General features: G+C 37.0%; 52 protein-coding genes (2 of these 52 only partly in view). 22 read left to right on the forward strand and 30 right to left on the reverse strand.

All coding sequences use genetic code 11. The annotated features are described in order from the left end of the window. The 6 genes from ACNFU2_RS15170 to ACNFU2_RS15195 form a co-directional block, all read left to right on the forward strand. Nucleotides 1-620, forward strand: partial view of a glucosamine-6-phosphate isomerase gene (locus ACNFU2_RS15170; protein ID WP_172282147.1) — the final stretch only. 1,705 nt of this gene lie to the left of the window's left edge; 620 of the gene's 2,325 nt are visible here — the last part of the coding sequence; the start codon falls outside the window, past its left edge; its stop codon occupies nucleotides 618-620. Nucleotides 621-675: 55 nt separating this feature from the next. Next, nucleotides 676-3,063: an endo-beta-N-acetylglucosaminidase H gene (locus ACNFU2_RS15175; RefSeq protein WP_418122198.1), complete on the forward strand. Its 2,388-nt coding sequence runs from the start codon at nucleotides 676-678 to the stop codon at nucleotides 3,061-3,063. Between the two features lie 185 nt (nucleotides 3,064-3,248). Next, nucleotides 3,249-4,115 carry an ROK family protein gene (locus tag ACNFU2_RS15180; RefSeq protein ID WP_306613393.1) on the forward strand — a complete coding sequence of 289 codons (867 nt, stop codon included), beginning with the start codon at nucleotides 3,249-3,251 and terminating at the stop codon, nucleotides 4,113-4,115. A 12-nt stretch (nucleotides 4,116-4,127) separates the two neighbouring features. Next, on the forward strand, nucleotides 4,128-6,398 hold the full coding sequence (locus tag ACNFU2_RS15185) for a GH92 family glycosyl hydrolase (protein WP_418122200.1): 2,271 nt from the start codon (nucleotides 4,128-4,130) through the stop codon (nucleotides 6,396-6,398). Nucleotides 6,399-6,432: 34 nt separating this feature from the next. Further along, the gene (locus ACNFU2_RS15190; RefSeq protein WP_273650420.1) at nucleotides 6,433-6,930 is read left to right on the forward strand and encodes a phosphoheptose isomerase; all 498 of its coding nucleotides are present in this window, start codon (nucleotides 6,433-6,435) and stop codon (nucleotides 6,928-6,930) included. A 75-nt stretch (nucleotides 6,931-7,005) separates the two neighbouring features. Further along, the gene (locus ACNFU2_RS15195) at nucleotides 7,006-9,117 is read left to right on the forward strand and encodes a glycoside hydrolase family 97 protein (protein WP_373428013.1); all 2,112 of its coding nucleotides are present in this window, start codon (nucleotides 7,006-7,008) and stop codon (nucleotides 9,115-9,117) included. Nucleotides 9,118-9,168: 51 nt separating this feature from the next. On the opposite strand, the gene ACNFU2_RS15200 is transcribed toward ACNFU2_RS15195, so the two are convergent. The 10 genes from ACNFU2_RS15200 to ACNFU2_RS15245 form a co-directional block, all read right to left on the reverse strand. Then, nucleotides 9,169-10,512 carry a sugar porter family MFS transporter gene (locus ACNFU2_RS15200; RefSeq protein WP_273650422.1) on the reverse strand — a complete coding sequence of 448 codons (1,344 nt, stop codon included), beginning with the start codon at nucleotides 10,510-10,512 and terminating at the stop codon, nucleotides 9,169-9,171. A 6-nt stretch (nucleotides 10,513-10,518) separates the two neighbouring features. Then, nucleotides 10,519-12,273, reverse strand: coding sequence for a class I mannose-6-phosphate isomerase (locus ACNFU2_RS15205; RefSeq protein WP_273650423.1), 1,755 nt, complete (start codon nucleotides 12,271-12,273; stop codon nucleotides 10,519-10,521). A 29-nt stretch (nucleotides 12,274-12,302) separates the two neighbouring features. Then, a complete protein-coding gene (locus tag ACNFU2_RS15210; protein WP_273650424.1) occupies nucleotides 12,303-13,226 on the reverse strand; it encodes an ROK family protein in 924 nt (307 codons plus the stop codon). Between the two features lie 8 nt (nucleotides 13,227-13,234). Then, nucleotides 13,235-16,561: a glycoside hydrolase family 38 C-terminal domain-containing protein gene (locus ACNFU2_RS15215; protein WP_418122203.1), complete on the reverse strand. Its 3,327-nt coding sequence runs from the start codon at nucleotides 16,559-16,561 to the stop codon at nucleotides 13,235-13,237. Nucleotides 16,562-16,626: 65 nt separating this feature from the next. Beyond that, nucleotides 16,627-17,382: a GntR family transcriptional regulator gene (locus tag ACNFU2_RS15220; RefSeq protein WP_172282165.1), complete on the reverse strand. Its 756-nt coding sequence runs from the start codon at nucleotides 17,380-17,382 to the stop codon at nucleotides 16,627-16,629. A 256-nt stretch (nucleotides 17,383-17,638) separates the two neighbouring features. After that, a complete protein-coding gene (locus ACNFU2_RS15225) occupies nucleotides 17,639-20,326 on the reverse strand; it encodes a TonB-dependent receptor domain-containing protein (protein ID WP_273650426.1) in 2,688 nt (895 codons plus the stop codon). A 68-nt stretch (nucleotides 20,327-20,394) separates the two neighbouring features. Next, nucleotides 20,395-20,757, reverse strand: coding sequence for a hypothetical protein (locus ACNFU2_RS15230; RefSeq protein ID WP_172282169.1), 363 nt, complete (start codon nucleotides 20,755-20,757; stop codon nucleotides 20,395-20,397). Nucleotides 20,758-20,776: 19 nt separating this feature from the next. After that, nucleotides 20,777-21,421, reverse strand: a complete 645-nt coding sequence (locus tag ACNFU2_RS15235) for a hypothetical protein (protein WP_273650427.1) — start codon at nucleotides 21,419-21,421, stop codon at nucleotides 20,777-20,779. Nucleotides 21,422-21,499: 78 nt separating this feature from the next. Continuing rightward, complete coding sequence (locus tag ACNFU2_RS15240) at nucleotides 21,500-22,186, reverse strand: response regulator transcription factor (RefSeq protein ID WP_007842513.1); 687 nt, start codon at nucleotides 22,184-22,186, stop codon at nucleotides 21,500-21,502. Nucleotides 22,187-22,288: 102 nt separating this feature from the next. Continuing rightward, on the reverse strand, nucleotides 22,289-23,836 hold the full coding sequence (locus ACNFU2_RS15245) for a sensor histidine kinase (protein ID WP_172282173.1): 1,548 nt from the start codon (nucleotides 23,834-23,836) through the stop codon (nucleotides 22,289-22,291). Between the two features lie 201 nt (nucleotides 23,837-24,037). On the opposite strand from ACNFU2_RS15245, the gene ACNFU2_RS15250 reads away from it, so the two are divergent. Then, nucleotides 24,038-24,529 carry an SRPBCC family protein gene (locus tag ACNFU2_RS15250; RefSeq protein WP_172282175.1) on the forward strand — a complete coding sequence of 164 codons (492 nt, stop codon included), beginning with the start codon at nucleotides 24,038-24,040 and terminating at the stop codon, nucleotides 24,527-24,529. Between the two features lie 88 nt (nucleotides 24,530-24,617). Here the strand turns inward: ACNFU2_RS15250 and ACNFU2_RS15255 are convergent, their stop codons facing one another. The 4 genes from ACNFU2_RS15255 to ACNFU2_RS15270 all read right to left on the reverse strand — a co-directional run bounded on the left by ACNFU2_RS15255 (nucleotide 24,618) and on the right by ACNFU2_RS15270 (nucleotide 28,702). Continuing rightward, nucleotides 24,618-24,959 carry a hypothetical protein gene (locus ACNFU2_RS15255; RefSeq protein WP_172282177.1) on the reverse strand — a complete coding sequence of 114 codons (342 nt, stop codon included), beginning with the start codon at nucleotides 24,957-24,959 and terminating at the stop codon, nucleotides 24,618-24,620. A 10-nt stretch (nucleotides 24,960-24,969) separates the two neighbouring features. Beyond that, nucleotides 24,970-27,012, reverse strand: a complete 2,043-nt coding sequence (locus ACNFU2_RS15260) for a S9 family peptidase (protein ID WP_273650428.1) — start codon at nucleotides 27,010-27,012, stop codon at nucleotides 24,970-24,972. Between the two features lie 175 nt (nucleotides 27,013-27,187). After that, entirely contained in the window at nucleotides 27,188-27,928 is a 741-nt protein-coding gene (locus ACNFU2_RS15265) for a uroporphyrinogen-III synthase (protein WP_172282435.1), read from the reverse strand. 12 nt (nucleotides 27,929-27,940) lie between these two features. Then, nucleotides 27,941-28,702 (reverse strand): DUF4271 domain-containing protein, encoded by a 762-nt coding sequence (locus ACNFU2_RS15270; protein WP_273650429.1) that lies wholly within the window; start codon nucleotides 28,700-28,702, stop codon nucleotides 27,941-27,943. Between ACNFU2_RS15270 and ACNFU2_RS15275 the strand changes: the two genes are divergently transcribed. Genes ACNFU2_RS15275 through ACNFU2_RS15290 form a run of 4 tightly spaced genes read left to right on the forward strand, consistent with a single transcriptional unit; the run spans nucleotide 28,686 to nucleotide 32,076 of the window. Next, on the forward strand, nucleotides 28,686-29,402 hold the full coding sequence (locus ACNFU2_RS15275) for a polyprenol monophosphomannose synthase (RefSeq protein ID WP_172282183.1): 717 nt from the start codon (nucleotides 28,686-28,688) through the stop codon (nucleotides 29,400-29,402). The two genes, ACNFU2_RS15270 and ACNFU2_RS15275, sit on opposite strands and share 17 nt — an antisense overlap. Then, complete coding sequence (locus tag ACNFU2_RS15280) at nucleotides 29,399-29,767, forward strand: DUF4296 domain-containing protein (RefSeq protein WP_172282185.1); 369 nt, start codon at nucleotides 29,399-29,401, stop codon at nucleotides 29,765-29,767. Before ACNFU2_RS15275 ends, ACNFU2_RS15280 begins: the two co-directional genes overlap by 4 nt. A gap of 56 nt (nucleotides 29,768-29,823) precedes the next feature. Further along, nucleotides 29,824-30,954, forward strand: a complete 1,131-nt coding sequence (gene tgt, locus ACNFU2_RS15285) for a tRNA guanosine(34) transglycosylase Tgt (protein ID WP_273650430.1) — start codon at nucleotides 29,824-29,826, stop codon at nucleotides 30,952-30,954. A 9-nt stretch (nucleotides 30,955-30,963) separates the two neighbouring features. Then, nucleotides 30,964-32,076 carry an LptF/LptG family permease gene (locus ACNFU2_RS15290; RefSeq protein ID WP_172282189.1) on the forward strand — a complete coding sequence of 371 codons (1,113 nt, stop codon included), beginning with the start codon at nucleotides 30,964-30,966 and terminating at the stop codon, nucleotides 32,074-32,076. Here the strand turns inward: ACNFU2_RS15290 and ACNFU2_RS15295 are convergent. Further along, a complete protein-coding gene (locus ACNFU2_RS15295; protein WP_306613405.1) occupies nucleotides 32,070-32,783 on the reverse strand; it encodes a biotin--[acetyl-CoA-carboxylase] ligase in 714 nt (237 codons plus the stop codon). The two genes, ACNFU2_RS15290 and ACNFU2_RS15295, sit on opposite strands and share 7 nt — an antisense overlap. Nucleotides 32,784-32,870: 87 nt before the next feature. Between ACNFU2_RS15295 and rsfS the strand changes: the two genes are divergently transcribed. From rsfS to ACNFU2_RS15320, 5 genes are all read left to right on the forward strand, one after another. After that, nucleotides 32,871-33,239 carry a ribosome silencing factor gene (gene rsfS / locus ACNFU2_RS15300; RefSeq protein ID WP_172282203.1) on the forward strand — a complete coding sequence of 123 codons (369 nt, stop codon included), beginning with the start codon at nucleotides 32,871-32,873 and terminating at the stop codon, nucleotides 33,237-33,239. 15 nt (nucleotides 33,240-33,254) lie between these two features. After that, the gene (ftsH, locus tag ACNFU2_RS15305) at nucleotides 33,255-35,243 is read left to right on the forward strand and encodes an ATP-dependent zinc metalloprotease FtsH (RefSeq protein WP_172282205.1); all 1,989 of its coding nucleotides are present in this window, start codon (nucleotides 33,255-33,257) and stop codon (nucleotides 35,241-35,243) included. Between the two features lie 135 nt (nucleotides 35,244-35,378). Continuing rightward, nucleotides 35,379-35,960 carry an LUD domain-containing protein gene (locus ACNFU2_RS15310; protein WP_306613407.1) on the forward strand — a complete coding sequence of 194 codons (582 nt, stop codon included), beginning with the start codon at nucleotides 35,379-35,381 and terminating at the stop codon, nucleotides 35,958-35,960. Nucleotides 35,961-35,984: 24 nt separating this feature from the next. Beyond that, on the forward strand, nucleotides 35,985-36,857 hold the full coding sequence (locus ACNFU2_RS15315) for a phosphatidate cytidylyltransferase (RefSeq protein WP_273650433.1): 873 nt from the start codon (nucleotides 35,985-35,987) through the stop codon (nucleotides 36,855-36,857). A gap of 4 nt (nucleotides 36,858-36,861) precedes the next feature. After that, on the forward strand, nucleotides 36,862-37,515 hold the full coding sequence (locus ACNFU2_RS15320; RefSeq protein ID WP_172282211.1) for a phosphatidylserine decarboxylase family protein: 654 nt from the start codon (nucleotides 36,862-36,864) through the stop codon (nucleotides 37,513-37,515). A 57-nt stretch (nucleotides 37,516-37,572) separates the two neighbouring features. On the opposite strand, the gene ACNFU2_RS15325 is transcribed toward ACNFU2_RS15320, so the two are convergent. The 4 genes from ACNFU2_RS15325 to ACNFU2_RS15340 all read right to left on the reverse strand — a co-directional run bounded on the left by ACNFU2_RS15325 (nucleotide 37,573) and on the right by ACNFU2_RS15340 (nucleotide 41,321). Further along, a complete protein-coding gene (locus ACNFU2_RS15325; protein WP_172282213.1) occupies nucleotides 37,573-37,923 on the reverse strand; it encodes a DUF1801 domain-containing protein in 351 nt (116 codons plus the stop codon). 22 nt (nucleotides 37,924-37,945) lie between these two features. Beyond that, the gene (locus ACNFU2_RS15330; RefSeq protein ID WP_172282215.1) at nucleotides 37,946-39,784 is read right to left on the reverse strand and encodes an ABC transporter ATP-binding protein; all 1,839 of its coding nucleotides are present in this window, start codon (nucleotides 39,782-39,784) and stop codon (nucleotides 37,946-37,948) included. Between the two features lie 52 nt (nucleotides 39,785-39,836). After that, a complete protein-coding gene (locus ACNFU2_RS15335; protein WP_273650434.1) occupies nucleotides 39,837-40,760 on the reverse strand; it encodes a M28 family peptidase in 924 nt (307 codons plus the stop codon). Nucleotides 40,761-40,931: 171 nt separating this feature from the next. Continuing rightward, nucleotides 40,932-41,321: a DUF4293 family protein gene (locus ACNFU2_RS15340; protein ID WP_273650435.1), complete on the reverse strand. Its 390-nt coding sequence runs from the start codon at nucleotides 41,319-41,321 to the stop codon at nucleotides 40,932-40,934. A gap of 143 nt (nucleotides 41,322-41,464) precedes the next feature. Between ACNFU2_RS15340 and rho the strand changes: the two genes are divergently transcribed. Together rho and ACNFU2_RS15350 are read left to right on the forward strand one after the other, a co-directional pair. Continuing rightward, nucleotides 41,465-43,276 carry a transcription termination factor Rho gene (gene rho, locus ACNFU2_RS15345; protein ID WP_273650436.1) on the forward strand — a complete coding sequence of 604 codons (1,812 nt, stop codon included), beginning with the start codon at nucleotides 41,465-41,467 and terminating at the stop codon, nucleotides 43,274-43,276. Between the two features lie 176 nt (nucleotides 43,277-43,452). After that, on the forward strand, nucleotides 43,453-44,049 hold the full coding sequence (locus ACNFU2_RS15350) for a superoxide dismutase (protein WP_418122214.1): 597 nt from the start codon (nucleotides 43,453-43,455) through the stop codon (nucleotides 44,047-44,049). Nucleotides 44,050-44,106: 57 nt separating this feature from the next. On the opposite strand, the gene ACNFU2_RS15355 is transcribed toward ACNFU2_RS15350, so the two are convergent. Both ACNFU2_RS15355 and ACNFU2_RS15360 read right to left on the reverse strand, forming a co-directional pair. Continuing rightward, nucleotides 44,107-44,529 (reverse strand): DUF6146 family protein, encoded by a 423-nt coding sequence (locus ACNFU2_RS15355; RefSeq protein WP_273650437.1) that lies wholly within the window; start codon nucleotides 44,527-44,529, stop codon nucleotides 44,107-44,109. A gap of 30 nt (nucleotides 44,530-44,559) precedes the next feature. Next, entirely contained in the window at nucleotides 44,560-45,747 is a 1,188-nt protein-coding gene (locus ACNFU2_RS15360) for an endonuclease (RefSeq protein ID WP_418122217.1), read from the reverse strand. Between the two features lie 233 nt (nucleotides 45,748-45,980). Between ACNFU2_RS15360 and ACNFU2_RS15365 the strand changes: the two genes are divergently transcribed. Together ACNFU2_RS15365 and ACNFU2_RS15370 are read left to right on the forward strand one after the other, a co-directional pair. Next, entirely contained in the window at nucleotides 45,981-48,851 is a 2,871-nt protein-coding gene (locus tag ACNFU2_RS15365) for a carboxypeptidase-like regulatory domain-containing protein (protein ID WP_273650439.1), read from the forward strand. Between the two features lie 31 nt (nucleotides 48,852-48,882). Further along, the gene (locus tag ACNFU2_RS15370) at nucleotides 48,883-50,190 is read left to right on the forward strand and encodes a DUF5689 domain-containing protein (protein ID WP_273650440.1); all 1,308 of its coding nucleotides are present in this window, start codon (nucleotides 48,883-48,885) and stop codon (nucleotides 50,188-50,190) included. Between the two features lie 65 nt (nucleotides 50,191-50,255). Here the strand turns inward: ACNFU2_RS15370 and ACNFU2_RS15375 are convergent, their stop codons facing one another. The 5 genes from ACNFU2_RS15375 to ACNFU2_RS15395 all read right to left on the reverse strand — a co-directional run bounded on the left by ACNFU2_RS15375 (nucleotide 50,256) and on the right by ACNFU2_RS15395 (nucleotide 53,814). Continuing rightward, the gene (locus ACNFU2_RS15375; protein WP_228457017.1) at nucleotides 50,256-50,726 is read right to left on the reverse strand and encodes a DUF6702 family protein; all 471 of its coding nucleotides are present in this window, start codon (nucleotides 50,724-50,726) and stop codon (nucleotides 50,256-50,258) included. A 58-nt stretch (nucleotides 50,727-50,784) separates the two neighbouring features. Then, nucleotides 50,785-51,537 (reverse strand): TIGR00730 family Rossman fold protein, encoded by a 753-nt coding sequence (locus ACNFU2_RS15380; protein WP_373428014.1) that lies wholly within the window; start codon nucleotides 51,535-51,537, stop codon nucleotides 50,785-50,787. A gap of 7 nt (nucleotides 51,538-51,544) precedes the next feature. After that, nucleotides 51,545-52,258 (reverse strand): nucleotidyltransferase family protein, encoded by a 714-nt coding sequence (locus ACNFU2_RS15385; RefSeq protein WP_172282233.1) that lies wholly within the window; start codon nucleotides 52,256-52,258, stop codon nucleotides 51,545-51,547. A 75-nt stretch (nucleotides 52,259-52,333) separates the two neighbouring features. Further along, a complete protein-coding gene (locus ACNFU2_RS15390; protein WP_172282234.1) occupies nucleotides 52,334-52,741 on the reverse strand; it encodes an RNase adapter RapZ in 408 nt (135 codons plus the stop codon). 53 nt (nucleotides 52,742-52,794) lie between these two features. Beyond that, entirely contained in the window at nucleotides 52,795-53,814 is a 1,020-nt protein-coding gene (locus ACNFU2_RS15395; protein WP_172282236.1) for an aminoglycoside phosphotransferase family protein, read from the reverse strand. Between the two features lie 50 nt (nucleotides 53,815-53,864). Here ACNFU2_RS15395 and xrtF point away from each other — a divergent pair, with 50 nt between their 5' ends. Continuing rightward, a complete protein-coding gene (gene xrtF, locus ACNFU2_RS15400) occupies nucleotides 53,865-54,395 on the forward strand; it encodes an exosortase family protein XrtF (protein ID WP_273650441.1) in 531 nt (176 codons plus the stop codon). Beyond that, a complete protein-coding gene (locus ACNFU2_RS15405; protein ID WP_273650442.1) occupies nucleotides 54,382-54,816 on the forward strand; it encodes an exosortase F system-associated membrane protein in 435 nt (144 codons plus the stop codon). The genes xrtF and ACNFU2_RS15405 overlap by 14 nt, the downstream gene beginning before the upstream one ends. A 10-nt stretch (nucleotides 54,817-54,826) precedes the next feature. On the opposite strand, the gene ACNFU2_RS15410 is transcribed toward ACNFU2_RS15405, so the two are convergent. From ACNFU2_RS15410 to ACNFU2_RS15425, 4 genes are all read right to left on the reverse strand, one after another. After that, entirely contained in the window at nucleotides 54,827-55,807 is a 981-nt protein-coding gene (locus ACNFU2_RS15410) for a cation diffusion facilitator family transporter (protein WP_273650443.1), read from the reverse strand. A 69-nt stretch (nucleotides 55,808-55,876) separates the two neighbouring features. Then, nucleotides 55,877-56,869, reverse strand: a complete 993-nt coding sequence (locus ACNFU2_RS15415) for an aspartate-semialdehyde dehydrogenase (protein WP_273650444.1) — start codon at nucleotides 56,867-56,869, stop codon at nucleotides 55,877-55,879. A gap of 30 nt (nucleotides 56,870-56,899) precedes the next feature. Then, complete coding sequence (locus ACNFU2_RS15420; protein ID WP_172282253.1) at nucleotides 56,900-57,331, reverse strand: hypothetical protein; 432 nt, start codon at nucleotides 57,329-57,331, stop codon at nucleotides 56,900-56,902. Nucleotides 57,332-57,424: 93 nt separating this feature from the next. Further along, nucleotides 57,425-57,671, reverse strand: the 3' end of a protein-coding gene (locus tag ACNFU2_RS15425) for a TonB-dependent receptor (RefSeq protein ID WP_273650445.1). It continues 2,369 nt past the right edge of the window; the window shows 247 of its 2,616 coding nt (coding positions 2,370-2,616); its start codon lies off the right edge, out of view; the stop codon is at nucleotides 57,425-57,427.

The raw sequence follows: 57,671 nt of genomic DNA on the forward strand, positions 1-57,671 counted from the left end.
GGGCACATTTTGGGGTGAGAACAAAAAACGTAAGCCATCTGAGGCTCGGCTTTTATACGGGAGCCATTTTTACGGAAAAACCAAAAAGAGAACGGGATGTTCTTCCTATTTTACAACAGTTAAAGGAAATTAACCCTACAGTTATAAGTTTAGCTTTTGACCCTGAAGGAAGCGGCCCTGATACTCATTACAAAGTTTTGCAGGCTATCGCTGAAGCGGTAAGAGAATGGGGCAAAGAAAAAGATCTTTCCGGTCTTAAAATCTGGGGTTACAGAAATGTATGGTATCAGTTTAATGCTGCAGACGTCAGCCATATATTCCCCGTATCACTTAATGCCATGAGCACAATGGATGAGAGCTTTACCAACAGCTATCTGAGCCAGGTAGATGCATCCTTTCCAAGTTACCGTTACAATGGGAAGTTCAGCCATCTGTCAATACAAACCTGGGTAGAACAGCTCAAAGCGGTTCAGCTGGTATTAGGGAAACCATATTTTTATGATAACGAGAGTCCGAGGCTGAGGGCAACCCACGGATTATTATTCTTTAAAGAAATGAATGTAGAAGAATTCCTTCAATCTGCGAGGGAGCTGGAGAAGTCAACGGAAGGAGCCTTCTGACCCATTGTTATACCTCCGGATTTATAAACCAGGTCAAAAACGAAATAATTATACTATGAAAGGAAAATCTATTCTTATTGCATTGGTCTTATTAATAGGGCAGGCAACATCTTTATTACGGGCACAGCTTAATCCTTTGGGGATATGCTATGTGGAGGTTAATAACAGCAATATTCTGAACGCAGGGTCATATACTTTGCAAAACAGTAACAAACAACTTTTTGACGTTGCTATTATCTTCGCGGCCAACATCAATTATGATGTTTCCAAAAGCCGGGCTTATATTTCCAACAATAATAATGTGACAAAAGTATTAAACGATGTCGACACTTATGTAAGGCCTCTACAGCAAAAAGGAATCAAAGTATTATTAGATATCCTGGGGAATCATCAGGGGGCGGGTATCTGTAACTTTCCGACCCGGGAAGCGGCACGTGATTTTGCTTTGCAGATAGCCCACACCGTATATACCTATGGCCTGGATGGAGTTGATCTTGACGACGAATATGCAGATTATGGAAATAACGCTACCGGACAGCCGAATAACAGTTCTTTTGTTATGTTATTACAGGAGTTGAAAGCTGCCATGCCGGATAAATTAATTACATGGTATTACATTGGCCCGGCAACAACAAGGCAAGCTTATAATGGAGATAATGCCGGAAACTATATCAATTACGGATGGAACGCTTATTATGGCACTTATAATGCTCCTTCAATACCTCCTCTTGCCAATTCTAAAATTTCTGCGGCAGCAACCTGGATCCAGAATACTTCTGCTTCTACACTTTCTACTTTAGCAACGAGCACAAAGAATGACGGCTATGGCGTTTTTATGTGGTATGATCTTAAAGGAACCAATGCTGCCAGCTATCTGAGTACGGGATCTAACATTCTCTATAACGAGAACACACAACTTAGTGGCCAGCTGTATACCTGGACACAGGGAGCATCATGTGATCCACCATTAGGACTTGAGGTGACCAATGTTGCAGGAACTTCAGCTAAATTAAACTGGACTTCAAACGGTTCTCAAACCTACAATATAGATTATAAGGCAGCCAATTCAACAACGTGGATTAATTTGGCAACCAATTACTCCGGAAATAATATCAATGTAAACAACCTGGCTTTAAGTACAGATTATGATTGGAGAATTCAGTCCAATTGTTCTTCTACGCTGAAGAGTACATATCTTTTTGCTCCGAGATTTAATTCCGGAAGCGGATGTGAAATTCCGGCAGGCCTTAAGTCGGAAAACTTCCTGGGAACGACAACAAAGCTGTCATGGAATGCCGGAAGTGCAACTTCTTATACCTTACAGTATAAAACAGCTGCCGCTACAACATGGACAACGATTCAGAATATTACAACCAATACATATAATCTGCAAAATTTAACTGAAAATACAAATTACGTTTGGAAAGTACAGGGAGTATGCAGTGCATCTACTGTAAGTGCATATTCTGCAGAGGCTTCATTTAACAGTGGTTTTGCGCCGGTTCAAAGTCCTGGACCAAGATCTCTTTCTTTTAACGGCAGTAGTCATTATCTCAATGCCGGCCAGTTTAATCTAAGTGGGAATGCACTCACTTTTGAAGGATGGGTGAAAGTAAATGCGTTTAAAACTGCTTTCCCTAATATTTCTTCAGTAATTGGGATTGAAGTAGGAGATAATAATTCTGCCATTCTGAGATTTGGGGATGCCGGTCTTACAAACAATAAATTACAATTTATATTAAGTTTCGGCTCATCTCAGATTAAGCTGAACAGCAATACTGGATTGAATACCAACACGTGGTATCATATCGCTGCCACTTATGACGGAACGGCGATGAAAATTTATATTAACGGAACTCTTGATGCAAGTGCTGCAGCCACCGGAAACTTTACAGCCAATGGAATTCTTTATCTGGCAAGAAATTATGATAATTCAAGAACATTGAACGGTTTCCTTGATGAATTCCGGGTGTGGAAAAAAGCATTGACGGCTCAGGAAATTATGAATGACAAATGTAATATAGCTTCTAATAGTGCAGGGCTTGAGGCTAATTGGAAAATGGATGAGGGAAGTGGTAACGGAGCTTTAGACGCGACTTCGAATACACATTTTGCGACTATTATTAATATGTCAAATGCCAACTGGACAACAGATGTACCTTGCAATATTTCATTATCAACAAAAGACAATGTTCTTGAAAAAGGAAATAATGTCTATCCAAACCCTGTTAAAAAGGGAAATGATATTCATTTTGTAATTAATGATCGTTCTGCTAGTGAAGTATCCCTATATGATCTTTCAGGGAAGTTGATCAAAAAACAGAGTGTAGATAAAGATAAAATAACGATCAATACTCAAGCTTTATCGTCCGGAACATATATTTATAAAGTGGAATCAAAAAATGACCGCATTATATTTTCAGGAAAAATAATAGTGGATTAAGTCTTTAAAAAATTAATAAAATTATACAGTTAGAATTTAAATTTGGAATCTAAGATAGGCAGACAAGTGGCAGGAACATTTAAAAAATGAATTTAGGAATTATTGAATAATAATGATTTTGCTTTCTTGTTTGTCTGTTTTTAGATGATCAGATATATCTACTGGAATTAAAAAATAAGAGAATTATGCAAAATGCATTAGGTATAGACATTGGCGGATCGCATATTACAATGGCTCAGGTAGATCCTGAAAAGCATGAAATTATAGGTTCCACTTATATCAGGGAGCATGTTGACTCATTTGGCGGACGGGAAGATATTTTTTCCGCCTGGGTTTCTGCAATCGGAAAAGCTGTAGTAAATCTGAACAGGGAAGAACTCCTTATAGGCATTGCAATGCCGGGACCTTTTGATTATAAAAACGGAATTTCTCTCATGCAGCAGGGAAAATTTATCGATATCTACCAAATAAATATCAAAGAAGAACTGGCCAGCAGGCTTTCTATATTAAATGAACAGATCCACTTTGTAAATGACGCTGCCGCATTTCTGGAAGGCGAAGTTTTCGGAGGTTGCGTCACTGAATATAACCGTGTATTTGGGATAACGCTGGGAACAGGATTAGGAACAACATTCTACAATGGTGAGACTTCAACAGATGAGGATTTGTGGAATTCTCCTTTTAAAGATTCCTTAGCTGAAGATTATCTTGCCACTCGATGGTTTGTTAAACGATATGCGGAATTAACAGGAAGCGAAATCTCAGGAACCAAAGAATTACTTGATAAGCCTAAAGACATCCAATCCAGGATATTTCAGGAGTATGCAGATTCTTTCTCGGAATTTATTGTCAAATATGTATGGGATTACAGGCCGGAGGTCCTTGTAATAGGAGGAAACATTGCGAAAGCATATCCTTATTTTGAAGAAAGATTTAGTGAGAATTTAGTAAAAAATAATATTAACTTGCCTGTTAAAATTTCGGTTATTTTTGAAGACGCTGCCATCTTAGGTGCTGCAAGCTATGCTTTGAAGAAGACCTTAATCAACTAATAAAATGATATAATGAAGTTTTTATTTTCAACTCTTTTTCTCCTGCTTAATGCGCTGGTTTTTGGTCAGAATCCGTCTCCTGCAGATTATGTAAATCCATTAATGGGAACCCAATCTAAGCCATCATTGTCTAACGGTAATACTTATCCTGCGATAGGGCTTCCATGGGGAATGAATATCTGGACTCCCCAAACAGGTAAAATGGGTGATGGATGGGCTTACACATATGATGCGGATAAGATCAGAGGATTTAAACAAACACATCAGCCCTCTCCATGGATGAATGATTATGGAGCATTTGCAATTATGCCAGGTGTCGGAAAACTCAGGTTTAAAGAAGAAGATCGTGCCAGCTGGTTCAGCCATAAAGCAGAAATTGCAAAACCATATTTTTATAGTGTTTATCTCGCTGATATTAATGTTACTACGGAGTTTACACCCACAGAAAGAGCCGCATTTTTCAAATTTGATTTCCCTAAAACGGATAGTGCTTATGTTGTAATTGACGCGCTGAATAAAGGTTCTTATATCAAAATTCTTCCGAAACAAAGGAAAATCATAGGATACACGACTAAGTATGCCAGAGGAAAATATGAGAGTTTTAAAAACTATTTTATTGTTCAGTTTGATAAAGACTTTGATGTAACGACAACATGGAAAGATGATCGGTTGGTAAATGATCAATTGGAAATTACCAGCGATCACACAGGAGCCATAGTTGGATTTAAGTTAAAAAATAAAGAATCGGTTTATGCAAAGGTAGCTTCATCATTTATCAGTTTCGAACAGGCAGAAATTAACCTTAAAAGGGAAATTGCCGGCCGCAGTTTTGAGCAGGTAAAAGATAATGCGAAAGAGATATGGAACAAGACACTTGGAAAGATTGAAGTAAAGGGAGGAACAGATCAGCAAATGAAAACCTTTTATTCCTCTTTATACAGAACCTTATTTTTCCCACAAAAATTATATGAGATCGATGCTCAGAATAAAGTGAAGCACTGGAGTCCGTACAACAGTAAAATATTGGATGGGAAAATGTTTGCAGGAACCGGTTTTTGGGATACATTTCGTGCATTATACCCATTTCTGAATCTCGTATATCCAAGCATCAACGTAGAGATGCAGGAAGGCCTTGCCAATGCTTACAAAGAAGGAGGTTTTCTGCCAGAGTGGAGCAGTCCCGGCTATTCTGATATTATGATCGGGAACAATTCTGCTTCCGTTGTTGCTGATGCTTACATTAAAGGATTGCGTGGATATGATATTGAAACCTTATGGCAGGCCGTAAAACACGGGGCGAATAATGAAGGTCCTATTGAGGCTGTCGGCCGTAAAGGGGTGGAATATTATAATACCCTGGGATATGTTCCATATGATGTGAAAATTAATGAGAATGCAGCCCGTACTTTAGAATATGCTTACGATGACTTTTCGATTTATCAGTTAGGAAAAGCTTTAGGGAAACCAGCGTCAGAAATTGACATCTACAAAAAAAGAGCCTACAACTATAAGAATATGTTCGATCCTGAAACAGGTCTTATGCGAGGTAAAAATAAAGACGGAAAATTTCAGTCACCTTTTAATCCTTTTAAATGGGGAGATGCCTTTACCGAAGGAAACAGCTGGCATTACACATGGTCGGTTTTCCAGGATATAGATGGTCTTGCAAAGCTGATGGGTGGTAAAAAGAAATTCGAAGCCAAACTGGATGAGGTATTTTCTCTTCCTCCTGTTTTTGATGATAGCTACTATGGAAGTGTGATCCATGAAATAAGGGAAATGCAGATCATGAATATGGGGCAGTATGCCCACGGTAACCAGCCTATACAGCATATGATCTACCTGTATAATTATGCCGGAGCGCCATATAAAACCCAATATTGGGCAAGGCAGGTAATGGATAAACTTTATCAGGCCACACCGGACGGATATTGTGGGGATGAGGATAACGGGCAAACTTCTGCATGGTATGTTTTTTCTGCATTAGGATTTTATCCGGTAACACCCGCTACGGATCAATATGTTTTAGGGGCGCCGTTGTTTAAAGAAGTTACCGTACATCTGGAGAACGGTAAAAATATCGAAATAAAGGCTCCGGAGAATAGCAGTGAGAATCTTTACGTAAAATCTCTGAATGTAAACAATCAGCCTTACTCCAGAAACTGGTTGAGTCACAAAGACCTTCTGCATGGTGCAGTTCTGGATTTCAAGATGAGCAATCAGCCGAATAAAGAAAGAGGATCACAGGAAAAGTACTTTCCTTATTCGATGTCAAAAGAATAAATCATTTTAACAATAAACTTTAATAGCGATAATTATGAGTGCGGAAAAGAAAGAAATATTTGATAAAGTAGAAAAGATGCTAGGAGCTCAGGGCTTTAATCTTGTTGCAAAAGATGATACAAGACCGTGGGGTGGATTTTTTGTGATTGATGAAGCGCAGGCACAGGATTTTGCGAATCAATATTTTGACGGAATAGATGTGGAAAGCCTGAAGATCGGAGGAAAATTAAGCCCGAAAATTCTTCTGGTGGCGCCACAGGCAAGATTGAGCTGGCAGTATCACCACAGGAGAGCAGAAATCTGGCAGGTTGTTGAAGGAACAGTAGGTATAAAAAGAAGTAATACCGATGAAGAAGGTGAACTGCAGGAATACAAGCCAAAGGATCAGGTAAAACTTCAACAGGGAGAAAGACACCGATTGATCGGACTGGATGGCTGGGGTGTTGTAGCCGAGATCTGGCAGCATACGGATGCATCAAATCCATCGGATGAAGATGATATTGTAAGAGTACAGGATGATTTCGGAAGATAATTCCGGTAAGTATAATTGATCTCTGTCCGCCATTTTCCCAGAGAATGGCGGACAGTGTTTTTTAAGATTATTATAATGAAAATAAAGACTATATACTTTTGTATGAGTATGTTGTTCACGATTGTTACGAACGGACAACTACTCTCGTCACCCAATAATCAGTTTAAACTGAACTTTAAAATAGAAGGGGAGGGAACTCCATATTATTCATTAAATTATAAAGATAAAACGGTTTTAAAAGAAAGCCAGTTAGGATTTGTTTTAAAACCCTCTTATTCCTATTTCTCCGATTTTAAAGTAGAGGGGATTGATTACTCATCTTCCAATAAAACCTGGAGGCCGGTTTGGGGACCCAATAAGGAAGTAGCTGATCATTACAATGAAATGCTTGTCCATTTAGTTCAAGATAAAACCGGCTGGAAACTGGATATCAGATTCAGGCTATTTGACGATGGTTTAGGTTTCCGGTATGAGTTTCCTGTCCAAAAGGATTTAAGGCATTTTACCATAAGCAGTGAGAAAACAAGCTTTAATTTAGGAAAAGATTATAAGGCATTTTGGATCCCTGCCGATTATGATACGAATGAGTTTCCGGTTACTACATCAAATCTGTCCGAAATTTCAAAGCTGATCGATGAGGTACGCAAAGAACCTCTGGCAGCAAAAGCACCCAGTGCCAGTCTTGCTGTACAAACACCTTTGATGCTGAAATCAAAAGACGGAATTTATATTAATATTCATGAAGCAGCTCTTATCAATTTTGCTGCAATGACACTCAATCTTGATGAGAAGAATTTTATTCTTTCTTCCAATCTGACACCTGATAAAAACGGAGACAGGGGTTTTGTTCAAACAGGTTCTGTAAGCCCATGGCGAACTTTGATTATCAGCAGTGACGCAAGAGATATTTTGGCTTCCAACCTGATTGTTAATCTTAATGAGCCAAGCAAAATTGAGGATACTTCATGGATCAAGCCGACCAAATACATTGGAGTATGGTGGGAATATTTTATAGGAGGTGGATCTACCTGGGCTTATTCAGACGATCAGGATATCCGGATCGGGCAAACGGATTATAAAACCCTCAAGCCGAATGGCAGACATGGCGCGAATACCAAGCATGTTAAAGAATACATTGATTTTGCTTCAGAAAACGGCTTTGATGCTGTTTTAGTGGAAGGATGGAATGAAGGATGGGAAGATAATCAGGCTTACAGAAAAGAACATATTTATAGCTTTACCAAAGCTTATCCCGATTTTGATGTAAAAGAACTGCAGGCTTATGCCAAAAGCAAAAATGTAAAGATTATCATGCATCACGAAACAACATCATCTGCGGTAGATTATGAAAGACAATTGATGGACGCATTTCAGTTTATGAAAGACAATGGATACGATGCCGTAAAAACCGGATATGTAGGGCCAATTATCCCGCGGAGTGAATATCATGACAGCCAATGGATGGTTAACCATTACAACTACGTTGCTGAAATGGCTGCAAAATATCATATTATGGTAGATTCACATGAAGCAGTGCGGCCAACAGGTCTTTACAGGACTTACCCCAATTGGATTGCTCAGGAATCGGCACGCGGAACAGAATTTGAATCTTTCAATGGCAACCGTCCGGATCATACCACCATATTGCCATTTACAAGGCTAATAGGAGGCCCGATGGACTATACACCAGGGATATTCGAAGGAGATCTTTCGGTTTATGGAACTAATAAAGCGAAGTTGAGTACAACGCTTACCAAGCAATTAGCACTTTATGTTACAATGTACAGCCCGCTTCAGATGGCTGCAGATCTGATTGATAATTACAAAAAATATCCTGATGCTTTTCAGTTTATCAAAGACGTGGCAGTAGATTGGGATTCTTCATATATTCTTGAGGCCGAGCCGGGTGATTATATTACCATTGCAAGGAAAGCTAAAAATAAAGATGAATGGTTTGTAGGAAGTATTACTGATGAAAATCCAAGAGAAGCAACGGTAGATTTGTCATTTCTACCTAAAAACCAAAAATTTGAAGCGGTAATTTATAAAGACGGTAAAAATGCCAGCTGGAAAAACAATCCTAAAAGTTATGAGATCTCCAGACAAATAGTGAGAACCAATACTAAGCTGAAAATCAAAGCGGCTCCCGGTGGGGGATTTGCGATGAGTATAAAGCCGGTAAAATAATAAAGAGTGATTGAAATCCCAAAATTAAGAATTTCAATCACTCTTTTTCTTTTATAGAGAATTATGTATTTCCTCTAAGGTTTTTCCTTTGGTCTCAGGTACTTTTTTCCATACAAACAAGAGTGCTGTGATAGCGATGGCCATGTATAACCAAAATGTAAAAGCATTACCAATAATTCCGACAAGAACCGGAAAAGTTTGGGAAACTAAAAAAACGGCTGACCACAGAAAGAAAGTAGCCACGGACATAGCGGTAGCTCGAGCCTTTGTTGGAAAGATTTCTGCAATAACCACAAATGCAAGAGGACCAAGGGACATGGCAAAACAAGCAATGTATCCAAGGATCGCGATAAGTATCAGATAACCCTTTTGTTCATTAAAAAAGGCAAAACCAATAATAAATAAACAAATAGCCATGCCGGAAATACCAAGAAGCAGTAACTTTTTTCGTCCCCATGTGTCTACATATTTTATGGCTACAAAAGTAAAAAGAACATTGATGATCCCCACGAGAACGGTTTGCATGAATGCAGAGTCTGAGCCGACTCCCGTTGCCTTGAAAATCTCAGGAGCATAATACATAATTGCATTGATGCCGGTAATTTGTGAGAATATAGCAAGGAAGATACCTATAGCCAATGCCCGTTTTAATTTGGGCTCCTTAAGCGCGCTGAAAGAAAGAGATTTTTCCTCTTTTAAAGCCCCCTTGATGGAATCCAGCTCCTGCCGGGCAGTCGTAGGATCATTGATGGTTTTCAGGATTGCTAATGCCTCAGTTTCTCTTTTTTGTCCGGCCAGCCAACGCGGACTCTCAGGAACAGTGAAGAGCAACAGAATAAAGATAACGGCAGGAATAATTCCCGAACCAAACATCCATCGCCATCCTGTCGAAATATTCCAGCTTTCGTTATGAATGCCGGCAATATAGGCATTCACAAAATAGATAACCAGAATACCACTCACGATTCCCAGTTGGAATATGGATATCAGACGTCCTCTTATGGCTGCAGGAGCCATTTCTGAAATATACATCGGCGAGAGCATGGAAGCAATTCCGATACCCATTCCTCCTATTATCCGGAATACTACAAATATCCACAGATTAGGAGCCAGTGATGTTCCTATGGATGAAATAGTAAACAATAAACCCGAAAGCATTAATACTTTTTTACGACCGATACGATCACTTAATGTTCCTGAATACACAGCACCTATGATGCAGCCCAGCAGAGCACATGAAGCTACCCAGCCTGTCATCAGATCGGATAAATGATAATAAGTTCGCATAAAGCCAATTGCTCCGGAGATTACAGCGGTATCATAACCGAATAACAATCCGCCTACTGATGCTACAAGAGTTGCCTTAAGGATTGTAGAATGAAACGTTTGCTGCATAGATGTTTATTTTATAACTTTTTGAGAAATCATCTGAGTACGTATGCTCGCTTTAATAGTCACACATTCTTTTCCTTCACTCTCTCCATATGGGCTTATGGTATACAGTCTTACATGGGCCGGAACGATAAATGTTTCAGCATAATGAATAACATAAGGCTCAAAAAGATGTTCTGGGCTTTCTACAATAATTTCCCTTCCATCAACAAGGTTGAGTACATTTACCACACCTCCGGTATGATGAACTACTTTTTTAGTAAACCAATGTCTTCTTGTTTCAATAAATGATAATGCATCTAAACCTGTACGTTCTTCCCGCCAGCCATCTCCTTCAGCAATAGGTTCTGTAAGGTTTAGTATATTTTCTTTGGTCCATGAAGTTGTTCGATCCCATTGTATAACATTTTTACCATGTGCCAATGATATGGGACGCGGTTTGCCATCCAGTCCCATACGCCCCCAATCCCATAATTTAAAAGTAAAAATATAAGGAGTTGCACTGATTTCCAATACCACAGAATTCGCTCCCGAACAATGTACAGTGCCCGAAGGAATAGATACATGATCATGTTTGCGGACCGGCCATTTTTGTACATACTTCTCTGCGTCAAAAGGAACCTGATCATATTGCGCAGCTTCCAGCTCCTTCATCATAAGCTGAGGGTCAATATTTTCTTTTAACCCCAAATAGACAAAAGCATCTTCTTTAGCATCCAGCATATAGTAACTTTCATCCTGTGTATAGGACATCCCGAACTTTTCTTTGATGTATTCCTTAAGCGGATGTACCTGTAGACTCAGATTACCCCCTTCCATAGTGTCCAGAAAGTCAAAACGGATAGGAAACTCATCCCCGAATCCCTCATATACTTCTTTTCCCAGCAAAGCTTCTGGCTGGAAAAAAACAAGATTGGAAGAAGGTATTTCTACAACCTGGTTTCCGAAACCCAATAAGAGACTATTCTCTTCAGGGACACAATCAAATCCCCAGGCGTAATTCGGAAGACTTCTGTCCAGGTCACATACCTCTTTTAGCCACTGGCCTCCCCATGGGCCGGGATCAAAAAACGGGACAACTCTGAAAGGAGCGCTTAACGTTTGCTGAAATGCATCAAATAAAGAAACAGTACTTATCATTTTAGGTTGATGTGGTATGGTCGTATCCAGAAGAAACTGACACTTATTCAATATTTGTTTCTTATAATGGTCACTAACGCGCCAGTCTACAAAATAAGCATGTTTGTATTGATATGCAAAAGAATCAGTATAGTTGGTTCTGCCCAGATTGCAGGCTGTATCTTTTCGGAAACGCATTTGTATTTCCCATCGAGGCATATCTGCATACATGGAAAGGTCTGCCTCGTCTGCAATTAAAGTGGCACCAGGGCCTATGATCACAGCACAATCCCCGATTTCTGATAGAAGGCTTTTGAGATCTTTAATCTTTTTAAAATCAAAATAATCTTCCAGTTTTAGGGAGGATATATAGCCAAATACAGGATCATCCGTTACATAAGGCTGTATCAATGCTGCAATTTCTTTTTCCGGTTTCATGGCCTGAATGGTATTGATCACCAATTCCGGATTTAGGATCTCTTTCAATGAGCTGATGACCTCTTCCAGATAAACCCCTGGATAGCACTCAATCGCGATAACTCTAGGATTACTTTCTTTTATTTGTTCAGTAATATTCTGCCAACCTGAAAAACAAGAGTGGCCTTTGATTTCAATGACGGGATGTTTATTAAAGTTTGATTTCATCTTGTGCAATGTTTATCAGTCATATTATTTTATTGGTTGTTGATGAGATGGGCTATGCCCAATAGGGCAGCTGTGCCGGAGAATTTTCCTTCAGTAAGATGAACTTTTCCCCAGGGTGTCCATGCGTAAGTTTCAATATAATTCCGTAAATAGGGTATGATAGAAGAACTGCTGGCCATAATCCCGCCGGTAAGCACCAGTATTTCCGGGTCATAAGCATGAATCAGATTAACAGCACATGCAGACCATGCCTGAAGGCTCTGATTCCTGATTTCTAATGCTTTTGTATTTCCTTCTTCAGCCAGAGTAAAGATCATTTCATAATCAACTACCGAAGAAGCTGGCAGATCTTCTGATTTACGCATGTTTGCGAGATTCCATGTTGAAGCTTCCGTTTCTACACAACCTTTATTGCCACAATTACATACATTCCCTTTATAATTGATCACCGAATGTCCTCCAAGAATACCCGCCGTAAAGTGTTTCCCCTTCAATAATTTTCCTTCTATGATAGCCGCACTGCCTATTCCAGTTCCCAGTGTCATGAGAACTGCATTGTCATGATTTTGTGCATTACCATATATCCATTCTCCTACCAACGCACTCCTGGCATCATTCTCTATGAAAAAAGGAAGATTAAACATCTTCTGGCTCCATTCCTCTAAATCGATTTCAGGAGCATCTCCAAATTTCTTATCGATAGAAAGTACTTTTTTCCGGTGGCTGTCTACGATCCCGGGAGAAGCAATACCTAATCCACCCAGATCCGATAAAGAAAGTTGTTGGGGTTTTAATAAATTTTCTACAGCTTCCCGGATATAAGGAAGCCTGGATCTGAGACCATTTGTGGAATAGGCATCAATAGAGGTGGAATCCAGTAAAATGCCATCTTGCACAATGCCGATTTTAATCTTTGTACCTCCCATATCTATGGCAATAACCGGTTTCGACATAACTTTAATTAAGGAATAAGTTTAATTTCAATAACATCCATTCCTGATAAACTAAGTTTTTCGTCAGGTGTTATTGTTTTGCCTGTTTTTACATCAATAAGCTGAGATGGTTTTAGCTTTTCCCAGGCAAATGTTGTTGTCTGTTCCCGCTCGTCTGGATTGTATAGTCTTATAATAAAGCTGTGATCTTCTTGTGGTGTTACACTTGTCACAACAATTTTGTCATTGCCAACTTTGAAAAGACTTCCGCCAACTTTGAATTTTTCATCGACAGAAACGGCAATAAGAGGTTGCGTAAAAGCAGACGCATACTTCTCATTGTCTACTGAATCAAATGATCCATGTGGACGTAGAGCATAGCGGTAATGCACAGGACCTTCCTGATCTGCTTTATAGTTGGTGTGCCAATAGTTGTTCATCGCATAGCTGAACCAATTGGTAGTGCCGGGAGCTCCTTTGTCTTTCCATTTTTTGTGGCTGTTATCAATAACCATTCTTTCGTCGATCATCTCAGTAGCTTCAATAAGGGGTGCTTCTAAAACCATCCATTGCATTCCCTTTTGTCCAAAAGAAGCATCTACCCATCGGCGGCTATACCAATAATCCATGTTGGAACCGGGAAGCTGATCAGTAAGATACCTCATGATACCATAACCTGCATCTACTGTTATATTCTTGAACTCAGCATTGAAGGGAAAACCAAAGTGAACCGATTCTTTGGTACGTATAGGTTTTTTATCCACAATATTTTCCAATCCTACTTCATCACTATCCGCAAACAAAGTAAGAATTCTTTCCAGTTTATTAGCACCTGGTGCTTCTGATATCAGAGAGATTTTGCTCATAACAGGTCCATTCTCTAATACTTTTATCTGCACATTCATGTTGGATTGAGCTTCCTTTGGATCAGAACCAGGAACATACCAATAACTGTTTAACCCTTGGTTGTTAAAAATTCCTACGTAATTAATATTGTTGTTATCGGTAAACTGGGTAATGCTTCCAGTCTTATGATCCCAGGTCACAGCAACCTTTCCATTAGAAATACTATTGTTAGTAACAGAAAAAGGCTTTGCGGAAGATACTTTTGCTTTAATGATAATGTAGTTTGCTGACCCTAGTGGTGGAACATCTTTTGCGATGAATATCATAGTTCCGTCCTGCAGCTTTTGTAAAGGAGCTGTATGACCTGATGCATCCTGGACGGCATTCCCCAATGATGTTCCAGGAATAATTACCGCACCACTTCGTAACCATGATGAGGTGTTGAAAACTGCAATGGTTTTGGATACAGGATTGGTTATAGGCTTTAGTAAATCAGCTTCCAGTTTGTTAGCCAAAGAACTTCCGTCAGTAGAAAACTGCTTTTTTACCTGCCATTGATCTTTAACGAACGGAAGGTCAGGAGCAGTAATACTATTAAAGGCTCCCCAGGTATGCTCATGAAATAAAATGACATTTCTCCATGCTTCATAAAAACTTTGGCTGTTATATTGAGTAGGATTGAGCATTGAGTACAGGGTGGTTAGCTGTTGTAGCTTAAGGCTGCTGTTTCGGTTAATCCCTTCTTCCCTGGCCGTAGACATTGCTCCGTCTTCCCAACGCGGACTGATATCTCCTTTTACTATTGGAAGCTGATCTCCATATTTCTTTTCAAAAACTTCAAACATCTTTTCATTCGTACTGAGAACGATTTTAGGCGAGATATATTTTTTATTCCACTCATCTACAAACTTTGATATTGAAGGATCTATAGGACCATTATCAGAAACAATATTATAACGCCACTGTACCATATCATAAGGATAATTGGTTTTGGTAAGGTCATCAAGATATTCAGCAATCTTTCTTTGCCCGTTTTCAAATACACCACCCGGATGGATGCCGTGCCATGAAGAATAACCTCTTCCGGCTGTCCAGAATAATATTTTTTCTTTACCCGAAGGCGATTGCCACCATACTGGTTTATCTCCCCAGTTTTTTACAAAATTTCCAACCCGGTCTCCAAGATATGGGTTGGTTTTTCCAAGATAATTGGGGCCACTGGAAAAATATTTTACTCCCGATGCAGTAAGTGCAGGAACCAATGACCAGGCAAAGCCGGGAACATCAGACATCATGGCACTGTTGATCTTTAATCCATATTCTTTTTCCAGCTTTTTCCCATATTCCGTGTAATGGTATAATTCTTCGGGCTGGCTAAGTCCCGTTAAAATATTACCATACATTGCTGAAAGACCTATATCTCCTTCTTTTACTGCTTTTACAAATAATTGTTTATCCTGAGGAGTAGCTTTTCGCATAAAGTTTTCTACATCCCATAGTGCTTCGACATTATATTTAAAACGAGCTTCTTCAGGTAAGTTCCGTGTTTTCTCAATCATTTTCAAGGCATCATATATATTTTGAGTATGAATCCTTTCCACTTCAGATTGTAAATGGGAATATCCTACATCCGTATGAGAATGATGTATGAAATATAAGGTGCGGGGAACGATAGCTCCAGCCTCAATAGTTTTACGGAGAAGTTCCTTATTACCGGAGGTAACTGATAACTGAACACTGCCTCCTTCAGGTGCAAGATCTACAGGTAGGTCAAATGTTTTAATACCATCCGGCATAGTAAAGGAGAAGGAATTCTTATTGTTTATTTTAGCCGTAATTTTTTGTTCAGGACCAAAGTGTAATGTAGTAAGGGTAATAAGACGTTTTCCATCTTTTAAAATGAACGGAGTGGAGGAAGCATCCATTTTCTCCTGGAAGGTAAATTTGTATGTCATGAACCAGTCCCTGCTATCCTGAGCTTGTCCTACAAGTTTCAGACGTAAAGGTTTTCCCGGAGTTACTTTATTGGCAGGAACTCTGAGATACGCAATACCATAAGAATCTTTTAAGCCGTCCATTTTAGTCTGGTTGAATACAAATGCAGTACTGTCTGCTGCTTTGGAAATCCAGTCCGGATGCTTATTTCCGGGATAAGTAGTGAGAGTCAGTGCTTTTTGATCGTTGATGTACAAGTCAAAATGGCGAATACCCCCACTGCTTCCCGAAGAATGGGAGACCAGCCAGTTAAAATATACATATTGCTTATTGCCTTTTTGTGGCACAGGAGCAGTTTCCCACTCAATTGCTTTTGCGCCATCCGTTGTGCGCGTAAGCAAAGCTCTCGTTGCATGATCCGGAAATGCAGAGAAATAATCAATATTCTCACCACTTATTTCCTTTTCATAACCGTTGGTAGACTGTATGTTACCAAAATAAGGAACTTTTTTTTGACTATAAACAAAATTGCCTGTCATCAGGAAGGACATCAGCAAAAGAAAATACTTGTACATGGACTTCATTTTTGGTTATATGTTAGAATGTTTGAACATATTAATGTCTAAAAAAATAAAACCTGCTAAGAAGATTTATTAATATCTATCGTATAGGTAAACTTATCAGAACGGTAGTATCCCACATTATATTCTACCGGCTTTCCATTGATATCATACACGAAACGCTCTCGTTTCAGAACCGGAAAAGCAGCCGGTACTTTTAGTTTCTTTCCTATCACGGCACCAGCCTGGCAGGCGCTTATATTTTCACGGGACCGGTGTACTATGACTCCATGATTCTCCTGCAACATGCTATACAATGGCATATCAAAATCATCATTTTTATCAAGGCCTATTCTTGGATGAAAATAGCTTTCAAAATAGACAATCGGATCACCGGAATTTTCTCCTTTTAATTTAGAAAGCTTAAATATTTTTTTATCTGGTGAACTGTTAAAAAAATGGCAGATTTCTTCATTAGGCTGTACTGTTTCTGTTTTTAACAATTGGTTAATTACATGAATACCTTTCTCCTGCATTTCTCTTGTAAAACTATACCAATGATCCAATCCTGTTGTAAGGCTTTTATTTTCAGCCACACGTGTTCCGACCCCTTTTTTCCGTACAATAAGACCTTCATGTTCCAGTTTATTGGTTGCCTGTCGGATGGTGTTCCGGGAAACTCCCCAAAGATTAGCCAGATCAACTTCCTTAGGTAACAGAGCTCCTTTTTTATAAACTTCCATCTTGATAAGTTTACGGAAAAGTTCTTCTACCTGTACATGCAGAGGGAGTTTACTATGATGATCTATCGTGAAATCTTTGGTTGGTATGTTCATACATATTAGAAAGTGTAAATATATAAAATTTTTAATGTAAATAGATTTTTTAAGTATTTTTTTGTTCTTTGTTTGTAAAATGGCAAAATCGGAGATTTGCAAAATTGTCATTTAATGCCTTAGCTCACCTTTGTCAACGGAGAAGGAACCACATTTTAATCTTGAAAAAATGTCCGTACCGATAAAATTTTATTCCAAAATAAAGGCAGCATTTGGATTAATGCTGCCTATTATATTTAAAAACTTATCGGTATTTTTAGAATGTCACATCCAGACCTACATAAAAATTAGCTTTCATAATAGGAGCGTAGAGCATTCCACCATCAAAATAATTCCCGAAAGGATTTTTAAAATCGATGATCGCATTCTTCTGATAGTAAGAGGTTAAGTTTTCGCCTCCAACATAGGCTCTCAGTTTTTTATTGAAATTTCTAGAAATCTGTGCATTCAAAATAGTATAAGATTCGGAATAACCGGGTAATTGAAACTCGGTTGGATTGCCCGATGTGTCCGGTAGTCTTTGCTTTCCAACCCAATTCAGAGTCGTATCAAAACTCCAGAAGCCACCCTTATCACTTTTGTTCGTAGAATAAGCAAGATTTACAAATCCGCGATTTTTAGCCATAAAAGGAATTTCCCTTCTTCCGTCAAGATAATCTGCCTGAACGTCATAATATTTGTAGGCAGCTTTTACTTCAAAGTTTTTAATCGGAATAAAATCCCACTGTATCTGCAAACTATTGGCAAAAGATTTTCCTTCCAAATTATAGAATACAAGCTGCTGTGGAGATCGGTCAAGGTCAACCATCACCTGATTCTGAAAATCTGTTCTGAAAAAGTCGGCAACGATGGAAGATTTTCTTCCGAAAATTTTAAACTCCTGCTGTAAACTTGCTCCATAATTCCATGCAATTTCAGGTTTTAATCCGTAAATATCTCCGCCATTTTGTATAATTTGAATCGTTCTGTTCGATGCAAAGTACTGTTGATTTTCCGCAAAAACCGAAGCCGTTCTAAAACCTCTTCCTGCTGACAACCTTAAAATGGTTTGTGGAGTGAAATCATATTTAAAGTTCATCCTTGGTGTAAACTGTGTTCCAGCCAGGTTGTGGAAGTCTACTCTTGCTCCGGCTACCAAAGTATATTTTAATCCTGTTAAGGTATATTCGGCAAAAGCTCCAGGTACGATTTCATTTCTTTTGTATGGAGTTGTAAGATAGGTTTCATCATAACCGTCATACATAAAACTGGCTCCGGCTTTATATTTGTGATTCGTATTCCCGATAATACTCTCAAAAATTAAATTGGAATAAAAAGTATTCTGTTTACCTGAATAATTTCTCAACCCGAAAAAGCTATCCTGCTGATGGTATACATACTGATTCATCCAGCCTATACTTTGATAAGGTTTACCTTTAAAAACATATCCGGTCTTGTTCCATACCTGAAATCTCGAAATATCAATTCCAACCCCGTACGGGCTTTGCTTATCCTGAGACAGCCTTTTATCAAAATCGGTCTGGCCTGCTGTTCTGTTATCCTTCACGAAATTAATTCCGAAGTGAGATCCAAAACCGGATTTTTCCAGGTCATTATAATTAAGCAAATATGCTGCATTGATTTGTGTCCCTTTCGGACGGTCAAGAAATCCGTCATTATTCATATCCGTATTTCCGAAAGTTCCATTTCCATGTAATAAGAAAGTCTGAGACCATTTCTCATTAATAGGAGATACACTCGTTATATTTGCCTCTGCTCTCCCGTTGAAATCAGAAAAAAGATTGAGTGATGTTTCCGGAGTCTTGGCATTTTTTAGAAGTTCGGTATTGATTTGCCCGGTAATACTTTCATACCCATTGGTTACCGTACTTCCTCCTTTTGTAAGTTGGATGCTTTCGATCCATCTGCCGGGAATAAAATTCAGCCCATAAGCGGAAGCCAAACCTCTGATCTCCGGTAAAAGTTCCTTGGTTAGGCTGGTGTATTTCTGATCAAGACCCAGCATTTTAAGCTGTTTCGTGCCTGTTACAGCATTACTGAAGGAAACATCTACAGTAGCATTTGTTTCAAAACTTTCCGAGAGATTACAACAGGCTGCTTTCAACAATTCCTTTTTGTCAATATTAAAAACTAGGCCTGCTTCGTTTTTGCTTAATGAAGTTGAAGCTTTCGACGCGGATAATTTTACTTCCTCAATCTTTTTTTCATGATGATCGTGGTTCTCGTTTTCCGCAGATACATTATTGTTACCGGACATTGTTTTTTCATCTTCTTCAAAATGAACGTTAGGTCCTTTTTCTCCCAACGCTACAGTTCTGTCGTAAAGGCAACATGAGGGAAGATTGTTATAAACGTTCTCTGTTGAAGTATACTTTTCGTTGTCATGCCCAACATCAGCAATCTTTTTTAAAATTTTATCTGCAGAAGTTTTGTTGCTGTCAAAGTTTAAAACAACAGTTTGTTTCTCAGCGCTCCAATTTGCAGAAGTAGCACCGGCATCTTTTGCTGCTTTTTCAATTCTTGCTTTACATGATGCACAATTTCCTTTGACATAAAATTCATTGTCAGCTTTGGATTTTTGTACTACCGTGCTTGTACTTGCATTGGACGGTTGAAGAGTTCTCTCGTAATGACAGCAGTCAGGAAGACTTTGATACACTTCATCAGTAGCTTTGAATTTCTCATTGTCGTGTCCCGCTTCAGCTACCTTTTTAAGAATGTCATCCGGAGAAACATTTCCTTCTGTTTCTAATGTTAAAGTTTGAGAATCTATAGAATATCTTGCCGCTTTTGCCCCTGCTTTTTTTGCTGAGGTTTCTATTCTTTCTTTACACATTTCACAGTTTCCTTTTACCTGAAACTGGCTTTTAAGATTTTGGGCAAATATAAAGGGTGCAGATAATAAGCATAATCCAAGAATTATCCTGGAAATAAATAATTTCATTTTGTTTAAAATTTAGATTAATTAAAAAATAGTCCATTAGCGCTCTAATGAACCTGCTGTATTTTTAATTAAGCTAGCTTTGGCGGTTCCCAAATCTCTTTTAAACGATCCGAAAGATGAGGATCACAATATTGGAAAAGTAATTTTTTATTGGCTTTATAGTATGATAATTCCAATAGAAAACCTTTGGAAAAAGGAGTTTCTATATATGAAAAACAAGCCACACATGTTGAACAGCAATCATCGTTGCAAGATGATTTTGATTTTTCGTGTTCTTTAGATGATTTTGATTGATGGTTCTTACAGCAGTCGTCTTTTTTAGCGTCCGCCTTACAGCAGGTCTGCTGGGTTGACATCATATAGAAGTTATCTTTAGGAATCAAGAAAATTCCTAAGCAGAAGATAAGGGTTATGATCTGAAATAACTTCACGATGGCAAAATTACAAAAATTATGGTAATGGATCACCTACTTTTACAGAACAATTGTGAAAAGGCTCTCCGTGAGCGGGGTTTAATTTCGGTTTCTCACCAGTTGCCAGACTTTGTTCAGGAGCTGAAACGGGAGTGTTTTGTACAGCATTTTGAACAGGCTGTGGAAGCGGTTTACTATTGAGAGGTTGTCCTACAGGAATATCACAGCGATGTCCCGGTTGTCCGTGAGGTGGATTCATGCCCGGAGCAGTTTTTACCGCCTTTCCTGTTTTATTATCCACCGTAAATTTTCCTGGTTTTAGTGAATTGGGATCGATTTGTATCGTTTGAGATCCATTATTATTTACCACAACATTTTGAGTGGTCTGGGCCTGAGCCGGTTTGCTGTTTAATGGCTGTCCTACAGGGATATCACAACGGTGTCCCGGTTGTCCGTGGGGTGGATTCATTCCCGGAGCGGTAACAGGTGGAGCTGAATTTACAGGTTGCACATTGCTCTTTATGCCTGCCTGATCTAAAATAGAAGCTTTTGGAGTATTATTAACAGCTAATGCAGGCTGCTGAATGGATGCCTCTTCTTTAATGTAAGTTGCTCTTTCATCTTTTTTACAGGAAACAGTAAGCAGAGAAAAAGCAGCAAGACCTAAAAATATATTTTTCATATCCTATCGTATAAAACAAAATTAGCAAAACATTTTCAATTGTTTTGCTAATTTTATATTTATAATCTTCTTTTGGAATTAATTCTTAACTAAAAGTCTGAATCCTTCTCCGTGAACATTGATGATTTCCAGTCCTTCATCATCTTTTAAGAGCTTACGAAGTTTTGCGATATAAACATCCATACTTCTTGCAGTAAAATAGTTTTCCTTTTTCCAGATCTTTCTCAATGCAAGGTCTCTTGGCATAAAATCATTTCTGTGGATACAAAGAAGCTTAAGCAATTCATTTTCCTTCGGAGAAAGTTTGTATTCTTTGTCACCTACTCTTAATTGTCTCAGCATGGAATCAAAGAAAATATTGCTGATCTTAAACTGTTCCTGTTCTTCATTTTCCAGGGTTGAGCTTCTCTGAAGAATTGCCTTAATCTTGTATAAAAGTAATTCCGTATCAAATGGTTTTGTAATATAATCATCTGCCCCCAACTGATATCCTTTCAGGATGTCTTCCCTCATATTTCTTGCTGTAAGGAAAATGATAGGAGTATTTTTATCTATTTTTTTTACATCTTCTGCCAATGAAAACCCGTCTTTCTTAGGCATCATCACGTCGAAAATACAAATGTCAAATTCATTTTCTGTGAATTCTTTGAGCCCCTGCTCTCCATCTGTTGCAAGAGTTACTTCAAAATTATTGATGGTTAAATAATCTTTCAAAACAGCTCCGAAACTCTGATCGTCTTCTACTAATAATATTCTGTTGCTCATAATTTTAAAAATTAAAAATTAATAATAAGAATGAACTTCCTCACTCTCTCTTCTTTTATATTTGTTATTTGGTTTATCTTTTATTGCTTCCTGTCTATTCTTCTATGTCATGGGAAGTTTTATCGTGAACACACTTCCTTCTCCCTTATGTGATTCCACGATAATCTGGCCCTTATGAAGTTCTACAATTTTTTTAACGTACGAAAGCCCTAATCCCTGACCTTTTACATTATGGATATTTCCCGTTTCTTCTCTAAAGAATTTTTCAAAGATTTTAGTTTTATTCTGTGTTTCCATACCCATTCCTTTATCGGAAATTTCAATCACATAGAAGTTGCCTTCATTTTTTGTTTTGATTTTGATATCCGGTGTATCAGGAGAATATTTGTTGGCGTTATCCAGTAAATTCACCAGCATATTGGAAATATGGAACTCATCGATCTTAAAAGTATATCTGTCAGCAGTAAACTCTTCCGTCAGTGAACCGTTTCTCTGTGCTACAATAAGATTAAATGATTCTGTCGTTTTTTTGATCAGTTCTCTTACATTGGTTTCTTTGAGGAACAGATTAACTTCATTTCTTTCAAGCTTCGACATATTAAGGACATTCTCCACCTGTTTTTTCATCCGAAGATTTTCCTGCTTGATCAGGTTGGAATAATATCTTACCTTTTCCGGATTAGTGGCAATTTTGTCATTCGCCAGAGAATCCGTAGCAACGGAAATAGTAGCTAAAGGAGTTTTGAACTCATGCGACATATTATTGATGAAATCCGTTTTTATTTCTGCCAGTTTCTTTTGTCTCATCATATAGTTGATGGAGATGATGTAGATTCCCAATATCGTAAGCAAAGAAAGGAAGGTTCCCAAAAGCATCGGCCAGTTATTCATGGCTAAGGAATATTCTTTTTTAGGGAAAACCAATGCCAGGCTGTATAAAGTACGGTCCTTTTTGTCTGTAAAAAGGGGATAGCTATATGTATTATTATCCTTTTTCTCTTTATATACTTTGTTAAAAACACTTGTGAGTTTATTGTTTTTATCAGTAACCCCGAAACCAAACTTTGCGGTAATGCCTTTCATTTTCAGTTCTTTGGCAAGAACAGAATCCAGAATAGCATCATCCACTCTTTTAGTAATCGGAAGGTTATTTCCATATACTTTGGCAAACTCCTTCATAGAGTAATCTCCGCTTTCTATATCCTGATTAATGTCAGCCGTAAGGAGTTCCCGGTTGGTGGTATCTCTTTTCAGTTTGTAAGCGGCTTCGTCCGTATATAAGGTTGTCAGCTTTAATGAATCTCCTTTCTGAGAAATGGGAAGCTGTGTTTTTTCAATGATATTTTTAGAATAAATAATCTGCCTCTGAGCCCCAGAATCCTCTACCTGCTGGATCGTAGTTAAAGAAGGTTGATTATTATTGGAAATGACATTTTTTCTGAAATTTTTAAAATCTTCATTCAGGTACTTTTCCACTTCAATTTCAGAGATATTTTTTGCTGTATTTTCTAAAGCCGCATAGACTTTATTCGAAAAATCTTGTTCTAAAGCATTATAATATCCTTTCAACCAATAAAATTGGAGTGTAACAAAGACAATCAATGATATTGTCATAAACACTGAAATTATTGGGATGAATTTATTATTCATTAGCTTGTTTTAGGTTGTTCGGAATGATGAATGTTAAAATTAATTGTTTTCAGACTTGATAAACAAAAAACGAGCCAAAAAATTGTATTTTTTTTCTTAAAACCATGTTTTTTAACAATTTTTTTATAAATCAAAAATAACTTGTCTTATGAAAAGCCTCACCTACAAATAAAGAAGTAAGTTTGTTAAAAATAATTACGTATGGAATCAAATATCATTTTTAACAAAGATTTTGACGCAAACAGCATTTATGTAATGATTATTTACAAAGCTGATGTTTCAAAAGTGTGGGATTATTTTACCAAATCCGAATTATTAGACCAATGGTGGGCTCCAAAACCCTGGAAATGTGAAACGGTAAAAATGGATTTTAAAGAGAATGGAATCTGGCATTATGCAATGATAGGTCCCGAAGGGGAAAAAATGTATGGACAGCTTAAATATGGGGAAATTATGGAACACAGAAGCTTCGATGGGATAGATGCTTTTTGTGATGAAAACGGAAATATTAATAATGATTTTCCGCAAGCCCAATGGCTGATCGGATTCACTGGAATTGAAGAGGGAACGAAAGTAACAATCAACATCCATTTCGAATCCCAGGAGGCTTTAAAGAAACATCTTGAAATGGGCTTTGAAGAAGGATTTAAAATGGGCTTGAGTCAACTTCACGAAGTTTTGGCCGTTCATTAATATTGAATGACATATGTTCAACAATTAAGAAATTATATTAAAAACGAAAATGTGGCAGTTTAAAATGATTAACTGCCACATTTCAATTTTAAAGAAGCTCCTCATCCTGAAAATATTGGATGATGGCCTTTTTCATTAATAAGGTTTGCTCATTAGCCCTAAGTTCAGGAAGGTCCTCTAATTTGTCAAATTGGGGCCATCCATCTTCATAATGCGTAAACTTATAGTAGCCAAAGGGCTCCAGTAATCTGCAAACTGCAATATGAAGAATATTGAGTTTGTCATCTTTTGAATATTTTTGATGACCACTTCCAAGTTCCTGAAGTCCAATCAGAAACAATAAAGTTTCAATGGGAGGATTTTTTTCAGTCTGAAAGTTATCTTCAAAAAACTGTTCTATTTTTTTCCAGTATTCAGATTCGTTAATCATAATTTATACATTATCTTTTATCAATCATCAACAGGAACGCATATTCTAATGCATCTTCTTTTAATGATTCAAATCTTCCACTTGCTCCTCCATGTCCTGCACTCATATCGGTTTTGAAAAGTAAAAGATTCTGGTCTGTTTTCAGTTCTCTCAGCTTGGCAGTCCATTTTGCAGGTTCCCAATATTGTACCTGGGAATCATGCAGTCCTGTGGTGATGAGCATATTCGGGTAATCTTTAGCTTCTACGTTATCATACGGGGAATATTCCTTCATATAATGATAATATTCTTCATCATTAGGATTTCCCCATTCGTCATATTCTCCCGTGGTCAATGGGATGGTTTCATCCAGCATTGTGGTTACCACATCTACAAAAGGGACTTGCGCAACAATACCGTTAAACAGGTTAGGTTCATAGTTAACTACAGCCCCTACCAATAATCCTCCGGCACTTCCTCCCATTGCATAAAGATGCCTGGATGAAGTGTAATTTTCTTTGATCAGGTATTTTCCGGCATCTATAAAATCAAAGAAGGTATTCTTTTTAAATAACATTTTACCATCTTCATACCATTCTCTTCCCAGGTATTCACCACCGCGGACATGAGCAATTGCATAGATAAAGCCTCTGTCCAAAATAGATAACCTGACATTTGAAAAGCTGGCATCTACGGTATGTCCATAGCTTCCGTATCCATAAAGCAGTAGGGGAGTATTTTCTGATTTTTCTGTGTCTTTATGGTAAACCAGTGAAATAGGAATTTTTGTTTTTCCATCTCTTGAATCCGCCCATATTCTCTCCGAGATATAATTTTCAGGGAAAAATTTGCCTCCTAAAACCTCCTGCTGCTTGAGAAGTACGGTGGTTTTGTTTTTCATGTTGTATTCGTAAGTGGAACTTGGTTGGGTTAAAGATGTATAACCGTATCGTAAAATTTCCGTATCGAACTCCAGATTGATTCCAATATAGGCTGTGTAAGTAGGATCTGAGAAAGGAAGATAATAGGCTTCCTGAGTTTTTTCGTCTATGATTTTTATCTGTAACAAACCTTGCTCTCTTTCTTCAAGGACAAGGTAGTCTTTAAATATTTCGAACCCTTCAAGCAGGACTTCAGCACGGTGGGGAATTACATCTACCCAGTTTTCCATCCCGCAGTTGTCAATTTTAGTTTTTACAAGCTTAAAATTGAACGCATCATCAGCATTGGTGATGATATAGAATTCGTCTTCATAATGCTCAACGGAGTACTCAAGATCATCTATTCTGGGCTGTATAATTTTCCATTCAGCGAAGACATCATCAGATGGAATGAACCGGTGTTCATCAGAGATAGTGCTTGAACTTGCAATGAATATATATTGCAAAGATTTTGTTTTAAAGACATTTACATCAAAGGTATCATCCTTTTCATGGAAGATCAAAACATCTTCCGATGACTCAGTTCCCAGTTGATGTCTGTATACCTGGAACGCACGTAAGCTCTCATCTTTTCTGATGTAGAAAACATGTTGGTTATCATTTCCCCAGACAGCCTTTCCTGTTGTATTTTCTATTTTATCCGAAAGGATTTCTCCTGTTTCCAGATTTTTGAAATTGATGGAATATATTCTTCTTCCGACATTGTCAGATGAAAAAGAGGCGATCTTATTACTCGGGCTTACTGCAACACTTCCAACTTCGAAAAAGCTTTCTCCTTCAGCAAGGATATTTACATCGAGTACAATTTCCTCAGGGTTATCAAGGGTTTTATATTTTCTGCAAAAAATAGGATATTCCTTTCCCTCCTCATAACGAACCATGTACCAGTATTCATTAAAAAAATAAGGAAGTGATTCATCATCTTTTTTATAGCGGGACTTCATCTCCTCATAAAGCTCTTCCTGAAAATCTTCCGTTTCCTTCATCATGAAATCTGCGTAAGCATTTTCCTGTTCGATGTATTCTATGACTTCGGGATTTTCTCTTTCATTGAGCCAGAAATAATTATCAGTTCTTTTGTCTCCGTGTATTTCGAGTATTTTTTCTATTTTTTTTGGCTGGGGAGCTTTCATCCGGTAGTTTGATTTTTATAGGTCTGTGAATCATGTGGAATGCCATATCAATTTTTCACTATAGAAATATGAATAAGGCATTTCATTCAATATTAATTCTTGTTCAAATGTAATTAAAAAAAAGCCATCTTTCCTTTAATCGAAAAGACGGCTGTTTTATGTAAAATATTAAAACCTATTTATGAAGGCTTTTAATATATTTTTCAAGTGCCATTGTCATAGATGGTGTTTCCTTGGTAGGAGCCATTACATCTACTCTCAATCCTGCTTCTTCGGCTGCATTTAAAGTCGTGTTTCCAAAAACGGCAATTTTGGTTTCATCTTGTTTAAAATCCTCAAAGTTCATTTGAAGCGACTTAATTCCTTGCGGACTGAAGAATATCAGCATATCATAATCTTTAATGTTGATATCACTCAGATCACTGCATACCGTTCTGTACATGATAGCTCTTGTCCAGTCAATATTTGCCGCATCTAATGTTTTAACGATATCAGGACTTAAAACATCTGAAGAAGGCAATAAATATTTTTCTGTAGGAAACTTTTTGAAAAGAGGCAGCAAGTCTGAGAAGTTTTTCTCCCCAAAGCTGATTTTTCTCTTTCTGTAGACAATGTGCTTTTGAAGGTAGTTCGCAATTGCTTCGGACTGGCAGATATATCTCATGGTATCCGGGACTGCAAAACGCAGTTCCTCTGCTAATCTGAAGTAATGGTCTATAGCATTTTTACTGGTAAAGATGATGCCAGTATATTGCGTAAGATCTATTTTTTGTGTCCTAAGTTCTTTATTGTCAACCCCCTCTACATGGATGAACGGACGGAAATCGATCTTTATTTTTTCCTTCTTCGCTATATCCAAATATGGAGAAGACTCACTAGGCGCTGGTTGAGAAACCAATATAGACTTTATTCTCATCATTGACTTTTATTAAAAAAATAACAATTTCCAAAGCAACAATAATGGTGCGATTTGGAGGGTGCAAATATACAAAAATTTATAATACCATTTTTCAGGTAAGACCTTGTTCTTGTGAAATAAATAGAAAAAAACTTTAAAAATAAACACAAAAGAAAAGAATATCAAATAGTAAGAAAATATTTTATTTCTGTCGACTGGGAAATAATAGTGGGTTATACACAGAATTATTAGTAAAAAAGACAAAATGAAATAAAATTTAGTGGAGGTAAAATAAAAAATAAGCCATTTTTTAGTGTCACCTATACTTTGGTAAAATAAAAATCCTAAAGTTGATTTTATTAAATAAAAAATACTGATTGCAAATAGACAATATCCAAATTTGTTCATCTGATATCCTAAAATCTGTAGGTCGGCAATATATTTAGGAACAATTGGAATGTATTGAGATAGAAGTACAGCCAGGGTGAGGGTGGCCACACAGGAAGTTATTATCCAGCTTGCTAAATTATTACTGGCATCAAAATATTTTTGAAGAAGGAAATCTTTTAGATTGGCTCCTCTTTCTACAATATTCATCATAAAAAGGTACAAAAATATGCAGCCCAGCAATATAAAGATTACCCAATCATTGTTTTCAGGAATCCTTACATGGTTTACGAAGTTTTGTGATAATAGCAATCGATTGTTTTTTGCAAAATTATAGAATATTTTGTATAAAATAAAAAGGTTAAATAAACTATCTTTGCAAACTGAAATGAAAAAACTTGTCATTATTCCAACTTATAACGAAAAGGAAAATATTGAAAATATTATTTCCGCGGTTTTTGCATTGGAAGATGACTTTCATATTCTTGTGGTGGACGACTCTTCACCGGATGGAACAGCCACCATTGTAAAGGAGCTTCAAAGAAGGTTTCCCCATTCTTTACATTTATCCGTAAGGCACGTGAAAGATGGTTTAGGAAAAGCTTACATCCATGGATTTAAATGGGCTCTTCAAAATAATTATGATTATATTTTTGAAATGGATGCCGATTTCTCCCATAATCCGGATGATCTTCCAAGATTGTATGAGGCTTGCTTACAGGCTGATATGGCTATTGGTTCCCGTTATTCCAAAGGAGTAAATGTGGTTAACTGGCCTATGGGCAGGGTTTTGCTATCTTATTTTGCCTCAAAGTATGTGAGGTTCATCCTGGGATTGCCTATTCATGATACAACGGCAGGCTTTGTGTGTTTTTCAAGAAAGGTTCTGGAAAATATAGATCTGGATAATGTAAGATTAAAAGGATATGGTTTTCAGATTGAAATGAAATTCAGAGCATTTAAGAAAGGCTTCAAAATTGTAGAAGTTCCTATTATTTTTACGAACCGTATTTTAGGAGAAAGTAAAATGAATGGCGGAATTATCCATGAAGCGGTTTTTGGGGTTTTAAATTTAAAATGGAAATCATTAATTAACAGATTATGAAAAAATTAATTTTTCTTTTTGTTTTGATGCTTGTATTTTCCTGTAAGAAGTACATTGATAAGCCTAAGAATCTTGTTTCTGAGGGTACAATGTCAGAGATTCTTGCTGATTTGGCAATCAATGATCAGGCTACTTTTATGTTTCAGAATACCAATCTGGAAAGCGGAACCCGCTTTGTTCTTAAAACTCATAATGTAAAGCCGGATGACTTTGTTGCAAGTTTTAAGTATTATGTGGTAGAGCAAAAGATGAGTGGGATTGCTGATGATGCTCAAAAAATATTATTAAAAAAAGATCCGAAAGCAGATCAATATGTCAAAGATAAAATCAAGAAGAATTTAAGTCCTCCTGTTTTATCAAACTAATGTAGAATGTATTCGTTGGAGATCAACCAATGATGATGAATTAATAAAATATACAAATGAAATTTTTTAATATAGAAAAAACCTCTGAAGGGAAAGCTAGGGCAGGTGAACTTATAACCGATCACGGTAAGGTTCAGACGCCTATATTTATGCCCGTAGGAACTGTTGCGAGTGTAAAAACAGTTCACCAGAGAGAATTAAAAGAAGACATTAAGGCGCAGATCATATTAGGGAATACCTACCATCTTTATTTACGTCCGGGAATGGATGTTATGCAGGAAGCCGGAGGATTACATAAATTCATGAACTGGGATCTTCCTATTCTTACGGATTCCGGAGGTTTTCAGGTTTTTTCGCTTTCAGGAAGCCGAAAGATGTCTGAAGAAGGTGTGAAATTCAAGTCGCATATCGATGGAAGTTATCATCTTTTTACTCCGGAGAAATCTATGGAAATCCAAAGACAGATCGGGGCAGATATTTTTATGGCATTTGATGAATGTACTCCTTATCCATGCGAATATAATCAGGCAAAATTATCAATGGAACTTACGCACCGTTGGTTGAAAAGATGTATTGACTGGACTGAAGAAAACCAGGAGCTCTATGGTTATAAACAGAGATTGTTTCCTATTGTTCAGGGTTCTACTTATTCCGATTTGAGAAAGATATCCGCAGAGGTGATTTCTGAGGCCGGTGCTGAAGGAAACGCAATTGGTGGACTTTCTGTAGGAGAACCTGAAGAAGAAATGTACAGAATTACAGATGAGGTAACAGATATTCTTCCTAAAGAAAAGCCAAGGTATCTTATGGGGGTAGGAACTCCCTGGAATATTTTGGAATCTATCGGCTTAGGTATCGATATGATGGATTGCGTAATGCCAACCAGAAACGCCAGAAATGCCATGCTCTTTACTTGGCAAGGGGTTATGAACCTGAAGAATGAGAAGTGGAAACGTGATTTTTCGCCTTTGGATGAGTTTGGGACAAGTTTTGTAGACAAAGAGTATTCAAAAGCATACGTTCGCCATTTATTTGTTTCTAAAGAATATTTAGGCAAGCAGATTGCATCTATCCACAATCTGGCTTTTTATTTGGATTTGGTAAAAGTTGCAAGGGAGCATATTTTGGCAGGTGATTTCTATGAATGGAAACAATCTGTTATTCCTGTTCTCAGACAAAGATTATAAAAGGAAATTATGTTTACAATTATAGACCGGTATATCATCAAAAAATATCTTGGAACTTTTGGTTTCATGCTTATATTATTGTCTATAGTTGTTTTGGTGATCGATGTTCAGCAGAAAATTCCAAGGATAGAAAATGCAACAGCAATTGATGCAAAATTAAATCTATCTTATTTTCTCGTTCATTTTTACCCGTTCTGGATCATTAATTTGGTCATGACATTCTTGTCTATTCTGGTATTTATATCGGTAATTTATTTTACCTCCAGAATGGCAAATAATACAGAAATTGTTGCTGTGATCAGTAGTGGAGCGAGTTTTCATCGCTTTGCAAAGCCCTATTTAATTACTTCTTTGTTTATTGCGTCTATATCTTTGGTTGTCAATCATTTTGTGCTCCCATGGGCAAATATCAAAAAAAATGAGCTGGAAGCTTATACTTATAATGCAGCCAATAAAGAAAAAGTTTTGGGAACAGCACCGGTAACGGCACAGCTCAGCAGAACAGAATATATTTTTATCAACTCCTGGAACAAGAGGGAGCGAAGGGGTTCCGGTTTTATATTCCAGAAATTTGATAACAACAGAAAGATGCTTTATGAACTGAAAGCTTCTGATGTGTATTGGGACCAGGATAAAAAACAATTTGTTCTCAATAATTATACTGAGAAAAATGTTAATAAAGATGATTCTGAAAAGCTGAAAAACGGAACTGAACTAAGGAAAAGCTATGGGCATGCACCTGAAGAACTTTTCCCTAATGAGCTTTTGGGGCAGAATAAAACCACTCCGGAGCTTTTAAAGTTTATCCAAAGGGAGAAAGAAAAAGGAAACAGTAACCTGAATACCCATTTAAATGAGTTGTACCAAAGGACTTCCATGCCTGTTTCTATTGTTATCCTGACATTTCTGGCTCTTTCACTTTCCTCACAAAAGAAGAGGGGAGGTTTGGGAATTAACCTGGCGATAGGTATTTCTCTTGCGTTTATCTTTGTATTCTCATTTGAGGCTTTAAAAGTAGTTTCCGAAAATAAGAGCATGTCTCCGGCTCTGGCCATGTGGTTTCCCAACCTTATTTTCTTTCCGATTGCATTATATCTTTATCTGAAAAGAGCAAATCAGTAAAGAAGTTTAATCTCTTTATGGTAAAAAGAACGAAGGCCTTCTTCCAGTTCAATCCAGATTTCTCCCTTTTCGTCGCAAAACTTTATAATGCCATTTTGTCTCTTTTTATCGATTTCAAAAACAGAGATCTCATCTTTACGGAATAAAAGATCATTGAATCGTTTCAGGATTTCTCCATCAGTCGGAATATTGCTCAGTTTTTCAATCAGGAAATCATGAAGACTTACAGTAAATTCTTCAAGGCGGAATCTCTTACCTGTAAGAACAGAAAGCGAGCTTGCGTTCGAAATTTCATCAAAATTCTCCTGTAGAACATTGAATCCTGCGCCAATGATGAAATAATTTTTTTGATTAATTTTTTTCTTTTCAATCAATATTCCAACTATTTTCTTACTTTTAAGAATAATATCATTAGGCCATTTTATCTTTACATCACATTCAGTCATATTGGCAAGGAAATCCCTGATAATAATTGCGGTATAATAATTGAACATAAAATCCGAAAGCGTGAAATGATGAGTGCTCACAGCTAATGTGTAAGCTACATTCTTTTCAGCAGTGGAAGACCATGTATTTCCATATTGCCCGCGACCTTTGGTTTGATTAAATGTATGTAAAGCAATAAAATCTGAATTTTCGTAAAGTAAAAACTTTGAAATTTCGTCATTAGTAGAAGGGCACTCTTTTAGATAGAACAGTTGGGCCATTTAAGAAAACTTTAAGACTTTAAAAGGGTAAAAGTAAGGTTAAAGTAAAGAAAAAACAATAAATTTGCAGATTATAGTATTTTTTTAATGAATAAGACAGTAGAAAAGCAAGAATTAATAGATAAAATCGTTGAAGCTATCCAGGATGTAAAAGGAGAAGACATTATGATCTTTGATCTTTCCAACATCGAAAACTCAGTAGCAGAAACGTTTGTAATATGCAGTGGAAACTCTAATACACAGGTTTCTGCATTGGCGGGGAGTGTAGAGAAGAAAGTTAGAAACGAACTTCATGACAGACCTTGGCACGTAGAAGGAACGGATAATGCAATGTGGGTTTTGGTAGACTATGTAACAGTGGTCGTTCACATATTCCAAAAGCAGGTGCGTGAGTACTATGATATTGAGGAATTGTGGGGTGATGCGAAAATCACCAAAATTGAAAATGAAATTTAATTTTAAAAAGTATAAATGAACAATAAAGGATTTAACTGGTTTTTTCCAATTGCGATCATAGCTCTTTTGTTATTTTTTGGATCCAACTTTTTAGGAGACAACAGCGCAAAAGCTATTGATGAAGACGGTTTCTTCAGAGAAATGCAATCGGGAAAAGTTCAGAATATTATTATATATAAAGACACTGAAAAGGCTGATGTATTTTTAACTCAGGCTGCTAAAACAGCAATGGTGAATAAAAACACCAAAGAAAACAATCCTTTGTCAGCATTCGATATGGCTCCTAAAGCTGATTACACAGTGAAATACGGAGATCTTCAGCTTTTCCTTCAAAAATTTGATCAGATAAAAGCAGAAAATGCGGCTATTAAAACAACTAAAGATTATGGAGCGGGTAAAAATCCTTTCATGGATATTTTATTCTCTGCATTGATATGGATTGCTATTTTAGGATTATTTTACTTCCTTCTTTTCAGAAAGATGGGTGGAGGTGGAGGTCCTGGAGGACAAATCTTCTCTATCGGTAAATCTAAGGCAAAACTTTTTGACGAAAAAGAAAGAATTCAGGTAACATTTAAAGATGTAGCAGGATTAGAGGGAGCAAAAGAAGAGGTACAAGAAGTTGTAGATTTTCTTAAAAACTCTGAAAAATATACAAAACTGGGTGGTAAAATTCCAAAAGGAGTTCTTTTGGTAGGTCCTCCGGGAACTGGTAAAACATTATTGGCGAAAGCAGTAGCCGGAGAAGCAAAAGTACCTTTCTTTTCGCTTTCGGGTTCAGACTTTGTTGAAATGTTTGTAGGAGTTGGGGCGTCAAGAGTAAGAGACCTTTTTGCTCAGGCGAAAGCTAAATCTCCTGCCATTATCTTTATTGATGAGATCGATGCTATTGGACGTGCGAGAGGAAAAAATAATTTCTCAGGAGGAAATGACGAAAGAGAAAATACCCTCAATCAACTTCTTACAGAAATGGACGGCTTCGGGACTGATACCAATGTTATTGTAATGGCTGCTACCAACAGGGCTGATATTTTAGATAAAGCCTTAATGAGGGCAGGGCGTTTTGACCGTTCAATCTTTGTAGACCTTCCGGAATTACACGAAAGAAGACAGATTTTTGATGTTCACTTAAAGAAAATCAAACTGGATGATAATGTGGACAGAGAGTTTTTAGCAAAACAGACTCCTGGTTTCAGTGGAGCCGATATTGCCAATGTTTGTAACGAGGCAGCACTGATTGCAGCAAGAAATAACCATACTTCGGTAACAAAACAGGATTTCCTTGATGCGGTAGACAGAATTATTGGTGGTCTTGAGAAGAAAAATAAAGCAATAAAACCTTCTGAAAAGAAAAGAGTTGCTTATCATGAAGCCGGTCACGCAACCATTTCATGGTTGGTAGAACACGCTTCTCCACTTTTAAAGGTAACGATCGTTCCAAGAGGACGTTCCCTGGGAGCAGCATGGTATCTTCCGGAAGAAAGGCAGCTTACTACTACTGAGCAGATGCTGGATGAAATGTGTGCAACTCTGGGAGGTAGAGCAGCAGAGCAAGTAATATTCAATAATATTTCTACCGGTGCATTATCTGACCTTGAAACAGTAACGAAAAGAGCTCAGGCTATGGTTACAATCTACGGATTGAGTCCAAATATCGGTAACATTTCGTACTATGATAGCTCAGGACAGTCGGAATACAATTTTGGAAAACCTTACTCTGAGGAAACTGCGAATAAGATTGACGTAGAGATCAAATCGATTATCGAAAATCAATATGCACGTGCAGTACAGATCCTTACAGAAAACAAAGATAAGCTGGATGCGCTGGCTGGTAAGCTTCTGGAAAAAGAGGTAATCTTCCGTGAGGATTTAGAAGAAATATTCGGTAAAAGAGCCTGGGATCCTGAATTGACGGAAAGACCGGTAACGAATACAATTCCTCTAATCAAGGATAAAGAAGAAGAAAGTGAAATTCAGGCTCCGGAAAGCCCGACTCAACTTTAAAATTCTTAAAAAATAAAAGAAATAAAACCTGGTAATTTCAAAATTGCCAGGTTTTTTCATATTTAAACGTACATTTTTGGAATCTATTATAATTTATTTTCTATTTTTGTATAAAGTTGACTAAAAAACATTAAGTTGAGTTTATTTAAAAAAATTGTAAGCAAACTAACTAACCAACCCGAGGAAGATGACAACCAAAGTTTGGAAAAGCTAGGGGATTCGCTGAAAAATGCAGATCTCGATTATAAGTTTGCGCAATTATTTACGCATTCGGGGGGATTTTTTAATTATTGTGCAGATGAAGCGGAGGCTCTACAAACTTTGAATCAAATCATTAAAATAGAGGGCATTCACAATATATTTTGTTGGGATAAGGAACTGCAGAATTTTTTGAATGTTGTAAAAACTCCCTTTACTTCAGAGCTGGAACATTCCAACGATGCTGCATTTATAACCTGTGAATATCTTATTGCTTACGACGGAAGAATTATGCTGTCTCACAATAACATTCTCCATTATCATTCGTCGAGACTACCCAGTAAGATTATTATCATGGCTAACGTATCTCAGATCGTTAATAACCTGAATGATGCCATGGGAAAAATAAAGCGTAATGGGAATATTAAAAACCTGACTTCAATCAGCGGAAGCCAGTCAAAATTAGATACATCCTCTAATTCCAATACAAAACTGTTTTTATTGCTGCTTGAAGATTAAGCATCAATTTCTAAATTATACATTTTGGACAAAAATCTCATTCAAAGAACCATTTCAGGGATTGTGTACGTTGCGGTTATTATCCTTTGTGCAACTCCACTCGGAGCCCAACTGATCAATACCATATCTCCGGACCTCGTTAAACAGCAATACCTGTACTACGGTTTAATAACATTTTTAATGCTGGTGGGTTCATGGGAGTGTGTGAAGATCATGAAGTTTGGAAAAGGATATGAAAAGTGGGTTGTTTTTCCCGTTATTGCGGTTATCTTTTACATGTTTTCCAAAAGATACTTCTATCATGATTTCTTTTTTGATTTCAGGCTAAGCGAAATATTGGCATTATCATTAATAGGGATAGCTGTAGTTACTCTATTTAAGTATCCTACAGAATTATACTACGATAGCGGGAAACTGATTTTTACGGTCATTTATGTTGCACTGCCTTTTAGCTTTGCTCTGGGACTTCCAAAATATTCTAATTTTGATAATTCGTTTTCTTTAGAAGTGTTGTTCCTGTTTATTCTGATCTGGAGCAGTGATACATTTGCCTATCTTACGGGAAAATTTTTTGGAAAACATAAAATGGCACCCAAGATATCTCCTAAAAAAACCTGGGAAGGTTATGCGGGAGGTGTTATTCTCACATTAGTATTGTCTTACTTTATTGAAAAATATCAACACGATCTGCGTGGAAACTGGATCGTTGTAGGTTTTCTCGTCGCTTCATTTGCTCCGCTTGGGGATCTGGTAGAAAGCCAGCTTAAAAGAAGTTTTGGCGTTAAGGACAGCGGAAACATTATTCCGGGGCACGGAGGTGTATTAGATAGACTGGATAGTTTTATAATCTGCGTTCCTGTTGTATATTTGTACTTTATTTTAGAAAAATTTATTTAAACTCATGAAATTACATAGAGAATCGAAAGGAACGATCACTGTAGCAACCATCCTTTTCATCATTATTGGTGTTGCAGCAATTTATTTTCTTAAAATGTGGTCGCTTTTGATCATTATGCCTTTATTGGTTGTGTACAGCCTTATATTTTGGTTTTTCAGAGTTCCCAACCGGGAAATTCTTGATCATAAAGAGAATGTGATTGCACCGGTAGATGGGAAAGTGGTTATGATTAAAGAAGTTGAAGAAACGGAATTTTTGAAAGGGAAGGCAATACAGGTTTCTATCTTCATGTCACCCCTGAATGTGCATATTTGCAGATATCCCGTTTCCGGAGAGGTGATCTATAAAAAATACCATCCTGGAAAATATTTGGTAGCATGGCACGAAAAGTCTTCTACTGAAAATGAAAGAACAACTGTGGCGATAGAAAGTTTAACGAATCACAAAGTTGTTTTCAGGCAGATTGCGGGTTATGTAGCCAGAAGGATTGTTTTCTATTGTAATGAAGGAGATCAGGCAAAAGCAGGGCACGAATTTGGATTTATAAAATTCGGTTCAAGAATGGATGTTTTCTTACCATTGGACACGGAGATTATTTGTAAAATCGGAGATATCACAAAAGGAGGGTTGGATATCATTGCTAAAATGAAAGAGTAATTTCAATCAGAAAAATATAAAAGCAGTTTCAGGAGAAGCTGCTTTTTTTGTTTAAGGTTAAACCTTAATAAATTTTTTCACCTCGTTTACAAGCTCTAAAATAAGCTGTATGGGTAAATCCTTATCCATGTCAATTAAAAGGATTTTAAACTTCTTTCTGCCTTCCTGGAGCAATTCCGGAGCATTCAGTCTGTCTCCATGATAAAAGCTTACATAATGTTTCTTATATTTTTTGCTGTAATACAAATAGCAAAGCATCTTCTTTTTGTATTTAAAAAAGGGCAATCCAAAGCTTAGTGTCTCTGTTATGTTATCCGGATCAGATTCCAGGATCTTTTTCCGCAAAAACAAAAGAGTACTTCTATCAGGTTCTTCAATTCTGTAGAAATACTCTTGTATGGGGTTCATTTTAAATTTAATTTAAAAAGGTTTAATCAAAATTCTGGAGTTCAACCAATTTGTGGTAAACACCTCTTTTCGCGATCAGGTCGTGGTGGCTTCCCTGTTCTACGATATCCCCTTTTTCCATCACTACGATCCAGTCTGCTTTTTGTATTGTCGAAAGCCTGTGGGCAATAACCAAAGAGGTCCTGTTTTCCATCATTTTCTCGAGAGCATCCTGTACAAACTTTTCAGATTCTGTATCTAATGCTGAAGTTGCTTCATCAAGGATCATAATCGGTGGGTTCTTAAGAACTGCTCTTGCAATAGAAACCCTTTGTTTCTGCCCTCCGGATAATTTACCACCATCATCTCCGATATTGGTGTCATAACCTTTTGGAAGCTGTGTAATAAAAGTATCTGCATTGGCCACTTTAGCAGCTGCGATAACCTCTTCTTTGGTAGCATCAGGTTTACCCATTAAGATGTTGTTATAAACAGAATCATTGAAAAGAACGGATTCCTGGGTTACCATTCCTAATAGCTTTCTGTACTCCTGTAGCTTCAGGTGTTTGATATCAACATTGTCAATTAAAATTTCACCTTCGGAAACATCATAGAAACGGGCAAGCAGGTTGGCTATTGTTGTCTTCCCGCTTCCGCTCTGGCCAACTAACGCTACTGTTTTTCCCTTTGGAATCGTTAAATTAAAGTTTTTAAGAATTACATTATCCTTATCATAATAGAATCCGATATTCCTGAATTCAATATTGTTTTCAAGTGTTGTAATAGAAACCGGTGCCGCAATTTCTTCGATTTTAACATCTGCATCCAGAATTTCCAATACCCTTTTCAGAGAAGCTTCTCCCTTCTGAACATTGGAAATCGAAGTAGATAAACTTTTTGCCGGAGGTAAAATCTGGAAAAACATCCCTAAAAATACAAGGAAATCTGCAGGGGAAATACTTTGATCAACGATGATTTGCTTTCCTCCATACCAAGCAATGATCAAAAATGTAATAGAGCCCAGGAATTCACTCATTGGCGAAGCCAATTCTTTTTTTCGTCCTAAACTTATAGAGCTGGAAATCCATTTGTGCATCGATTGCATAAATCGGTTATCCATTATTTTTTCAGCATTAAAGATTTTAATAACCTTTGATGATTTAAGGGTCTCATCCACGATAGAGAATATATTTCCTAATTCATGCTGAGCCTCATGAGAGTCTTTTTTAAGGCTTTTTCCGATTAAAGCGATCATCGTTCCCATTACCGGTAAAATAAGTAGTGAAAAAAGTGTCATTTCAGGGCTTAAAAAGAAAAGGGTGATCAAAGTACTGATCAGCATAAACGGTGCATTGATCAGGTCAATTAAACTACCTAAGATATTACCTTCCACTTCACCGACATCATTGGACATACGGGACATCAGATCACCTTTTCTGCTTTCGGTAAAGAATGACACAGGCAATGAAAGTATTTTGCGGTACATCGCACCACGGAGATCCTTGGTAACTCCCACCCGGTAATTAATTAAAAGAAAAGATCCGAAATAACGGAACGCATTTCTTAAGAGAAACATAAAAGCAGTGACAACGCAAAGCCATGCAAGTACTTTTAGCGAACCATACTCAGTAACAAGGCTTTGTACATAATAATTGGAATAGTCTTTTATGTAGGAAAAGAAATCAATAACATCTCCTGAATACACAGGTGCAGATTCATATTTCTGCGGTTTTATTGTTCCGAAAAGCATTCCCAGGACCGGAAGGATAGTTCCTAAGGAAGCTATCTGAAACACAGAATACAGGATATTGAAAAACAAACTTCCGTATATGTATTTCTGGTGAGGCCGTGCGAATTTTAATATTTTTTTATATTCGTTCATTAATGAAAAATTGGAAAGGCAAAATTAGGTATTTTTAAAAGAGTAGACGATCTTAATTGAATTTTACTTTATCGTTATATTTTGGTGTAAAATTCTTTGGTCCTAATTTCTCAAAAGTTTTCCCAAGGTTATTGATGATTTGGGTCAGGTTATTGAAATCTACAACGGATACATCGTCGCTTTCATTGTGATAATGTGTTGCTTTGGTCATGTCAACTGTAGAGAACGAGTGTGCAATGATTTTCTTTTTAACAAAGCTTACGTTATCGGATCTGTAGAATAACTGTTGTGTGGCATATGGATCAGGATATATTTTCAAGCCGTTTGCTGCATGTTGATTAAACAATTCATCAAGATCAGAAAATTCATCACCTGTCATGAAGAGGGCATTTTTCCCGAATTGTGATTCCGTAGCTACCATTTCAAAATTAAAGAGAGCAGACATGTTATTATAAATAGGATCAAGATCCTTGTTAGTTGAAATCGCCCTTGAACCTAACATTCCTTTCTCTTCTCCGTTAAAAGCAATAAATGCCATTGAAAATTCAGGAGTTTTATTTTTGAAATAATCTGCGATTCCTACAAGAGTGGTAATTCCGCTTGCATCGTCGTCTGCCCCATTGTAGATGTTATCACCACTTTTTTTACTGGTGCCGATATGATCGAAATGTCCTGAAAAGCCTAAATACTTGTCGCTTTTTCCTTTTTTGATACCACAAACGTTATAAGCGGTTTTCCCTTTATAATCAAAAGGGACAAGGTAAGAGTTCCCGGTGCAGTATTCTAAGTTGTTTTCTTTAAAAAGTTTGGCAATATATTGGGCGGCATTGTCGTTTTCCGGGGTCCCAATTTCCCGGCCCTTCATTTCATCAGATGCCAGTGTGGAAAGAACAGTTGTTACTGTACTTTTCTGAACTTCCTGGGCAAAGGTAATTACTGAGAAAAACGAGAATGCGAGATAAGTTAATTTTTTCATTGGAGTCCTGTTATATAAGTATGTGTCGTTGAAACATAGAAAATGTTGCATTGATTTTAAAAAAATATGGAGAGGTAAGAAGGAAATACAGAAATTGAAAACTTAATCTTGGTCTAAAAGAAAAAAACAGCTTCAAAAGAAGCTGTTCTTACTCAAAAAATCGTTGTAAGGTTATCGAAGTCTGTCTACAGATTTTACGAGCCTCTCATCTTTACGGATATATATGTTTGCAATAAACAAACAGATAATCGCGATTAATGGAAAAACAGGCTCAATACCCTTCTCAGGAAATTGAATTCCTCCGGATAAATTTAGTAGCCAATAAGCCAATACACCAATCAACAAAGCGTTTATAATGATGCTGATTGTATTCAGCAAAATTTGTCTTTTTCTGTTTTTAAAGCTGAATACACTTAGTAATCCAACTAAAACAAGTACAATACATGCACTGTCTACTACAGGAATGTTACCAAAAACAGCAACATCTTGTCCTGTGATGAAAAGAAAAACAGCAGCTAAAACTGCCAGAAAAATCCATATAGTTTGTATTCTTTGTAGCATTGAATATTAAATTCTTGGCAAAAATAACATAAATTTTGCACAATTCAAAAATAAGTGTAGATTTGCATTATACAATGTACTTGAAAACAAAAGTCACCGGACTTACTTTTCTTACTCACAATTAATTACATTTTTACATACATATGTTTAACATTGAAACGTTAAGGTCAAAATCCGTAACGGAATTGACTAAAATCTTAAAGGATTTAGGCGTTAAGGTTGCAAGAAACAGCTCTGAAAACGATAAAATTTTTGCTGTTCTTGATTTTCAAGCTTCTAACCCTAAAGTTACAAAAGATTATTTCAACACCACAGAGAACAGTATGAATACTGAAGACAAAACGGTGGAAAAAGAAACTAAAGCTCCTGCCAAGAAAGCCGCCCCAAAGAGGACGGCAAAACCTAAAACGGAGGCAAAGGTTCCAACGCCATCAGAGACAGCAACAAAGGTTGAAGAAAAAACAGAAGAAAAAGAAACTGTCACTGAAACTCCAAAGCAGGAAGAAGTTACTTCAACTACAGAAGAAAATACTGCTTCACAGCAGCCACAAGCAAAGAAAAAAAGGAAAAGAGTTACTCCAAATACCAATACCACTGAAGCTTCTGCTCAGGAAAGGACGGAAGTACAAAAAAACACAGATACTCAGGAATCTGCTCCGGCAGAAGAAAAGCAAAGTAATCCCCAAGCTCAGGCCAGACCTCAGAAAGGCCAGAACCATCCACAAAACGGTGGAAACTCTCACAAAAATCAGAACCAGAACCAAAATAACCATAATCAGAATCAAAACAGACATTCTGATAAGCAGGAAGAGCAACACGAATCTAAAAAAGAATTCCATTTTGATGGAATGGTAAGTATAGAAGGTGTGTTAGAAATTTTACCTGATAATTATGGGTTTTTACGTTCTTCAGATTTTAGTTATATTTCTTCTCCGGATGATGTATATGTATCTACTGCACAGATCAGAAATTTCGGATTAAAAACCGGAGATACAGTAAAAGGTATCGTAAGGCTTCCAAAAGAAGGTGAGAAATACTTTTCCTTATTAAAACCTACGGAGGTGAATGGCCGTGATCTGGCATTTATCAAAGATCGGGTAGCATTTGAATACCTTACACCTCTTTTCCCGGAAGAAAAATTTAACCTTACAGGAAACAATTCAACCATTTCTACGAGAATCGTAGATCTGTTTGCTCCAATCGGAAAGGGGCAAAGAGCAATGATCGTTGCGCAGCCTAAAACAGGTAAGACCATGTTGCTTAAGGACATTGCGAATTCTATCGCAGCTAATCATCCTGAAGTTTATATGATGGTTCTTCTTATCGATGAACGTCCTGAGGAAGTTACAGATATGGAAAGAAGTGTAAATGCAGAGGTAATTGCTTCTACATTTGATGAAGCAGCAGAAAAGCACGTTAAGGTTGCTAATCTTGTATTGGCAAAGGCTCAGAGAATGGTTGAGTGCGGCCATGATGTTGTTATTTTATTAGATTCCATTACCAGATTGGCAAGAGCATACAATACGGTAACGCCGGCTTCTGGAAAGGTTCTTTCCGGAGGGGTTGATGCTAATGCTTTGCATAAGCCGAAGAGATTCTTCGGAGCAGCCAGAAAAATTGAAGGCGGTGGTTCCCTGACAATTATCGCTACAGCATTGATTGACACAGGTTCTAAAATGGACGAGGTTATCTTTGAAGAATTCAAAGGTACAGGTAATATGGAGCTTCAGTTGGATAGAAAAATTGCCAACAGAAGAATTTATCCTGCTATTGACCTTGTTTCTTCCAGTACAAGACGGGACGATCTTCTTCTGGATGAAGTAACTTCTCAGAGAATGTGGATCTTTAGAAAATATCTTTCTGAAATGAATCCTGTGGAAGCCATGGAATTTGTTAATAAAAATATCAAAGGAACTCTTAATAACGAAGAATTCCTGATGTCTATGAATAGATAGATTAATTTAATATTGTTAAATAAAAAGCACAGGTTTTCATAATCTGTGCTTTTTACTTTTAAACAGGATGTGGAATATAATATATCAATGTTAAAGATTTATTAAAATAATACGCTATTTTTGATAATCGGTCAATTATTGGCTAACTTTGAAATATAACATTAAAAAATAAAATTATGTCATTTGAATTACCAAAACTAGGATACGCGTACGATGCATTAGAACCAACTATTGATGCGAAAACAATGGAAATTCACTATACAAAGCATCACCAGGCTTATATAGATAATTTGAATAAAGCAATCGAGGGTACGGACCTGGCTGGAAAAACAATAGAAGAAATCTGCAAAACAGGAACAGATAAGCCTGCAGTAAGAAATAACGGAGGAGGACACTTTAACCATTCTTTATTCTGGGAAATTTTAACTCCGGGAGGAGGCAAAGAACCTGTAGGAAATGTAAAGGCTGCTATTGAAAACTATGGTGGTTTTGATAAATTTAAAACAGATTTCTCTGAGGCTGCTAAAACAAGATTTGGTTCAGGATGGGCATGGCTGATTAAAAATGCAGACGGTTCAGTTTCCGTATCTTCTACTCCTAATCAGGACAATCCATTAATGCCTGTGGCAGATGTTAAGGGAACTCCGGTTTTAGGATTAGACGTTTGGGAACATGCTTATTACCTAAACTATCAAAACAGAAGACCTGACTACGTTACAGCGTTTTTCGATGTATTAAACTGGGATAAAGTAGAGGAATTATTCAACAAATAGTTTATCGTTTCCAATAAAAATAAAAAAAAGGATCAGAAATTTCTGATCCTTTTTTTATTAATATCTTGTGACATCACTACCGCTCAAACCGTTCATTCGTAAACCGTATTTCCAATTGACGTAAGCGAAAACCTGGTAAAGTTTGTATTCAAACTTTAATCCGTAATTTTCTTTTGGATCATAGCTGATCGACGATTCGATTACATTCCTATATCTTCCTGTATTATAATAGGAATTCCATTCACTGACCAGAATTATATTTCTTGATTTTAAGTAAGACTCTGTGTATTGGTTCATCGGTTTTGCAACCGCATTTAAAAAATAATCATATTGAGTATCCAATACAGTGATATCCCACTCTCCATCGTCATTTTTGGCCGGTTTTATCTCAGATTTCTCTTTGTCCGATTTAGGTTTGTCCTGAGACAAACAGCTAAAAGGCAGACAAAACATGCATACTATTAAAATCAGATTTTTCATACTTATAAAGTTACGCAAAAAGTACTTTAGTTAGGGTTCCTTCTGAAGAATGACAAATGCTGGAAAATGGTCGCTATATCCTCCGGTAAACTGATCCCCATTCCAGGACCTGAAAGGATAACCTTTATAGTTTCCTTCTTTATTGACGAGATATGCGGGAGCATAAATTTCAGCCCTGTAAACAGAGTACTCTTTTGTTACCTGATCGGAAATAAGGTTTTTGGAGACAATGATCTGATCGAATAGGTTAGGTGCATCCTGATACGCCAGAGAAGCAACTCCTTTTTTGTATAGAGGATACATCAGATTCAGATAGGGGGTGTTGTCATTAAGATCTTTTGAATTGTCTACAGCTTTTAAGTGATTCTTTAAACTGGAACTTACCGGGTCGTCATTAAAATCTCCCATTGCAAATAGCTTAGTAGAAGGATCTGCTGCCCGTACACTGTCCATTTGTTGTTTCAGAAGTACTGCTGCGGCATTTCTCTTAGGTAATGAGACCGCTTCTCCTCCTCTTCGGGAAGGCCAGTGATTCATAAAGAAAGCTACTTTTTCATTGTCTAAAAAACCTGTTACCACCAGGATGTCTCTTGTATATTCTCTTTTTCCGGTCTCATTGAAAATTTTTAATTCCTTTTTTAAAGAGTTCGTAACCGTAAATCTTCTCTTCTGATAGATCAATGCAACATCAATTCCCCTGTAATCGTAAGAATTATAATGAATGATCCCATAATCATATTTAGCTAAAGCGGGTTCTTTGATAAGGTCCTGAATTACCTGCCTGTTTTCCACTTCTATAAGACCAACAACTGCGGGAGCTGTTTTTGTATACTGAGACCCAAGCTCAGAAATGACCTTTGCTTCATTGGCAAGTTTGGTTTTATAAACTTTAGTATTATAGTTTTTAGAGCTTTTGGGGGTGAATTCTTCATATCCGCTTTGATATCTCACTGTTTTTTTCCCTTTTAACAAGCCATCACTCCATGTACCATCATACTTTTCAGCCTCCAGGAATCTGATTGAATCTAATGGGATACTCCGATGAAATGCAGGATTGTTTATTGCTTTAGTGCCATCAATATAATCAGCTGAAGGTATAGTATCAAATAAATTTTCCACATTCAAAAAACCTACTGCCGCTACCTTTCTTAGCTGGCCTTGCTGGGCAAAGGTAAACATTGAAAAAAGGAACATAAAAAGGCTTAAATTTTTTCTCATTTTGCGTCAAGATTAATAAGTAGACAATTGATTTATAACTCATTTCATCTTTAAATATAAGTAAATTTAAAATAATTGAACGGAGCGTTTAGCCGGATGCATTACAAAGCCGTAATATTAAGATAACATAATTTTAAAAGTATTTCAGATTATAAAAATTTGTTAAATTTATATTTCCCTACTTTTTTAACGCGTTGAAAACTAAGGGAAAACTATTAAAAATACATTTGCTTATGATTAAAAAATTATCATTAGTCTCTTTGTTTACTTTACTTCCGGCTTCTTATTATTTCGCGCAGACAACTGTGTTTGCTTATTTAAAAGATGCAGATGGAAAACCTATTGAAAGGGCAGAAGTAGATTTAAAAGGGAATGAAAATGATGTTACGGCAGACAAGATTGGCTACTTTCAATTTGTCGATTTGCAGCCCGGACATTACCAGATTGTTATTACAAAATCGAATTACGAAACCAAAGTTATGGAGTTCGATGTGACTCATGATGAAAAGAGGAAAGATTTGGGCATTATTACCCTGTATTCTAATTTAACTAATGTTGATCAGGGATTGGCTATCATAGACAGTGATAATGACGACGACGGTAGCGGCAGCCAGACCTCCACGGTTGGACTTCTTCAATCATCCCAGGATGTATTCAGCAGAATTGCAGCGTTTGATTTAGGTTTTTACTGGTTTCGGCCCAGAGGAATTGACGGACGAATGGGAGAAACTATGTTAAACGGAGTTTCTATGATCAAGTCTGATAACGGAAACGTAGATTTTGGAAATTGGGGAGGACTTAATGAAGTGACGAGATACCCTGAAATTTCTGCGAACCATTCCCCATCAGAATACGCGTTTGGGGGAAATAGTTCGGTCATTTACAAAAGTACCAAGGCTAGTGAATACAGGAAAGGGTTTCAGTTTACGCAATCTCTTACCAATAGAAACTACAGAAACAGGACCTCCCTACGCTATAGCTCCGGGATGAATAAAAACGGGTGGGCATTTACAGTAATGGGAGCAAGGAGATGGGCGGAAGAGGGAATTCAGGAAGGAACATTTTACGATGCATATGGAGCTTATTTGGGTATTGAAAAGAAATTCAATGACAAGCATAGTATGACCTTCAATTTTATTGGAGCTCCTTATAGAAGATCGACAGCAAGCCCAAGTACTCAGGAAGTATATGATTACAGAGGAGTACATTATAATTCCTATTGGGGATATCAGGACGGTAAACAAAGAAGTGAAAGAGTTAGAAAGGGTTTTCAGCCGATATTCCAAATCCAGGATTTTTGGAAAATTGACAAGAAATCAAGTCTCTGGACTTCTGTCTCGTATCAGTTTGGAAAGGATAGAGGCTCGCGCTTAGACTGGCAGAAAGTACAAAATCCGTCACCTACATACTACAGGAATTTGCCAAGTTATTATGATTCCTTAGACCCTAATGCATCGGTCGCTGTAGGACCTGGTGGAACGATGACGACTGCCCAGGACGCATATCAGACATCTCTGGCAGCCTGGACTTCCGGAGATCCGGGAAGTACTCAGCTTAATTGGGATGCTCTTTACAAAAGGAATGGGCAACAGGCGGCAGGAACGTATTACGGGCAGACGGGACGAAGGGCTTTATATTATCTGGTTGATGATGTAAATAATGATAAGATTTTTAATGCAGCAACACACTTTATCCACAATTTTAATGATACAAATAAGTTCCTATTGAATGTATCATATCAAAATTATAAATCAGAACAATATAGGGAAGTCAAGGATCTTTTAGGTGCTGATTTTGTTTTAAACCGGGATCCGTTTGCGGCAACCAATCAACCGGGAAAATCAGGATTGTTTAATGATGGGGAAGAGAATGTAACGAAAAAGGTCGGAGACAGAATGACTTACGATTATATTTTCAGAAGACAGGAAGTTAAGGTGAATCCGGGACTAAAATTTGCAACCGGAAAATTTGATGTATTTGTTTCTGCTCTTGCAGGCTACTCAACATCCAGCAGGGAAGGATTATTCAATCATTATTTGTATAAAGACTCTAAAGGGAAAGGACAGGACTACAATTACTGGAATTATGGACTGAAAGGTCAGGTAGTTTACAAACTGAATGGCAGGAACTTTTTGGTATACAATGGAGCATATTATTCGCAGGCTCCTTATCTGGAAGATCTCTTTATCAATCCCAGAGTAAACGGATCTGTAGCACCTAATATTCAGAATATGGTAATCAGTGCCAATGATATCAGCTATGTTATTTCTTCACCGTTTCTTAAGTTGAGGTTAACGGGATACTTGGTAAACACAAGCAATGAAACCACCGTGCAAAGGTTTTTTGCTGATGGTATTCAGTTAAGTAATTCTGATGACCAGGGAAATGAAACTATTGTACAAAGTGCATTTGTAACGCAGGTAATGACCGACGTTAAAAGAAGAAATATGGGGGCAGAGCTGGGGTTAGACGTAAAGATTATTCCTACATTATCACTACAGGGGTTAGTAAGCCTTGGACAGTTTACCTATGAGAATGATCCTGTTACCTATTTTGCTTCCGACGCTTCAGGTATTTTTTCTAATGGACTTTCTTATATAAATTTAGGAAAGGCTTACATTAAAAATTATCGTCAGGGAGGGACTCCACAGCAGGCTTACTCTTTGGGGTTCAGATATAATTCTCCCAAATACTGGTGGTTCGGTGCCAACTGGAATTATTTTGATGATAATTATTTGGATCCATCCGCTCTGATAAGGACAGAATCATTTGTTCAGAATAATGTTTCTTCAACTCCTTATATTAATCTTAGCGAATCTGAACTGAGAAGAGTGTTGCAACCCAATAAGCTGCCTTCTTCATTTTTTATCAATGCTAATGCAGGAAAATCCTGGGTCATTGGTAAATATTACGTTTTGCTTTCAGCTTCGGTTAATAATATTTTGAACAATAAGAGGTATATCACCGGAGGCTTTGAGCAAACAAGAAATGCCAAATTCCCGGATTTTGTTCAGGATACAGACAGGGAGTTTACTTTATTTGGCCCAAAATACTGGTATACACAGGGAAGATCTTATTTCATTAATCTTCAGCTTAGATTTTAATTTCTATCATCCATTATTAAAAACAACAACAATGAATATAAAAAAATACTTTAGTATAGTAATGGGAGTGGTTTTGGCAGCTTCTGTTACATCTTGCGTGCAAAAAGATGATTGGGAAACTCCACCCGTTAAGTGCACGAATAAATTTCCAGCGGTTACGATGACTATGGCTGATTTTAAAGCCCAGGCTCCGTCGAGTGGTTATATTCTCATCAATACGGACCAGATTTTCGATGGTTATGTGGTATCTTCAGATGAAAACGGCAATTTCTATAAAACGATTTCTTTTCAGGATAAACCTGAAAATCCTACCGTGGGATTACAAATTGAAGTAGATAGAGCAAATAATTATGCTGATTTCCCTGTGGGAGCCCATATCAGAATTAATGCAAAAGGATTAAGACTTGGACTTGACAGAGGAGTTGTGAAGATAGGCTCCGTGGATAATACTTATGCTATAGGAAGAATCCCGGGACCTTTACTGAGCAGATATATGTCTGGGGTATGTAATGGAAACGGACTTGATATTGCTACGTTAAAGCCTCTTGAATTGGCGAATCTGAAGTTGGCCCAGGATGCTAATTATCTGAATATGCTGGTGAAGGTTCCGAATGTTCAGTTTTCTGCTTCTGAGATGGGTAAGAAATACATAGATTATGTAGGTGGTGCAGGAGTAGATACTGATAGAAGTATCGTGGATGTCTTTGGAAATGCAACGAATATTAGAAATTCAGGGTTTTTTACTTCTGGCTCTGCTTTGATTCCTGAAGGAAAAGGGGAACTGACATTTGTAGTAAGCCGCTACAATTCTTCATGGCAAATGCTGATCAGAAGTTTGAACGATGTACAATTTACGGGGAAAAGGTTTTTCTTTGAAGGTTTTGATGGAAGTCTGGATGATAATTGGTTTGCTGTTAGTATCACAGGAGCGCAGGTATGGAACATTCAACAGTTTGGAAATCCAAAACCATGTGTAGTGATGAATGGTTTTTCCGGAGGTAATAATGTTAATGAGGACTGGCTGATTTCTAAACCAATTTCTTTGCAGGGCTTTACTTCGGCAGCTTTATCTTTTGAAACTGACGCAAGATATAATGGTAACCCACTTGAAGTTTTTGTTACTGAAAACTACACCGGAAATCCATCGACAACAAACTGGGTGCCTTTATCTGCAATACTGGATACAAATGCGGCTGCGTTTAATACCTGGACTTATTCCGGAGATATTAATCTTAATGCCTATGTTAATAAGAGTATTTCAATTGCATTTAAATATACCTCCACAACATCGGCAGCTGCCACCTGGGAGTTAGACAATGTTAGAGTAGTGGGTAATTAAAAAACTACAATTTCCATAAAAAAGCCACTACATCTGTAGTGGCTTTCATAATTTAAATTAACTCTTTAAAAAGATACTTCGTTCACTTCTTTCCCTCGTTGGAAATTCATTACTTTCTGACTTCCTTTATACGAGATAGTAACAATGTTACTCTGTTTTGGAAAGGCGCTTAGAAGGATCGTGTTTTTTATTTTCAAGGTATTGATATCTGAAACACCTCCGGTTTCAAAATATACCCATACAGTTTCTCCGCTTACCTGACTTCCTGTAAATGTTATTGTTTTTGGAGAGCCGTTGACGTACACATCAAAATTATTATTGACATATTTTTTTACTTCTGCCTCAAAACCTGCTGTGTTCGGATTTATCTTAATAGCATCAGAAATATGACTCGTATTCATTTTCGTGGTGAACTTCAATGTTTTGCTTCCATCTATATAATCAACCTTAGTCATTGAAGAGAAAAAGTCTACATACATAAAACTCATTAACATAAAACATGTTAAAATTCCTGATATATATAAAAGTTTTTTCATCTTAATTAATAAATTTACAATCATAATTGTTCGTTATAAGTGACAAATAATATGCCAACTAGAAGTTCACGTTTACCGCATACTTGTCGTAAAATGCTTTAATGTGTGCTACAGCCTCATCCGCAGTATCTACCACTCTGTAAAGATCAAGATCGTCTTCAGCAATCATCCCTTCTTTTAGTAAAGTTGCCTTAAACCAATCTAACAGTCCACTCCAAAACTCAGACCCAACCAGAACAATAGGGAACTTTCCGATTTTGTTCGTCTGGATCAGCGTGATAGCTTCAGTAAGTTCATCCAGGGTACCAAATCCTCCTGGCATTACAACAAATCCCTGGGAGTATTTTACAAACATGACCTTCCTTACAAAGAAGTAGTCAAAATTCATCGAATAGGATTTGTTGATATAAGGGTTGAAATGCTGTTCAAAAGGAAGGTCTATATTTAAGCCGATAGATTTACCCTTAGCATTAAAGGCTCCTTTATTTCCTGCTTCCATAATTCCTGGACCTCCTCCTGTAATGATACCAAAACCTATTTTCGTTATTTTTTCTGCAATTTCTACGGCCATTTCGTAGTATTTGCTTTCGGGCTTTAATCTTGCAGACCCGAAAATGGAAACACAAGGGCCTATTTTAGCTAATTTTTCATAACCGTCTACGAATTCAGCCATTACTTTGAAAACCATCCAGCTATCCTTAGTAATGATTTCGTCCCAGGTTTTTTGTCTTAAACTGTTTTGTAGTTTTGTTTCATTAACATCAAATTCCGGATTTATTAAACTTTCGTCTCTGGTACCATCCATTTCCATTGCAAAATTATTTAAAATGTTTTTCGGCTTCTTTTACAGATTCTGGTCTTCCAACATCTATCAGCAGATTATTGTGTACAAATCCATGAATATGTTCGGTTTGCATTAAATCCAGATATTCTTCCATAACAGAAAATTTGCCTGTTCTTTTTATTTTTTCAAAGATAGAAGGGTTAATGCAATGTACACCGCTAAAAGCCAATGCTTTAAATCCTTTATTGAATTCTGCAAGCCTTTGTTCTCCGGTTTGTACGTTTAGCCAGCCTCTTAAAACCATTTCATCATTGAAAAGTAATTTTCTCGAGCTTTCCCTGTCCGAGACGGCTAAAGTAGCAAAATCTTTTATCTTTTTGTGATAACTTACAAGATCATTAATATTAATATCGGTAAGAATATCCGCATTCATGATTAAGAAATCTTCTCCATGATCAAGGAATCTTCTAGCAAAAATTAAACCACCTCCGGTTTCAAGCAATTCTTCACGCTCATCAGATATTTCAATATTGCAATTAAAGTTGTTATTTTCCTTTAAAAAATCAATGATCTGATTTCCAAAATGATGGATATTAATGACAAAATCATTAATTCCAAAACTTTTAAGATATTTGATATTCCGTTCCAGTAGTGGAACTCCATTTACTTTTGCCAAGGCTTTCGGATGATGGTCTGTAAAAGGCTTGAGGCGTGTTCCTTTACCGGCAGCGAAGATTAGAGCTTTCATTTGTTATAATGGGTAGATGATTATTAAAACATACACGGAGTACATTAATTATTTATATAATTGATCGTTTATCAATTATGAATTAAGATGATGTTGCTCATCATGATGTAAGCTTATTTCAGTTCCCTGAGGATATTTTTCTTTGATAAATTCGGCTATTTTTATTGCTGAATATACTGATCTGTGCTGTCCTCCGGTACACCCAAAATTAATTTGCAGATTTTCAAATCCCCGGGAAAGATAATTATCAATATTGATGGATATGATTCCTTTTACCAATTCCAGAAATCGTGGCATCTCGGTTTCATTTTCAAGGAACTCCTGGACTCCTTTGTCGCTTCCTGTCTGACTTTTATATTCCTCAATTCTTCCGGGATTAAGAATTCCTCTGCAATCAAAAGTAAAACCTCCACCATTACCGGTTTCGTCTTTGGGAATTCCTCCTTTCTTGTATGAAAAACTGTGGATGTCTATGTGTAACATAAGTATATATTTTTTATTTACCCTTTAAGATTTAGATGTGTTTTCTTAAGGCTTTACGGGTTTAAAATTGTGTTTATTTTTAAATGTACTTTCTCGTGATCTAATTGTTGTATTAATTTTTTGAGCTCAGGATATTCATTTATACCTTCCCAAGTTTCCGCGAAACGTATCACGTTTTCAATCCCCTGATTGATGCTTGATATAAAATGTGGCTTTCTTTGAATAAGACCTCTAAAACCGTATGCACCAAGAACCTGGAGAAATCTCATCATTTGAATAGGTTTTACCGAGTTTCTTAGTTGATGTTGTGTCTGCTCACTTTCAAATTGCTGAATATAAAATTCTAACATTTCATTTTTGAAATCTTCGGGAAAGTTTGCCTTAGCCTGAAAAAGAAAGGAAATAACATCATAGATAAGAGGGCCTTTCATTGCAGATTGATAATCAATGAAGGAAACATCGTTATTTTCGTTAACCATGATATTTCTTGCCTGAAAATCCCGTATCATTATTCCTTTTGGCTCAAGACTTTCAATAAGAGAGGCTATGGCTTTGAATTCTTTTAGTAGGGTTGACTTATGATATTCCAGCTCCAGGACATCGGCAATGAAATTCTTAAAATAATACAAATCGTGGATGACCGGAAGTTCGTCATAATTCTCATATTCAAATGTTTTGGTAAAATCTATTTCCCCACTTGTCCGTATTTGTAACTGAAAAAGCTTTTCTAAAGTCTGCCTGACCATGGCTTTTACTTTCACGGAAAGACCCTCTTTTGCAATAATTTCGGAGAGGGTGTGTTCTCCTAAAAATTCCTGAACATATGTTTTCCGGTCTTCGGAAATAATAAGAATAGCAGGAGTGTTGAGGTGTAAGTGAGAGAAAATATTTGAATAATAAAAAAAACTTTCATTTTCCTGAATATTTTCATTATAGGTAATAATATACTTTTTGTTATCTGCCTGCGCCAGAAAATTCACTCTCGCGGATCCGCTTTGAGCCAATGTGACGAACTCAGAAGATTTTTTACCTATATGGTTTTCAAAAAATCGTTGTGCGTTTTCAGAAGTCATAATATGGAAACAAATATACTAAATTAGAGTCTAATTTTTATCTTTGTATTATGCTAAAGGATTTTAAGCCGGTTTTAAGTATTCTGTTGAGGTTCATCATCATTTATGTGGTGTTGCTGTTGGCTTATCAGTTTTATCTGAACAGCTACAAGGAAACGGGGCTGGATCCTTTTTCAAGGATGATTGCTGAACAGGTGAGCTATATTCAGAATATTTTGAAATATCCTACACAGCTGTATAATGACGTTGAAAAAGAACAGGTCTGGTTTTATGTAAAGAATGTTTACGTTACACGAATGGTTGAAGGATGTAATGCAATTTCCGTAATAATTCTTTTCGTATCTTTTGTTTTTGCATTCTATAAAGGAGCTAAAACATTTATTTTTGTTTTGATCGGCCTTATGATACTTTATGTGATCAATGTTCTTAGGATCGTAGGAATTAATCTTTTGGTCAGTGATTACAAGCAGTATGAAAAGATGGCCCATGATTTTCTTTTTCCTGCTGTGATCTATGGAACGGTAGTTATCCTGTGGCTTGTTTGGATTAAATTTTTTGCTTTAAAGAATGAAAATACTTAACTGGGTTTTAGTGATACTTGGAGTTGCGGGACTTATGAGTGTACGGGTATTTGAAAATAAGATCTTTTATGATCCTTTTCTTGAGTATTTTCATAAAGCCGATAAGACTATTGCTTTTCCTGCTTTTGATTGGGGAAAGCTGATTCTTGGGCATTTCCTAAGATTTTTTCTGAATTTATTTTTTTCCTGCCTTATTATTCATTTTTTATTTAAAAATAAGACCTGGACCCTACAGGGTGGAGTATTGATTACTATAATTTTTCTTATTACTTTTCCCATCTATCTTTACTGTATTCACGACAGGTTTGAAGTGGGATATCTTTTTTCTTTCTATATGAGAAGGTTTGTGATCCAGCCTTTGATTATACTTCTTGTTGTTCCTATGTTTTATTACAGGCAACAATTATTAAAAAGAGCTTAGATATATCAGTCTATGTTGCAGTATGTTTAACCTCCAGTGTTATATTCTCTGTAGTCCATTCCACTCTTTTTACGAAATCCCTTTCGCGGACTGGGCAATCCATGATCTGGCAGACCGGGCATGAAATCGTTTTGCAGTCATCCATATGAAAATTAAATTCAATGGTACGGTTGATATTTTTTGCCAGGAGGATAATCACATTTTCCATTTCTTTATGGGCGTCACGAAGGCTATAATACCATGGTAGCGTAATATGTGCATCGATATGGAGCGAAGCTCCGAATTGCTGGATTTTCATATTATGTACATCAATCCATTCTGCTTTTCTGTTGTTTTCAAGAACTTGAACAATCTGGATCAGTATCTCGGGATCCTGTTCATCCATAATTCCGCTTAAAGACTTGCGGATGATCTTATATCCTACAAATATAATATAGGCTCCAAATACCAAGGCAACGACAGAATCTAGCCAATAGATCTTTGTAAAGTAAACAACAATTAAACTAAGAACAACTCCAAGAGTGGTAATGGTATCAGATTGGAGGTGTTTTCCTGAAGAGATGAGAACCAATGAGTTATCCGCTTTCCCTTTTTTAATGGAAATATAACCCAGCAGATAATTGACTACTGCAGTGGCAGCAATGATTGCAATTCCCCAGTCCATTTTATTAAGCGTCTTACCGACGATTAAACTATGGGTACCTTCGTAGATGATCATAATACCTGCTATGGCGATTAGCGCTCCCTCTATTCCGGAAGTTACGAATTCAACTTTTCCATGTCCGTAAGGGTGTCCCTCATCTTTAGGTTTTGCGGCTAGATGGAGTGAATAGAGTCCCATAAACGCGCTGATAACGTTCACGACACTTTCCATAGCGTCTGAAAAAACAGCATCGGAATTAGTGAGTTTCCAGGCGATAATTTTACCGATGAACAAAATAACTCCAAAAACGGCAATTAATCTTTGAAAGCCTATCTTATTTTTATTCATATTCTTTAATCTTACTAGTTTGATAAAAAAAAGAATCTCAATTTTGAGACTCTTTTTTATTTTGTTAGTTTAAACTAAGTTTTTTGATACTAGGTATTCTGCAATTTGTACTGCGTTCGTTGCAGCGCCTTTTCTCAGATTATCCGCCACGATCCACAAATTGAGCGTTTTGGGTTGTGACAGATCCCGTCTTATCCTTCCTACAAAGACTTCATCTTTTCCTTCTGAGTCTAGTGGCATCGGATATCGGTTGTTTTTCACATCATCTATTACTATAACTCCCGGGGTTTCAGATAAGATCTTTCTTACTTCATCGAGGTCGAAATCATTTTCAAATTCGATATTCACACTTTCCGAATGTCCGCCCTGAACCGGAACCCTTACTGCCGTTGCCGTTAAATTAAAAGTATCATCCCCTAAGATTTTCTTAGGCTCTTTCATTAATTTAATCTCTTCCTTCGTGTAATCGTCATCACTGAAAACGTCACAGTGTGGTAAAGCATTTTTAAAGATCTGATAAGGATATACCTTTGATACGGAATCATCACCTTTAATTTCAGAATTTAACTGATCTACGGCTGCTTTCCCAGTTCCTGTCACAGACTGATAGGTTGAAACAACCACTCTTTTAAGGTCATATTTCTTATTAAGTGGTCCCAGAACCATAACCAACTGAATGGTAGAGCAGTTCGGGTTAGCAATAATTTTATCTTCGGCCGTTAAAACATTCGAATTGATCTCAGGAACCACCAGTTTTTTGGTAGGATCCATTCTCCACGCAGAAGAATTGTCGATTACAGTAATTCCTGCTTCAGCAAATTTGGGAGCAAATTCCAAAGATGTAGAACCTCCGGCTGAAAAAATAGCAATATCAGGTTTGGCAGCTATAGCGTCATTAATGCTTACAATCGTATACTCTTCCTGTTTATACTTCACCTTCTTACCAATAGATTTTTCCGAAGCTACCGGAATTAATTCTGTGACAGGGAAGTTTCTCTCCTCCAAAACTTTAAGCATAACTTGTCCAACCATTCCTGTTGAACCTACTACAGCTACTTTCATCTTAATGATTACAATGTTTAAGTTAATATATTATGCCCCGAAGACCCTTGTCCACGGGAACGCGAATGCAAATAAGCCAACCGCAATAAGTCCCATGATTACAATTCCTAACGAAATAGTATCATTGGATTTTACTTTTTTATTGATGATCGTCATCAATACGGCTGCAATCAGCATAGAAAATGGATGTTCCACATATTGAAATCTTAGGTCTGCATTTTTCATTACTGCTCCCATATCCAATCCTTTTGTAAAGTTGGTTATCAGCATAATGATTCCAATCAAAAATTGAACGTGGAAGAAGATCATGGTGAAAAGAGTGGTCTTCTTTAAAAATTTGTTCACTTTTCCACTGAAGCCAAACATGGTCCCTAAAAGTGCAATAATAAATAGTGCTACCAAAAGAAGCTCAAGATACCCAAATCCTTTGTGGGCACTAAGTAAAATCTTGTAAAAATCCATATCCTTTTTTTTTCTATTTTTCTAGTAGACAAAGATAACAAAAAATCCCGGCCAAAGCCGGGATTGATATTTATAAAATCTAAATTTATATTATTAGAAGTTGAAAGATAAATTAGCAGACCAAGTTCTTCCGAAACCGAAATAAACTCTGTTCGATGGGTCAAGCCCTTTGTATAAAGTAGCTTGATATGCAGCATATTGCTGAGGCGTTGAGAAATCTCCCTCTCCTTTAGCAAAGATGTTAGTTGCTCCATCTGAAATATAAGTAGTATCTAATAAGTTGTAAACGTTAGCACCTACAGTGAAGTATTGTGACGTGTTATTTAATCTTATTTTATAA

The sequence above is a fragment of the Chryseobacterium sp. PTM-20240506 genome, from assembly GCF_048296755.1.
GTDB lineage: Bacteria > Bacteroidota > Bacteroidia > Flavobacteriales > Weeksellaceae > Chryseobacterium > Chryseobacterium proteolyticum.

Bases quoted from the DNA above. Each gene is read 5' to 3' on its own strand.
- ACNFU2_RS15180 (WP_306613393.1), top strand. From the start codon at position 3,249: ATGCAAAATGCATTAGGTATAGACATTGGCGGATCGCATATTACAATG.
- rsfS (WP_172282203.1), top strand. From the start codon at position 32,871: ATGAATAAGACAGTAGAAAAGCAAGAATTAATAGATAAAATCGTTGAA.
- ACNFU2_RS15195 (WP_373428013.1), top strand. From the start codon at position 7,006: ATGAAAATAAAGACTATATACTTTTGTATGAGTATGTTGTTCACGATT.
- ACNFU2_RS15360 (WP_418122217.1), bottom strand. From the start codon at position 45,747: ATGAGAAAAAATTTAAGCCTTTTTATGTTCCTTTTTTCAATGTTTACC.
- ACNFU2_RS15245 (WP_172282173.1), bottom strand. From the start codon at position 23,836: ATGAATAATAAATTCATCCCAATAATTTCAGTGTTTATGACAATATCA.
- rho (WP_273650436.1), top strand. From the start codon at position 41,465: ATGTTTAACATTGAAACGTTAAGGTCAAAATCCGTAACGGAATTGACT.
- ACNFU2_RS15200 (WP_273650422.1), bottom strand. From the start codon at position 10,512: ATGCAGCAAACGTTTCATTCTACAATCCTTAAGGCAACTCTTGTAGCA.
- ftsH (WP_172282205.1), top strand. From the start codon at position 33,255: ATGAACAATAAAGGATTTAACTGGTTTTTTCCAATTGCGATCATAGCT.
- ACNFU2_RS15190 (WP_273650420.1), top strand. From the start codon at position 6,433: ATGAGTGCGGAAAAGAAAGAAATATTTGATAAAGTAGAAAAGATGCTA.
- xrtF (WP_273650441.1), top strand. From the start codon at position 53,865: ATGCTAAAGGATTTTAAGCCGGTTTTAAGTATTCTGTTGAGGTTCATC.
- ACNFU2_RS15280 (WP_172282185.1), top strand. From the start codon at position 29,399: ATGAAAAAATTAATTTTTCTTTTTGTTTTGATGCTTGTATTTTCCTGT.
- ACNFU2_RS15335 (WP_273650434.1), bottom strand. From the start codon at position 40,760: ATGAAAAAATTAACTTATCTCGCATTCTCGTTTTTCTCAGTAATTACC.
- ACNFU2_RS15185 (WP_418122200.1), top strand. From the start codon at position 4,128: ATGAAGTTTTTATTTTCAACTCTTTTTCTCCTGCTTAATGCGCTGGTT.
- ACNFU2_RS15415 (WP_273650444.1), bottom strand. From the start codon at position 56,869: ATGAAAGTAGCTGTAGTAGGTTCAACAGGAATGGTTGGACAAGTTATG.
- ACNFU2_RS15290 (WP_172282189.1), top strand. From the start codon at position 30,964: ATGTTTACAATTATAGACCGGTATATCATCAAAAAATATCTTGGAACT.
- ACNFU2_RS15225 (WP_273650426.1), bottom strand. From the start codon at position 20,326: ATGAAATTATTTATTTCCAGGATAATTCTTGGATTATGCTTATTATCT.
- ACNFU2_RS15265 (WP_172282435.1), bottom strand. From the start codon at position 27,928: ATGAGAATAAAGTCTATATTGGTTTCTCAACCAGCGCCTAGTGAGTCT.
- ACNFU2_RS15375 (WP_228457017.1), bottom strand. From the start codon at position 50,726: ATGAAAAAACTTTTATATATATCAGGAATTTTAACATGTTTTATGTTA.
- ACNFU2_RS15295 (WP_306613405.1), bottom strand. From the start codon at position 32,783: ATGGCCCAACTGTTCTATCTAAAAGAGTGCCCTTCTACTAATGACGAA.
- ACNFU2_RS15330 (WP_172282215.1), bottom strand. From the start codon at position 39,784: ATGAACGAATATAAAAAAATATTAAAATTCGCACGGCCTCACCAGAAA.
- ACNFU2_RS15320 (WP_172282211.1), top strand. From the start codon at position 36,862: ATGAAATTACATAGAGAATCGAAAGGAACGATCACTGTAGCAACCATC.
- ACNFU2_RS15395 (WP_172282236.1), bottom strand. From the start codon at position 53,814: ATGACTTCTGAAAACGCACAACGATTTTTTGAAAACCATATAGGTAAA.
- ACNFU2_RS15390 (WP_172282234.1), bottom strand. From the start codon at position 52,741: ATGTTACACATAGACATCCACAGTTTTTCATACAAGAAAGGAGGAATT.
- ACNFU2_RS15175 (WP_418122198.1), top strand. From the start codon at position 676: ATGAAAGGAAAATCTATTCTTATTGCATTGGTCTTATTAATAGGGCAG.
- ACNFU2_RS15420 (WP_172282253.1), bottom strand. From the start codon at position 57,331: ATGGATTTTTACAAGATTTTACTTAGTGCCCACAAAGGATTTGGGTAT.
- ACNFU2_RS15275 (WP_172282183.1), top strand. From the start codon at position 28,686: ATGAAAAAACTTGTCATTATTCCAACTTATAACGAAAAGGAAAATATT.
- ACNFU2_RS15380 (WP_373428014.1), bottom strand. From the start codon at position 51,537: ATGGAAATGGATGGTACCAGAGACGAAAGTTTAATAAATCCGGAATTT.
- ACNFU2_RS15205 (WP_273650423.1), bottom strand. From the start codon at position 12,273: ATGAAATCAAACTTTAATAAACATCCCGTCATTGAAATCAAAGGCCAC.
- ACNFU2_RS15385 (WP_172282233.1), bottom strand. From the start codon at position 52,258: ATGAAAGCTCTAATCTTCGCTGCCGGTAAAGGAACACGCCTCAAGCCT.
- ACNFU2_RS15215 (WP_418122203.1), bottom strand. From the start codon at position 16,561: ATGTACAAGTATTTTCTTTTGCTGATGTCCTTCCTGATGACAGGCAAT.
- ACNFU2_RS15365 (WP_273650439.1), top strand. From the start codon at position 45,981: ATGATTAAAAAATTATCATTAGTCTCTTTGTTTACTTTACTTCCGGCT.
- tgt (WP_273650430.1), top strand. From the start codon at position 29,824: ATGAAATTTTTTAATATAGAAAAAACCTCTGAAGGGAAAGCTAGGGCA.
- ACNFU2_RS15355 (WP_273650437.1), bottom strand. From the start codon at position 44,529: ATGAAAAATCTGATTTTAATAGTATGCATGTTTTGTCTGCCTTTTAGC.
- ACNFU2_RS15250 (WP_172282175.1), top strand. From the start codon at position 24,038: ATGGAATCAAATATCATTTTTAACAAAGATTTTGACGCAAACAGCATT.
- ACNFU2_RS15220 (WP_172282165.1), bottom strand. From the start codon at position 17,382: ATGAACATACCAACCAAAGATTTCACGATAGATCATCATAGTAAACTC.
- ACNFU2_RS15370 (WP_273650440.1), top strand. From the start codon at position 48,883: ATGAATATAAAAAAATACTTTAGTATAGTAATGGGAGTGGTTTTGGCA.
- ACNFU2_RS15260 (WP_273650428.1), bottom strand. From the start codon at position 27,012: ATGAAAGCTCCCCAGCCAAAAAAAATAGAAAAAATACTCGAAATACAC.
- ACNFU2_RS15210 (WP_273650424.1), bottom strand. From the start codon at position 13,226: ATGTCGAAACCGGTTATTGCCATAGATATGGGAGGTACAAAGATTAAA.
- ACNFU2_RS15350 (WP_418122214.1), top strand. From the start codon at position 43,453: ATGTCATTTGAATTACCAAAACTAGGATACGCGTACGATGCATTAGAA.
- ACNFU2_RS15240 (WP_007842513.1), bottom strand. From the start codon at position 22,186: ATGAGCAACAGAATATTATTAGTAGAAGACGATCAGAGTTTCGGAGCT.
- ACNFU2_RS15405 (WP_273650442.1), top strand. From the start codon at position 54,382: ATGAAAATACTTAACTGGGTTTTAGTGATACTTGGAGTTGCGGGACTT.
- ACNFU2_RS15340 (WP_273650435.1), bottom strand. From the start codon at position 41,321: ATGCTACAAAGAATACAAACTATATGGATTTTTCTGGCAGTTTTAGCT.
- ACNFU2_RS15410 (WP_273650443.1), bottom strand. From the start codon at position 55,807: ATGAATAAAAATAAGATAGGCTTTCAAAGATTAATTGCCGTTTTTGGA.
- ACNFU2_RS15270 (WP_273650429.1), bottom strand. From the start codon at position 28,702: ATGACAAGTTTTTTCATTTCAGTTTGCAAAGATAGTTTATTTAACCTT.
- ACNFU2_RS15255 (WP_172282177.1), bottom strand. From the start codon at position 24,959: ATGATTAACGAATCTGAATACTGGAAAAAAATAGAACAGTTTTTTGAA.
- ACNFU2_RS15325 (WP_172282213.1), bottom strand. From the start codon at position 37,923: ATGAACCCCATACAAGAGTATTTCTACAGAATTGAAGAACCTGATAGA.
- ACNFU2_RS15235 (WP_273650427.1), bottom strand. From the start codon at position 21,421: ATGAAAAATATATTTTTAGGTCTTGCTGCTTTTTCTCTGCTTACTGTT.